General features: G+C 69.1%; 42 protein-coding genes and 1 pseudogene. 30 read left to right on the top strand and 13 right to left on the bottom strand.

The window, feature by feature from the left end:
* Positions 1-332 precede the first annotated feature (332 nt).
* Positions 333-782 carry an SUKH-3 domain-containing protein gene (locus tag ACZ69Q_RS44800; protein ID WP_269642091.1) on the bottom strand — a complete coding sequence of 150 codons (450 nt, stop codon included), beginning with the start codon at positions 780-782 and terminating at the stop codon, positions 333-335.
* Between the two features lie 225 nt (positions 783-1007).
* Between ACZ69Q_RS44800 and ACZ69Q_RS44805 the strand changes: the two genes are divergently transcribed.
* From ACZ69Q_RS44805 to ACZ69Q_RS44815, 3 genes and pseudogenes are all read left to right on the top strand, one after another.
* Positions 1008-2609: an ISL3 family transposase gene (locus ACZ69Q_RS44805; protein ID WP_471054514.1), complete on the top strand. Its 1602-nt coding sequence runs from the start codon at positions 1008-1010 to the stop codon at positions 2607-2609.
* Positions 2610-2651: 42 nt separating this feature from the next.
* Positions 2652-3239 carry an SMI1/KNR4 family protein gene (locus tag ACZ69Q_RS44810; protein ID WP_471054515.1) on the top strand — a complete coding sequence of 196 codons (588 nt, stop codon included), beginning with the start codon at positions 2652-2654 and terminating at the stop codon, positions 3237-3239.
* Between the two features lie 1429 nt (positions 3240-4668).
* Positions 4669-5505: pseudogene (locus ACZ69Q_RS44815) on the top strand (transposase); the annotation flags it as partial.
* Here the strand turns inward: ACZ69Q_RS44815 and ACZ69Q_RS44820 are convergent.
* Positions 5500-6030, bottom strand: a complete 531-nt coding sequence (locus ACZ69Q_RS44820) for an SMI1/KNR4 family protein (RefSeq protein ID WP_471054516.1) — start codon at positions 6028-6030, stop codon at positions 5500-5502. The pseudogene ACZ69Q_RS44815 and the gene ACZ69Q_RS44820 sit on opposite strands and share 6 nt — an antisense overlap.
* A 468-nt stretch (positions 6031-6498) precedes the next feature.
* On the bottom strand, positions 6499-7266 hold the full coding sequence (locus ACZ69Q_RS44825; protein ID WP_471054517.1) for a GntR family transcriptional regulator: 768 nt from the start codon (positions 7264-7266) through the stop codon (positions 6499-6501).
* A 131-nt stretch (positions 7267-7397) separates the two neighbouring features.
* Here ACZ69Q_RS44825 and ACZ69Q_RS44830 point away from each other — a divergent pair, with 131 nt between their 5' ends.
* The 4 genes from ACZ69Q_RS44830 to ACZ69Q_RS44845 all read left to right on the top strand — a co-directional run bounded on the left by ACZ69Q_RS44830 (position 7398) and on the right by ACZ69Q_RS44845 (position 9556).
* Positions 7398-7664 (top strand): hypothetical protein, encoded by a 267-nt coding sequence (locus ACZ69Q_RS44830; protein ID WP_471054519.1) that lies wholly within the window; start codon positions 7398-7400, stop codon positions 7662-7664.
* Positions 7661-8533, top strand: a complete 873-nt coding sequence (locus ACZ69Q_RS44835; protein WP_471054521.1) for an ATP-binding protein — start codon at positions 7661-7663, stop codon at positions 8531-8533. The genes ACZ69Q_RS44830 and ACZ69Q_RS44835 overlap by 4 nt, the downstream gene beginning before the upstream one ends.
* Before the next feature lie 61 nt (positions 8534-8594).
* The gene (locus tag ACZ69Q_RS44840) at positions 8595-8801 is read left to right on the top strand and encodes a hypothetical protein (protein WP_471054522.1); all 207 of its coding nucleotides are present in this window, start codon (positions 8595-8597) and stop codon (positions 8799-8801) included.
* Entirely contained in the window at positions 8798-9556 is a 759-nt protein-coding gene (locus ACZ69Q_RS44845) for a class I SAM-dependent methyltransferase (RefSeq protein WP_471054523.1), read from the top strand. Before ACZ69Q_RS44840 ends, ACZ69Q_RS44845 begins: the two co-directional genes overlap by 4 nt.
* A 53-nt stretch (positions 9557-9609) precedes the next feature.
* Here the strand turns inward: ACZ69Q_RS44845 and ACZ69Q_RS44850 are convergent, their stop codons facing one another.
* Positions 9610-10989 carry a transcriptional regulator gene (locus ACZ69Q_RS44850; RefSeq protein ID WP_471054525.1) on the bottom strand — a complete coding sequence of 460 codons (1380 nt, stop codon included), beginning with the start codon at positions 10987-10989 and terminating at the stop codon, positions 9610-9612.
* A gap of 187 nt (positions 10990-11176) precedes the next feature.
* On the opposite strand from ACZ69Q_RS44850, the gene ACZ69Q_RS44855 reads away from it, so the two are divergent.
* Genes ACZ69Q_RS44855 through ACZ69Q_RS44890 form a run of 8 tightly spaced genes read left to right on the top strand, consistent with a single transcriptional unit; the run spans position 11177 to position 19014 of the window.
* Entirely contained in the window at positions 11177-12166 is a 990-nt protein-coding gene (locus tag ACZ69Q_RS44855) for a glycosyltransferase family 2 protein (protein ID WP_471054527.1), read from the top strand.
* A complete protein-coding gene (locus ACZ69Q_RS44860) occupies positions 12157-13401 on the top strand; it encodes a methionine adenosyltransferase (protein ID WP_471054529.1) in 1245 nt (414 codons plus the stop codon). Before ACZ69Q_RS44855 ends, ACZ69Q_RS44860 begins: the two co-directional genes overlap by 10 nt.
* Positions 13398-14297, top strand: a complete 900-nt coding sequence (locus ACZ69Q_RS44865) for a sugar phosphate isomerase/epimerase family protein (RefSeq protein ID WP_471054531.1) — start codon at positions 13398-13400, stop codon at positions 14295-14297. The genes ACZ69Q_RS44860 and ACZ69Q_RS44865 overlap by 4 nt, the downstream gene beginning before the upstream one ends.
* A complete protein-coding gene (locus tag ACZ69Q_RS44870; protein ID WP_471054533.1) occupies positions 14294-15340 on the top strand; it encodes a Gfo/Idh/MocA family protein in 1047 nt (348 codons plus the stop codon). The genes ACZ69Q_RS44865 and ACZ69Q_RS44870 overlap by 4 nt, the downstream gene beginning before the upstream one ends.
* 2 nt (positions 15341-15342) lie before the next feature.
* Positions 15343-16215: a nucleoside/nucleotide kinase family protein gene (locus ACZ69Q_RS44875; protein WP_471054535.1), complete on the top strand. Its 873-nt coding sequence runs from the start codon at positions 15343-15345 to the stop codon at positions 16213-16215.
* Entirely contained in the window at positions 16215-17834 is a 1620-nt protein-coding gene (locus ACZ69Q_RS44880; protein ID WP_471054537.1) for a carbamoyltransferase family protein, read from the top strand. Before ACZ69Q_RS44875 ends, ACZ69Q_RS44880 begins: the two co-directional genes overlap by 1 nt.
* Before the next feature lie 30 nt (positions 17835-17864).
* Complete coding sequence (locus tag ACZ69Q_RS44885; protein ID WP_471054539.1) at positions 17865-18338, top strand: NUDIX hydrolase; 474 nt, start codon at positions 17865-17867, stop codon at positions 18336-18338.
* A 40-nt stretch (positions 18339-18378) separates the two neighbouring features.
* On the top strand, positions 18379-19014 hold the full coding sequence (locus ACZ69Q_RS44890; protein ID WP_471054540.1) for an HAD-IA family hydrolase: 636 nt from the start codon (positions 18379-18381) through the stop codon (positions 19012-19014).
* A gap of 176 nt (positions 19015-19190) precedes the next feature.
* On the opposite strand, the gene ACZ69Q_RS44895 is transcribed toward ACZ69Q_RS44890, so the two are convergent.
* From ACZ69Q_RS44895 to ACZ69Q_RS44910, 4 genes are all read right to left on the bottom strand, one after another.
* A complete protein-coding gene (locus tag ACZ69Q_RS44895) occupies positions 19191-19481 on the bottom strand; it encodes a hypothetical protein (protein ID WP_471054542.1) in 291 nt (96 codons plus the stop codon).
* A gap of 63 nt (positions 19482-19544) precedes the next feature.
* Positions 19545-19820, bottom strand: coding sequence for a hypothetical protein (locus tag ACZ69Q_RS44900; RefSeq protein ID WP_471054544.1), 276 nt, complete (start codon positions 19818-19820; stop codon positions 19545-19547).
* Positions 19821-19837: 17 nt separating this feature from the next.
* Positions 19838-20848: a DNA polymerase Y family protein gene (locus ACZ69Q_RS44905; RefSeq protein WP_471054579.1), complete on the bottom strand. Its 1011-nt coding sequence runs from the start codon at positions 20846-20848 to the stop codon at positions 19838-19840.
* A gap of 5 nt (positions 20849-20853) precedes the next feature.
* The gene (locus tag ACZ69Q_RS44910; protein WP_471054545.1) at positions 20854-24357 is read right to left on the bottom strand and encodes a DNA polymerase III subunit alpha; all 3504 of its coding nucleotides are present in this window, start codon (positions 24355-24357) and stop codon (positions 20854-20856) included.
* Positions 24358-24563: 206 nt separating this feature from the next.
* Here ACZ69Q_RS44910 and ACZ69Q_RS44915 point away from each other — a divergent pair, with 206 nt between their 5' ends.
* The 6 genes from ACZ69Q_RS44915 (at position 24564) to ACZ69Q_RS44940 (ending at position 29709) form a co-directional block, all read left to right on the top strand.
* Complete coding sequence (locus tag ACZ69Q_RS44915; RefSeq protein WP_471054547.1) at positions 24564-24800, top strand: hypothetical protein; 237 nt, start codon at positions 24564-24566, stop codon at positions 24798-24800.
* 52 nt (positions 24801-24852) lie between these two features.
* Complete coding sequence (locus ACZ69Q_RS44920) at positions 24853-25731, top strand: ATP-dependent DNA ligase (RefSeq protein ID WP_471054549.1); 879 nt, start codon at positions 24853-24855, stop codon at positions 25729-25731.
* Positions 25732-26469: 738 nt separating this feature from the next.
* Positions 26470-27537, top strand: coding sequence for a hypothetical protein (locus ACZ69Q_RS44925; RefSeq protein WP_471054551.1), 1068 nt, complete (start codon positions 26470-26472; stop codon positions 27535-27537).
* Positions 27534-28370: a hypothetical protein gene (locus ACZ69Q_RS44930; protein WP_471054552.1), complete on the top strand. Its 837-nt coding sequence runs from the start codon at positions 27534-27536 to the stop codon at positions 28368-28370. The genes ACZ69Q_RS44925 and ACZ69Q_RS44930 overlap by 4 nt, the downstream gene beginning before the upstream one ends.
* 132 nt (positions 28371-28502) lie before the next feature.
* Positions 28503-28937, top strand: a complete 435-nt coding sequence (locus tag ACZ69Q_RS44935) for a hypothetical protein (RefSeq protein ID WP_471054554.1) — start codon at positions 28503-28505, stop codon at positions 28935-28937.
* Entirely contained in the window at positions 28924-29709 is a 786-nt protein-coding gene (locus ACZ69Q_RS44940; RefSeq protein WP_471054555.1) for a 3'-5' exonuclease, read from the top strand. Before ACZ69Q_RS44935 ends, ACZ69Q_RS44940 begins: the two co-directional genes overlap by 14 nt.
* A gap of 14 nt (positions 29710-29723) precedes the next feature.
* Here the strand turns inward: ACZ69Q_RS44940 and ACZ69Q_RS44945 are convergent, their stop codons facing one another.
* Together ACZ69Q_RS44945 and ACZ69Q_RS44950 are read right to left on the bottom strand one after the other, a co-directional pair.
* Complete coding sequence (locus ACZ69Q_RS44945) at positions 29724-29978, bottom strand: hypothetical protein (RefSeq protein ID WP_471054557.1); 255 nt, start codon at positions 29976-29978, stop codon at positions 29724-29726.
* A 234-nt stretch (positions 29979-30212) separates the two neighbouring features.
* Positions 30213-32171, bottom strand: a complete 1959-nt coding sequence (locus ACZ69Q_RS44950; RefSeq protein WP_471054559.1) for a pentapeptide repeat-containing protein — start codon at positions 32169-32171, stop codon at positions 30213-30215.
* Between ACZ69Q_RS44950 and ACZ69Q_RS44955 the strand changes: the two genes are divergently transcribed.
* Entirely contained in the window at positions 32159-32512 is a 354-nt protein-coding gene (locus ACZ69Q_RS44955; protein WP_471054561.1) for a hypothetical protein, read from the top strand. The genes ACZ69Q_RS44950 and ACZ69Q_RS44955 overlap by 13 nt on opposite strands.
* Before the next feature lie 164 nt (positions 32513-32676).
* On the opposite strand, the gene ACZ69Q_RS44960 is transcribed toward ACZ69Q_RS44955, so the two are convergent.
* Entirely contained in the window at positions 32677-33672 is a 996-nt protein-coding gene (locus ACZ69Q_RS44960) for a PIN domain-containing protein (protein WP_471054562.1), read from the bottom strand.
* A 347-nt stretch (positions 33673-34019) separates the two neighbouring features.
* Here ACZ69Q_RS44960 and ACZ69Q_RS44965 point away from each other — a divergent pair, with 347 nt between their 5' ends.
* From ACZ69Q_RS44965 to ACZ69Q_RS45000, 8 genes are all read left to right on the top strand, one after another.
* Positions 34020-35192: a hypothetical protein gene (locus ACZ69Q_RS44965; protein WP_471054564.1), complete on the top strand. Its 1173-nt coding sequence runs from the start codon at positions 34020-34022 to the stop codon at positions 35190-35192.
* Between the two features lie 250 nt (positions 35193-35442).
* Positions 35443-37953 carry a DnaB-like helicase C-terminal domain-containing protein gene (locus ACZ69Q_RS44970; RefSeq protein WP_471054565.1) on the top strand — a complete coding sequence of 837 codons (2511 nt, stop codon included), beginning with the start codon at positions 35443-35445 and terminating at the stop codon, positions 37951-37953.
* Entirely contained in the window at positions 37953-38525 is a 573-nt protein-coding gene (locus ACZ69Q_RS44975) for a hypothetical protein (protein WP_471054567.1), read from the top strand. Before ACZ69Q_RS44970 ends, ACZ69Q_RS44975 begins: the two co-directional genes overlap by 1 nt.
* A gap of 22 nt (positions 38526-38547) precedes the next feature.
* Positions 38548-39327 carry a hypothetical protein gene (locus ACZ69Q_RS44980; protein WP_471054569.1) on the top strand — a complete coding sequence of 260 codons (780 nt, stop codon included), beginning with the start codon at positions 38548-38550 and terminating at the stop codon, positions 39325-39327.
* 129 nt (positions 39328-39456) lie between these two features.
* A complete protein-coding gene (locus ACZ69Q_RS44985) occupies positions 39457-39750 on the top strand; it encodes a hypothetical protein (RefSeq protein ID WP_471054571.1) in 294 nt (97 codons plus the stop codon).
* A gap of 343 nt (positions 39751-40093) precedes the next feature.
* The gene (locus ACZ69Q_RS44990; protein WP_471054572.1) at positions 40094-40774 is read left to right on the top strand and encodes a hypothetical protein; all 681 of its coding nucleotides are present in this window, start codon (positions 40094-40096) and stop codon (positions 40772-40774) included.
* Positions 40771-42858, top strand: coding sequence for an ATP-binding protein (locus tag ACZ69Q_RS44995; protein ID WP_471054574.1), 2088 nt, complete (start codon positions 40771-40773; stop codon positions 42856-42858). Before ACZ69Q_RS44990 ends, ACZ69Q_RS44995 begins: the two co-directional genes overlap by 4 nt.
* Before the next feature lie 49 nt (positions 42859-42907).
* A complete protein-coding gene (locus tag ACZ69Q_RS45000) occupies positions 42908-44959 on the top strand; it encodes a hypothetical protein (RefSeq protein ID WP_471054576.1) in 2052 nt (683 codons plus the stop codon).
* Positions 44960-45144: 185 nt separating this feature from the next.
* Here the strand turns inward: ACZ69Q_RS45000 and ACZ69Q_RS45005 are convergent, their stop codons facing one another.
* Positions 45145-45540, bottom strand: a complete 396-nt coding sequence (locus ACZ69Q_RS45005) for a Fic family protein (RefSeq protein WP_062012246.1) — start codon at positions 45538-45540, stop codon at positions 45145-45147.
* A gap of 19 nt (positions 45541-45559) precedes the next feature.
* On the bottom strand, positions 45560-46150 hold the full coding sequence (locus tag ACZ69Q_RS45010) for a replication/maintenance protein RepL (protein ID WP_471054578.1): 591 nt from the start codon (positions 46148-46150) through the stop codon (positions 45560-45562).
* Between the last annotated feature and the right edge of the window lie 1162 nt (positions 46151-47312).

The raw sequence follows: 47312 nt of genomic DNA on the forward strand, positions 1-47312 counted from the left end.
TCCGACACCCGCGGCCGGCCCGTCGCAGCCCGCGGTATCAGCGGAGCGAGTAACTCCCACTCCTGATCGGTGAGTTCATGACGACGTATCACCCCACCATGATCCGCCACCGACGATCTTTGAAGACGGACCCTAGTAGCCTGTGGGCGTGCGGGTCGAGGTCGCCGACCTTGACGCCGCAGGCCTCTCTCAAAGGTGGAACTCGGGCGTCGTGGAAGGCCACGTCAACCCGGTCAAAATGCTCAAGCGCCAGATGTTTGGCCGACGGGATTCGAGCTCCTCCGCAAGCACGTCCTGCTCGCCAAGTGCCGTCGTCAGCGGGCCTGATCCAACTACCTGTGTTCGTCATCGATCCTGCGGGGCATCACGCCGAGGATCAGATTCTCCAGGGCATGCGGCATTGGCCCGAAGCTGGCGGCCCAGGTCTCGACAAGGCAGATCTCACTGCCCTCATCGATACCTAAAAAGAAACGGCCGCCATCCAGCTCGCCGAGCGGGAAGAGACATCTCCCCAAAGAGTCGCTCCACTCGGAGAAGCGGTCTTCCTCTCCCCAAGCCAACTCCGGGTCCAGTTCGAAGGGTTCCCGAGCGCGGTTGATCCCCGGGCCACCGACGCTCACGGTCAGCCCTCCGAACTCCTGGAGAAACGCCTCCGCAGCATCGTGCATGACGATGCCGACGGCTTCGAACGTGGACCGCCAGTTGGCCGTGTCGACCCGCCTGCCCGCCGTCCATCCCGAAGCCTCCAGCACCTCGAGCACCTCCGGCGACCATTCACTCATGACCGGTCCAGCCCCCAACTTGACGCATGAGGCGATCATCCCAGCAGGCGACCCGAGAGAACAGCGCGTGACCAACCACAGGAAGTGGACCAGAGCCCGTTCTCAGGTTCTGGCTCACATTCCGTGAATCACCACGCTGAGTGACGTTCGTCGGGGCGGACAGCACCTCGGGAAGCTGCCTGAAAATGATCCGTCCCCAGTGCGGTGTGGCTGACAGTTCGGCCCGTGGAAGAAGTGGTGCTCCGGCTGGAGGAGTTGCTGTTCCCGTCAATCGCAGGTGTGGCCGTGCTGTCGGTCGACGTGAACGATGAGGCGGTACGCATCGAGGCCCGAAGTACGGTGGTCGGGTCCGATTGTCCTGGCTGCGGGAGCTGGTCTCGACGAGTTCACAGCTCCTACCTGCGCTTTCCCGCTGACGTGCCCAGTGGGGGCAGACGGGTCGTCCTCTGTTTACGCGTCCGCCGGTTCCTCTGCCCGGTCAATTCCTGCGGTCGTCGGACCTTCGCCGGGCAGATGACGGGGCTGACCCGCCGATACGGTCGTCGGACCGAGCGCCTGCGGTCGACGCTGGCCGCAGTCGGCCTCGCGCTCGCCGGTCGAGCCGGGGCCCGCATGGCGAGAGTCTTCGGCATATCCGTCAGTCGCAGCACGGTGCTTAGGCTGGTCGAAGCCTTGCCCGACCCGGAAGTTCCCGTTCCGCGCGTCGTCGGCGTCGATGAGTACGCGACCCGCAAGGGCCGCCACTACGGGACTGTCCTGGTCGACGTCGAAAGCCGTAGGCCGGTGGACCTACTGCCCGACCGGGAGGCATCCAGCCTGGCCGCTTGGCTCACGAAGCGGCCCACAGTGGAGGTGGTATGCCGCGATCGGGCACCGTTCTTCGCCGAAGGCGCCACAGCCGGGGCACCCCAGGCGGTGCAGGTGGCGGACAGGTGGCACCTCTGGCACAACCTGAGCGAAGCCGCCGAGCGATGTGTCGCAGACCATCGCGTGTGCCTACGGGTGCTGGCGCCAGATCCAGCTGAGCCTGCACCCGAGCCGGAGAAGTTCGAAGACCCGTCCGGCTCGCCCTGGCCTACGGGACATCGATTTGCCGACCGCACCCGCGCCAAGCACGCGACCGTCCACGAACTGCTGGCCTCCGGCCTGAGCCGGAGGGCAATCGGCCGCCAACTCGGCATGACCTCGCGCACCGTCAAGCTCTTCGCCGACGCGGCCACCCCCGAGGACCTCTTTCGCGGGCAATGGCAGGGCCGGCCGTCCAAGCTGGACGCGTTCAAGCCCTACCTGGATGACCGCTGGAACCAGGGCTGCACCACCGCCTGGACGGTATGGGAGGAGATCGTGCCACTCGGCTATCAAGGCAGCTACCAGCGTGTTCGCGCCTACTTCCGGGAAAAGAGGACCTCTCCCAACCCGATCACAGCTCGGCCGCCGTCGCCCCGCGTCGTCGCTGGCTGGATCCTCCGGAGACCTGAGGCCCTTCCGGAGATCGACCACCTTCGGCTCAAGGCTGTCTTGGCCCACTGCCCCGAACTCGACGCTCTCACCGGTCACGTCCGGTTCTTCGCCCATATGCTCACCGAGCGCCAAGGCGAACGGCTACCGGAGTGGCTGGACGCTGTCCGGCAAGACAACCTCCCCAGCCTCCACACCCTCGCCGCGGGCATCGAACGTGACCGTGATGCCGTCATCGCCAGCCTCACCCTGCCCTGGAGCTCCGGTGTCGTCGAAGGGCATGTCAACCGGATCAAGATGCTCAAGCGCCAGATGTTCGGACGGGCCGGCTTCGCTCTGCTGCGGAAGAGGGTTCTTCTGGCCAACTGAGGACAGCCACCCATAGGGTGACGGGGACGAGAGAAGAGCACGATGGATCCCCGCATACCCCGCCTGCGTCGCAAGCTGGCCGCGATCCCGTTCCAACCACTGCGCAGCCACTCCTTCGGGGAAGAGCAGCACAAGTTCTGCCTCGGCCCGAAGCTGGCGGAAGCACGCGTCGCGGCGTTCGAGGCCGAGCACGACATCGTCCTGCCCGACGCCTATCGGCAGTTCCTCACGCACGTCGGCGGCTCAGGCGCGGCACCGTTCTACGGCCTCATGCCGCTGGAGCAGTGTTCCCTGCTGGTTATGAATCCCCGCGGAGAACCAGGGAAGCCCCGCGGCTTCGACGGCAGAGACCCCAGGGCCCACGGACGTGATCTCTTCCTCCACATCATCGAGATGGGCTGCACCGACGTATGCGTCATCGCGGTGACCGGCCCCCTCACCGGCCGCGTACTCATCGGTAACAGCGACGGCTACTGGGGCCCCAACGTCTCCTCCGCTACCGACTTCCTCGACTGGTACGAACGCTGGCTCAACCACATGAGCGCCGGACTCGACAACCGGGCCCTGGAACTCACCTCACCGAGGCTTCGCGCTCATCCAAACCGCCATCGCCTAGCTCCCAAGATTTGACTCCCCGTAATCACTCCCCGGAAAGTGAGCCAGAACCCGACTTCGGGAGGCGTCCAGCGAGGGTTGTGTTCGAAAACGGTGGTGAAACCACGGCTTGAGGTGACGTCGTGACCATGGCCTGGTGTTACCTGCTGCGCCTCCGGCGCCGGGAGGAGACCCCGGCACCGGAGACGAATCGCAGCTCGTAAGCGCTGTCCGGAAAATGATCTTTGGCGGGCTGGGTGACCTGTCCGTTTGCCTGTTATCCCGCGGAGCAAGGGACGTTGCCGAGCGCCGGGGGACAGTCGAGGCCCACGGGACCGATCAGACCTTGGAGGTTGATAGGGACCAGGCCACTTAGCAGGCTGCCCGAAGAGTCTGAGGCCCCCGAGGACCCGTCGCCGACGGCGGCGACTGCGCTGGTCGCGCCCCCGAGGGCCGCAGTAGCGGCAAGGGCGATGGCGGCGAGAAGGGTGCGTACGCGCATGGCGCACTCCTTTGCGTTGAAGAGATTCAGACGCACCAGGAGCTGTCCAACAGGCAGTCTGGGAAACTGACCGGAGTTGAAGATCACTCGATCGGTATTGCACGCGCATCGTAGGGGCGGCGGTCCTACGGGCCCGCGCCTGCTCCGGCGTCCGGGAGAGCAGCCCGGCCCCAGTTGGAGCACGAGTATCGCCGTCGCAGGCCCGTGTGGCGGCGTCGCGGTCGTTCGATTCATCAATCTGTGCCCGTGCCTCCCGCTCGTGAACAAAGCCAGCACCCAGCTCCCACCGGATCGGGGTGTCGAGCCCGAAGACGCACAGTTTGATCTCCGCGACGGCCCGGATGTTCCCCGAGACCACGGTTTGCACCATCAAGATCACCAGCGTATGCGGCTGGCGACGGGGTTCTAGTGAACGCGCCCCGTCCTTCCTGGCCGGACGTACATGGATCACTGCCAGCGGGGAGTCGGCGTACCGTCCGGGTCTAAGCGGTCATCTACGCGGCCAAGCCATGGACGGCCGCCTCAGACGCGGCCGTCGCAGCATTCGACGCGCCGCCGCACGACCTTGCCTATCTACTCGAAGTCGAACTGGCCCAAAACGTCCTCGACGTGTGGTCGTCCTGGCGGAACGGAGTCCGGCCCAGCCCCTTGGAGAAATGCCAGGCAGTCATCCACTACGCCAAGCACGACGCATACCTGGACGCACATCGCTGAACATTCGAACCTGTGGAGATGTGCCTTCGGGCGTGTCGCTGATGCCCCGAGCCTTGCGGAGTGTCACGGCTTCAAACGCATTGACTCCGCCCATCGGTTCGGACGGCCGTCGAAGTGGTCCCGCAGTCGATCCTCAACGTGCTCGGGGCTCCAGACCGCAGCTCGCTCCAAGGCCTGACACCCCTCGGTCGTCGCGGAGGTCTCGCTCCCTGTGCCAGAGGCGGGATCAACTCTGTAGATGGTGGCGGCATCACGGTCATCGAGGTCGACCGCCCGGACCGAAAAGCCAGGCGGGCCCACGGCAAGTCCGACCCGATCGACGCCTACGCGGCGGCCACCGCCGTCCTGTCCGGTCGCGCAGGCGGAACTCCGAAGAGCCGGGACGGGATCGTGGAAGCGATCCGCGCGCTGCGTGTGGTCCGCAAGAGCGCGGTCAAGGCACGGACGCAGACCATCAACCAGATCCGCGCTCTGATGGTCACCGCTCCCTCCGCCCTGCGGGACAAGCTGCGAGGACTGCCCACCAGTCTGCTGATCGACACCCTCGCCCGGACCCGGCCCACCGCTGATCTCACGGACCCGGCCTGCGCGGCCAAGACGGCACTGCGCCGCCTCGCCCGGCGCTACCAGGCCCTTCAGCAGGAGATCAAAGAGGCTGACGCGGGCCTGGCTCCCCTCGTGACCCGGGCGGCACCCAGCCTCGTCAGCCTGCCCGGGGTGGGCACGGAGACGGCCGGCCAGCTGCTGATCACCGCGGGAGACAACCCCGACCGGCTCCGGTCCGAAGCATCGTTCGCGCATCTGTGCGGGGCCGCCCCGATCCCCGCCTCGTCCGGCCGGACCCACCGTCACCGCATCAACCGCGGCGGGGACCGCAACGCCAACAGTGCCCTCTACACCATCGTCCTGGTCCGCATGCGTCACGACCAACGGACCCGGGACTACGTCGCCAGACGCACCACCGAGGGCATGTCCACCAAGGACATCATGCGCTGCCTCAAGAGGTTCGTGGCCCGCGAGGTCTACAGGCACCTCAGGAGCACAGGCGTTCTGGACACGGCGGGCTCGACCGGAGCCAGATCATGACGCCGACCGGCTGCCGTCCGCGTCATCAAGGTCGAAGGACGCGGCCGCAGTCAGCCGCTCGGCGAACGTCTGGAAGTCCGACGCCAGCGGGAGCTCCGTGTCGGTGTCCACGTCGAACCACGTCACGGACGGCTCCCCGCGATCTCCGCATGCCCGGTAGTCGAGAGCGATCCAGCAGTGACCATCACCGGAGAGCAGAACCAGAGGAGACGGAAGACCCCACTCCTCGATCAAGTAGGGCGAGTCCAGCAATGACAACCGGCCGTCGTGACGGCCGATGCCCATCATGTCGTCGAGCGGAACGTGGTTCTCGCTCCACGACGTCGGCACATCGGTCGGGAACGCGTTCCACAGCTCCGCCACCAGGCCGCCGTTTTGGAACCGCAGGATCTCCAGCAACGAGGCCGGCAGACGGACACCGAGCTGGCGCTCGGCATCCTCAACGACCGCGTCGGTCAGCGGTGGCTGAACCCCATACAGGCCCTCGCCCCAGAACGTCGCCTTAACCTCATCAAACCGAGCCACGAACGCATCCTATGGACCTCGCAGCCCGGCTTGACGATCTATAGGAGCTTCAACCTCCTTCGACCAATCGGTGCTTCGGAACTACTCGTCTAGTGCGCTCCACTACGTGCCGGACGTGCCTGAAATCGTAGACCTGCACCGACCTGCACCGGCCTGCACCGACCTGCACTCTGTCGCGTGTGACCGCTTGTCGGCCGTCGGTGCAGGTGGTGTTGCCGCCGGACGATACGGATATGCCGCCGGGGCCGTACTGGCTGATTGGGCGATCGCAGGGGCTGACGCCGACGGCCGCGGTGCGTGCGGCGTTGGAGGCCGTCGCGCGGCGTTGGCCCGTGTGGGAGCCGGGCACTGCCGCCGTGATGCGTGAGCTGTGGACTCCGGGGTGTGCGCGGGTTGCGCCTTCCGCGCGGGCCAAAGGCAGGGTTCTGAGTGGCGAGGACCGGTGACGCCCTGACGGCCCGTGCGGCGCTACGGCGCGGGGTCGACCGCGAACTCGTAGGCGACTTCCCAGCGGGCGTCCGGGACGGTGATATTGGCGGTCTCCACCGGGCGGCCGTCGCCGTCGAAGTAGGTCCGCTCGATGACGAGTACCTGGTCGCCGTGGGCGATGCCGAGCAGGTTGGCCTGCTCCTGGGTGGCGCGGGCCGGGCGGGGCACTTCCAGGGCGGTGACGATGTCGACGCCGATGGAATGCATCCGTCTCACGACGCCCATGCCGGCGAGCGGCCCCATCTCGGGCAGCATGATCGGGGTGTCGCCCGTGATGGCCATCGGCTCCCAGGGGACCGAGAGCTGGGCGGGCTGCGCATCAGCGAGGAACTCGTAGCTCGTGCGGACACACAGATCGCCGGGTTCGATGCCGAGCCGCTGGGCGATGTCCTCGGGAGCGGGCGTGCGGGCCTCGGAGTGTGCTTCCCAGGTTCCGGTGCGGCCGAGTTCGGCCATGTCCGCGCGGAACGGGCTGCCGCCGCGGCGCTCCCGGTGCCTGGAGCGGATCATGCGTCGGCGTTCGCGGGGCTTGGTGACGTAGGTGCCGGATCCGGCGCGGCCTTCCAGGCGGCCCTCCACGATCAGCCGCTCCTGCGCCTTCTGCATCACGTTCGTGCCGACGCCGTAATCCGCCGCGAGTTGGGCGCGCGAGGGGAGCTTGTCGCCAACTCGCCATTCGTTGCTGTCGAGTCGGCGGCGCAGGTCGTTGGCGACCACCTCATGCTGCGGCGGCTCGTCGTGGCCCATGCAAGGACTCCGTACTGGTCAGCGGCTCCCGGATCGCGGGTTCGGGCGACCCGATTGACAAGTTAATGCATCAGGTTCAAGCTAATGCATTAAAACTACGGTACGTGATCTGTTGTGCACGGGGGAGATCCGTGAAGTCGCCGAAAACCCAGGCCACCGCGATCGCCTCGATGCTCACGTCGGTCGGCGCGACCCCGGCCAGCCGTGAGACGGACGACCGCGTCCGGATCGAGGCGGAGGTGTCGCCCACGATCGGCGAGGCCACCCTCACCGACCTTCTCCACCTCCTGCTCCGGGCTGCCGACCGCTTCGGGCACAGCCTCCGGAAGGACGGCACCTCGGTCATCTGGGCCGAAGTCGACACCGATGACACGCAAGACGACCGAGGTGAGTCGTGACTCTCTTACGCCACAACGCCGGCCTCCCCGAGAGCATCGCGCCGCTCCCGCCCGCGTGCAGCATCGTCGGCCACGCCTCCGCCGGAGCGCGCGTCGTCCTCTACACCTGCGCGACCGACTCGGCGATCGCGACCAGGTCGCTGACCGTGCTGCGCGGATTCACCTCCACGCAGGGCTGGACAGCCGTCCACGAGGCATACGACCTGGCGCCGCTCGGCACACCACGCCACCGCCGCACCGGCTGGCAGACCATCGAACAGACGTTGACCTCCGGCGACGCCACCGGGTTCGTCGCCCCGTCCGAGCAGGAGATCGCCTGCCACCCCGCAGACCGTGCCGGACTGCGCGGCTGGATCATCGACCTGGCAGCCTTCGCCGTGTACCCCCGGCCCGGGTCGGCCCGCTCCCTCAACCCCGCTCCCGTGTGGTCCCGCTCCTACGCCTTGGCCCCGGTGAGCGTGCGACAGATGATGGGGACGGCCCGCAGCCGGCTGGCCCTCGCGCAGTGGTCCGGAGACATCGACTCCGCTGTCGAGACACTCGCGCGCCTAGCGGTCAACGCCGTTGTCCACGCTCAGCCGACGAACGGCGCAGCACCCCAGATGAGCGTCCACCTCACCTTCACCGAGCAAGGAGGCCTGCTCATCGACGTCGAGGACCCGAACCCGGGATTCCCCGACGCACAGGCAGCCCTCTGCGGTGAGAAGGGCCGCGGACTGCGCGAGGCCCGCCAACTCGGCGCGCGCCTTGAGTGGTTTCTCGCCGCCGACGGACGCAGCAAGACAGTCCGGGCCACGCTGCCGCCGGGCACGGTCCTCGCACGACCCGCCGGCCAGGCGACGGACGGCAGCGGGGTCCGCAGCCGCTGACCGTTGTGCTGGCCGCCGTCCGCACCGTTCCTCTCGTCACCTCGTACGGAAGCTGAAATCCATGGCCCAGGTACCGCAGCCGCTCGAGGAAGAGCCGCTCCCCACCCGTGAACCGCAGGCCGCATTGAACGCGCTGCCGACCTTCCCTGACGAACCCGCCGAGGTGAACCTCTTCGGGGTGGCTCGCGGCGAGGTGATCGACCGGCGCTTCGCAGCCGCCCGACTGCACCGCATCCGGGTCGTCGACGCACCCGACGGCACATCGTGACCAGTACCGTGCAGCGGTTGTCGGCGCAGGACTGGGACAACTGGTATGCCGCTGGCTGGCCCGCCGTCGTCACCAGCAAGGAGGCCGAGTCCTTCCACCGTGCCGTCAGGCCGCACCGGGGCATGACCGGCGTCGATCTGGCCTGCGGTACCGGCAAGTGGACACGGCAACTGGCTGCCTGGGGCGTGCGCGTGAGCGGGTACGACTTCTCTCCGGAGGCGTTGCGACAGGCAGAAGCGGCAAGCCGGGGGGACGGACCGTCGTACGTGCGGTGGGATATCGACGCCGAGCCGATCCCGCCGGACCTTAAGCCCGGCAGCCTCGACCTGGTGACCTGCCGCCACGCGTTGCCGTTCTTGGAGCACGCGCGCGTGCTGACCGACGTGGGGCGCTGGCTCAAGCCCTCCGGCACCTTCTACGCCCTGGTCCGTGTCACCGACGACCAGGGCGACAACGAGCAGGGAATCGGCGACAGCGGGGAGGCACGTGGCGACGCCTGTCTGGGGCCGTGCCGACGTGGATTCACCGAGGCCCGGTTCGCCGGCCTCGGGACCGGCTGGGTGCACCGTACGACGTACCGGCTCAGCACCTACACCGCGGCGATTGTGCTCCGTGGCTACGGCAACCCCGAATCCGAACGCTTCAACGGCTGCGGTGAGACCGACAGGCTCCCGGCGCCGGCGGCTACGCTACTTTCCCCCGATAGCGAGCCCCGGCGCCGGGTTGGGGCCCGAGCCGATGGAGGAAAGCCGTGACGGACAACGCGGCGGAACGCCAGGCGGCGCAGCGCCGCATGAACGTGCGGCAGCTACGCAGTAAGCAGCAGGAAGTCCCGCACCACTCCGACATCCCGGTGGGCCCCCAGCGCGTTGCGGAGATCACCGAGGGCGTCTGACGGCCGTGAGGAGTTGAGGGCGGCGTTCTGCGTGAACGCGTCCGTCGCGGCGGCGCAGGCCGCGTCTAGGTCGCCGAGCTGGAGATGGGCCCGAGCGGTCCGGGTCAGGTAGAGGACGTTGTCGCGTACGTAGCCGTCGACCGCGTACTGTGCCTGCCGCGCCCGCTCGAAGTGCGTCAGAGCACGTCGCGGATCGTCGAGATCGAGGGCCGAGGAGCCGGCCAGCATCTCGATCTCCCCCTCGTTGAGCCAGTACGACCAGGACGGGTCATCGTCGCGCGGCCCCCGCGCGTACTCGGCCCTCGCGGCGTCAAGGGCGTTGAAGCACGCAGTGCGGGCGCCGGTCTTGGACAGGGCGCGCGCCGCACGAGCATGGAGCATCGCCCTCACGCGCGGGGTCGTACGGCGCAGCGTGGCGTCCTGAGCAGTGCCCACCAGGCTGACCGCGTCCTGCGGGTTGCCCTCGGAGTACACCTGAATGGCCATGAAGGCCAGCGTGTTCGCACCGACCTGCGGATCATTGGCGCTGGCCGAGGCGCGCAGCGAGGTGACGTAGAAGCGCTGCGCGACGGCCTGGTGGCCGACGTCGAAGTGCAGCCAGCCGCACATGCGCGCAGCTTCCGCCAGCAACGAGAGCAACCGGTGTTCTAGCGGCCCGTGCTGGCCGGTGTGCTCGGCCAGGTCCTTCAGCAGTTCGTATTCGGCGATGGCTGTCCTGCGCAGCCGGGAGCCACCAAGGACGTCGTCCAAGCGGCGCAAATCGTCCAAGCGCTGCTCCAGGGTGTTCAACAGCCCAGAGGACAACGGTGTGTTGGCGAGAGCAGGGTCCGCCAGGACAGCGGGGGAGGCGGCGGCCGGCCCGGCAAGCGCCTCGCTCCAGCTCACTGCCAGCCCGGCCAGCGCCGCACCACCGGCGATGAGAAATCCCCGTCGGTCCATCATGGAGCCTCCCCGAGCGGCAGCGGCTACTGCCGTCACGGTACCCGCCAGGGTCCACGGGCTGTCGAGGATCGCGCGGTCGTCGGGGAAGGCCAGCAGCAGGAACGTCGGCCAGCCAAGTTCGACGACCGCCTCCGCCGGGATGCCGTGCAGGCGAGCCATGGCATACCGGGCGTTGTCGTCGGGGGCGTTGACGCCGTTCTCCCAGCGGCAGATCTTCTGCCGGCTCTTGGCCATCCGTCCGTACCCGAGGGTGTAGTGCACGTCGTCGAGCAGGTCCAGATACTCCTCGCCGGTCAGTCCGAGCTCGTCACGCAAGGCGACTAGCGGATGCAGTAACAGCTGGTCGGGCATCGCGGGTTCCCCTCATCACGCAATCTCCCTGATGAAGCGCCACGTTAGCCAGTCCGGGGGCCCGCTGTGCAGAACTCCTGGACCCCCTCCGCAACAGCTCCGCAACAGGATTCTCCTTCCGCACCATGGGGTGGCGGCGGTGACATGAACGGCATCCCGATCCCCACCGAGCGAGGAGGGAGCGCCGATGCCCGATCGGCAAACGCCGCTGGTGTCCGTGGTGGTCAGCGCCCGAGGCAACACCGCCCAGGTGCGCAATCTGCTGGACGCGCTGGCCCGGCAGACTTTGCCAGCCGCCCACATGGAAGCGGTCGTCGTGGACAACGACCTGCCCGGTCCCGTGAGGCCGATCGCTGACGCGATCCGCGAGGGCGACTGGCCCTTCGATGTGCGCGTGCTGTACGAGCCGACCCCGGGGCTGAGCGCGGGCCGCAACCGCGGGATCTGTGCCGCCCGCGGCCGGTACGTCGCCATCACCGACCCCGACATCACCCCCGAACCCGGCTGGCTGCAAACCCTCGTCACCGCGATCGAGGAAGAGCAGGTATTCGCCGTCGGCGGCCGCACCAACGTCACCTACCCGGGCGGTCAGATCACCGTGCTGACCAAGGCGCTGGCCGAGTGCCATGGCGCGGTGGACTGGCCGGCAGGCCGTGAGATGGCCGTGTGGCCGTACTGGGTCACCGGCTGCAACCTGCTCGTCGACCGACAGATCGCGCTGGACATCGGCCTGTTCCGCACGGATCTGGGGCGCCGGGGCCGGTGGATGGGCGACTGCGAGGACCTCGAATTCATCGACCGGGCCCGCCAGGCCGGGCATCACACCCTGATCGAGCCGGCCGCCGTCGCCTCCCATCCGGTCTACCGCCCGGAGACCGGCCTGCGCTACTTCCTGCGCCAAGGCGCCGGGCACGGCGTGTGTGTCGCCCGGATGCACCTGAGCGTGATCGTGGAGCCCGCAGCGATCCAGGCCGGACGCGCCGCCTTACACGCCGCCGCCATCAACCTGGCCGCTGGGTGGACCTTCCTGGACCGCTCCCGTGCCGTCGAGGGGGCCCGCGACCTGGTCCGGATCGGCGCCTACCACCTCGAACGCGGCCGGCTGCGCCTGCTCGGCCGCCGCCCCATCGCCCTCGCCCAGTACGCCCCGACGAAGGAGTCCCGCACATGGACGTGATCAGCACCCCCGGCCTTACCGCCGCCTCTGCCCTCATGGGCGCCGAGGTCGTCGAACGCAAAGGGGCCGGCCATCCCGACACCCTCGCCGACGGAGTGGCTGAGGCGATCTCCCGCGCCTACAGCCGCTACTGCCTCGAGGAGTTCGGTGCGATCCTGCACCACAACACCGACAAGACGTCCCTGCTCGGCGGAGCCGCCGACGTCCGCTTCGGCCACGGCGAGCTCACCGCACCCATCCAGGTCCTGGTCAACGGACGCATCACCGCAGCACTCGGCGACCACACCATCCCGGTCGCCGACATCGTCACCACCGCCGCGCGCGACTACCTCGCCCACGCACTGCCACTGCTCGACGTCGAGCGGTGGGTCGACGTAAAGCCCCGGCTGACGCAGGCCTCCAGCCCCGGTGCCGTCAGCGCCCCCGACGCGGAAGAGAGCGAAGCCTCCCGCCAGCGGTGGTTCGCCCCGCGCACCCTCGACGACCTCGCCGAACGGCACCGCCTGTTCTCCAACGACACCAGCGCCGGCGTCGCCTACTGGCCGCTTGGCATCGCCGAGCAGCTCGCGCTCGGCGTCGAAGAGCACCTGACGAGCAATGCGTTCCGCGCCGAACACCCCTACTACGGCACCGACATCAAACTCATGGTCGTCCGTCACGGCCCGCGCGTACATCTGACCGCGTGCGTTCCGCAGATCGCCCGCGAGACCCCCGACCTCGACACCTACATCGCCCGCCGGGCCCAGGCACGCGAGCTCATCACCGATGTCGCGGCGGCGATCGCGCCCGAGCATCACCTGACGGTGTCCATCAACACCCGCGATGTCGACTCCCGCCCCGAGTTGTACCTGACGGCCACCGGCTCGTCCATCGAGTCCGGCGACGAAGGCGTCGTCGGGCGCGGCAACCGCGCGAACGGTCTGATCAGCATGCTCAGGCCTTGGTCCGCCGAGGGGGTCTCCGGCAAGAACCCCGTCTACCACGTGGGCAAGCTCTACAACCTGGCCGCGGCCGAAGTCGCCCGCCGCCTGCACGAGGTAACCGGACTGGACTGCGCGGTCGCGTTGGTCTCCCAGTCCGGCCGGGACCTGACCGACCCCTGGCAGGCGATCGTGCAGGCTTCGGGGCCCAACGCCATCAGCAACGCCTGCGTCCGGCAGGTGGTCGCCGACGTGATGGCGGACCTGCCCGCGCTGCGCGAGCAGCTGCTCGACGGAAAGCTGGCCACGGCATGACCACCTCCTCACAGCCCGCCGGCAGGTTCGTGCCGTGCCTCAACCAAGCCACCCTCTCCGGTCTGCCCCTGGAGCAGGTCCTCGCCCTGGCCGCGGGCGCCGGGTTCCCCACCGTCGAGGTCTCCATCCAACAGGCCCAGACCCTCGGCATTGGCCGGTTACGCGACCTGCTCCAGGAGCTGGGTGTGAGCGTGGCGGCCGCGAGCGGCATCCTGCCGGCCGGGCCGGTCCTGCCCGCCCCGCTCCTGGTCGCCCCGGACACCTACCACGCGTGCCTCGACCACCTGGACGAGCGTCTGGAAGCCATGGCCTCCCTCGGCTGCACCGTGGCCACTACCGTCCTCAATCCCCGCTCACCGCTCGCGACTTCCGAGGCCCGCGCCCTGGCCCGGGAGCGGATCGCCCACCTCGCCGACGCGGCCGAAGCGCACGGCGTACGGCTGGCCGTCGAGGCCGTCAGCGTCCGGCACGGGCTGCCGCCCGGTCTGGACGGTCCCCACCCGGTCGCCGACAGCCTGCCCGCCCTGGACGAACTGCTGCACGAGACCAAGACCGGCAACGCCGGAGTGCTCGTGGACTCCTTCCACTGGGCCGCCGCTGGCGCGGATGCGGCCCACCTCACCAGCCTCGGCACCGCGATCACGCACGTGCAGATCGCCGACACCCCGCATTTCGACACGCCGGACGAACTCGCGGATGCACATCGGCTGTTCCCCGGCGACGGTGCCTTGGACTGGCCGTCCTTCACCGACGCCCTGACCCGGGCCGGTTACCGGGGGCCGGTTTCGGTGGAGCTGTTCAACCCCCATCTGCGGGCGCTGCCCGCCGGTGAGATCGCCCGCTGCTCCCATCACGCGGCCACCAACTGCTGGACTCTCCCGGAGGCGCCCCGATGACCACCACCACACGCCCGGCCAGTCAGCCGTGGCGGCTCGCCGTCGCCGGATGCGGCGCCGCCGCCTTCGGACTGCACCTTCCACTCCTGGCCCGCTCCACGGCCTTCGAACTGATCGCCGTCACCGACCGCGACCCCGAGCGGGCCCGCACGGCACAGAAGCGGTTCGCCGTTCCCCGCACCGCGACAAGGGCCGGCGACCTGCTGCAGGACGCGGATGCGCTGGTGATCCTGACCGGAGTACACGAGGACCTCATCGAGGAGGCCCTCGACGCCGGCGTGCACGTGGTCACCGAGAAACCTGTCTGCCTGGACGTCGCCCGCACCCGCAAGCTCGCCGGCCGGGCGCGGGACGCCGGGATCCTGCTGGAAGTCGGCGCGATGCGCGCCCACGACCCCGCGCTGCACGCCGCCCTCGCTCACGTACCCGAACCGGCCGGCGGCTGGCTGATGAAGGCCGACGGGGTCGACGAATCCGCGCGCCGCCAGGTCCTCCCGCCGGGCTTCGTGCCGTACACCTTCGACCAGGATCCGCCGCAGCCGGCCCCCGACCACCTGCTGCCGCACCAGGTGACGGCACTGCAGATCCTGCTGTGGCAGGGCTACCACCTGCTGACCGCGCTGGTCCTGGCCATGCCTGGCGCCACTGCCACGGCGTGCACCCTCGACGCGTCCGAGCAGTCCGTGCACGCGCTGCTGCACGGCCCGAACGGGGAGCCGTTCACCCTGGTCATCGCCGCGACCCCGGCTGGTGTCTTCCGCGAGCAGATTCACCTCGCCGACGAGCACGGCGCCGCCACGATCGACTTCGCCCGCCCGTACGACCCGGCCAACGGCACGCGCCTGACCACGACCGACGGTACGCAGAGCGGATTCACCGACCCGTTCGCCGCCCTGTGGATGTCCATCGACGCCCGCCTGTCAGGGCAGCACCCCGCCGACCTGCCGACCAGCGTCGACCTCGCCCTGCGCGTCGAGGACCTCGCCCTTGCCCTGGCGGAACTCGCCGACCAGCCTCACGCCCGCACACGGAAGGAAGCCTGATCGTGGAACACCGCGCTCCCGTACTGGTCCTGGATGGCCCGCCCGGAGCGGGCAAGACCTCCCTGCTCGCGCGCATGGTCCTCGCCCTCGGCGACGAGGCCATGTGGTTCACCGAGCCCAACGCCCGCCTCGCGACCGGCCTCGCGGCCCCGGTGCACCCCAGCCCGGCCGGACACACCCTGTGGTTCCTGCGGCACGAACTGGCCAAGGCCCGCGCCCTGGGAAACCTGACCACCGACCCGGCAACGAGCTTGCTCATCTCCGACCGCAACCACCTCGGCGCCCTGGCGTACTGCTACGCCACCCGCGCTGAGGACTCCCTGCCGTACCGCACGGCCCGCGACTTCTACGCCCGCCGTATCGCCCCCGAGCTCCCGGAGACGGTACTGACCGCGATCCTCCTGGTCAGCCCCGAGCAGAGCCTGACCCGCCGCGGCAACGTCGCCGAGCTTCCCAGGTGGAAGCAGTGGTTCGACGAAGGGCTCTTGGAGCGGCTGCACACCTTCTACACCGACATCGCCCCCACGCTGTGCCCCACCCCACCGGCGGTCATCAACACCGACGGCGCCACCCGGGAGTCGGTTCTGGCCCAGATCGCCAGCGTGCTCACGGACGCAGGCTTCGACCACACCGCCCGCGCTCTCACCTCCGCCGCCGCTCCCGCCGCGTGGCCGCCGCTGGACGAGCAGTTCGCCGACGCCTATACCCACCTCGGCGGGCTGGAGGCCTTCGGTCACCCCTTCACCCCTGCCTTCGCCCACCGCGGCGGCACCGTCCAGCTGTGCCAGCTCGGGGCCCTGCACGCCGACGCCGCCGGGCACACCCGGCTGTGGAACCCGCTCATGGATGCTCCGCCGGTACGGGGGGCCGCCTGATGAGCAGCACCACACCCTGCGCCGTCGGTATCAACCTCGGTCACGACGGCGGCGCCGCCCTGATCACCGACACTGTGATGGTCGCGATCGGCGAGGAGCGCCTCAACCGCACCCGCTACAGCCCCGGCTGGGAAGCCTCCCTGCTGTACTGCCTGCGCGCCGCCGGCCTGACGCTCGCCGACGTCGACCTGGTCGCGGTCAGCGGTATCGGCCGCACCCCGCCCACCCGGGCCGAGACGGGCCTGGCCCACCTCGGCATCGACCCTGCCCGGATCATCCCGGTCGACCACCACCTCAGCCACGCCTACACCGCCTACTGCCTCAGCCCGTACCAGGAGGCGACCGTGCTGGTCGTCGACGGCGGCGGCAACCACAACGACACCGAGACCTACTACCGGGCCACTCCCGGCGGGATCGAGCGGTTGGGCGGCACCCCGCCGACCCGGCCGCGCTCCGGTGGGATCGGCGCGACCTACGAGGCCTTCACGAACTGGCTCGGCTGGCATGAGCAGGAGGCCGGCAAGACCATGGCGCTCGCCTCGTACGGCGATGCCGGCCACTACCTCGCCCCGCTGTTCGACGTCGTCGACACCCACGTCCACGGACGGCTCACCCGCACCCACGCGCCCGGCGTCGCCGACCTCGCCAGGCGGACCGGCGTCGACTTCGGCCCGTACGGCAGCCGCGGCGAGCACGAGCTCGGTATCAACGCCTCCGCCTACGTCCAGAGCCAGACCGAGCGCGCCCTGTGCACGCTCGCCGAACAGACGATCGCCTCCACCGGCCTGGGCAACCTGTGCTTCGCGGGCGGTGTGGCCCTCAACTGCGTCGCCGCCGACAAGATCCGCCGCCTGGACGCGGTAACCGGCTACTTCGCCCCACCCGCCTCATCCGACCGCGGCCAGGCCCTCGGCTGCGCCCTGTACGCCTGGCACCGCCTCACCGGCGAACTGCCCAGGCGGCCGCTGTCCAGCGACTACTTCGGCCGCGACTACACGTCCGAGGAGATCGAGCAGGCCCTGCGCCGCGACCCCCGCTCCGGCCTGGTCGAACGGCGCCGGACACCGTTCACATGGCGCCGCGAGAGTGACATCGCCCGAACAGCCGCCCAGATGATCGCCGACGGGAAGATCATCGGATGGTTCCAGGGCGGCAGCGAGCTCGGGCCCCGCGCGCTGGGGGCCCGCAGCATCCTCGCCGATCCCCGCACCCCCGCCAGTTCCGACGCCCTCAACCAGAGGATCAAGCATCGCGAGCCATTCCGGCCATTCGCGCCGGCCATCCTCGCCGATCACGCCAGCACCTGGTTCGACCTGGACGTGACCAGCCCGTTCATGCTGCTGGCCCCGCCCGTCCGCCCCGACCACGCCGACAAGATCGCCGGAGTCGTGCACGTCGACGGCACCGCACGCGTCCAGACCGTCGACCCGGCCACTGCGCCCGCCTACGGGGCACTGATCGAGCACTTCCACCAGCTCACCGGAGTGCCCGTCGTCCTGAACACGTCCTTCAACGACCGCGAGCCCATCGTCGAGACACCAGCCCACGCGCTCGCCACGCTCCAAGCCTGTGACCTGGACGCGGCGTGCATTGGCGAATACCTGGTCGAGCGGTCCTGACGTCCCCTCGGGACTGCCACACTGGAGGGCATGACGACCTCCACTCCGCCGCTGAGGGAAGCCGCCCGCGCCATCGTCCTCGATGATGACGATCGCATCCTGCTGTTGCGCTACGACGAGAACGGCGGATTCTGGGCGACCCCCGGAGGCTCCCTGGAGGACGGTGAAGACCACGCCACGGCGACGCTCCGCGAGCTGAGCGAAGAACTCGGTATCGACGAGAAGGCGGTCGAGCTGGGGGCGCAGCTCGCGGAGCGCAGCAAGGACCACCTCGTCGGCGGCCGCGAGGTCCGCCAGGTCGAAAAGTACTTCCTCACCCGCGTCTCCGCAGCCGACGTCGACCCGGCCCGGGCATCGCAGCCCGACAACATCCGCGGACACCGCTGGTGGACCCTCGCCGAGCTGAACGCCACGACCGAAACGATCTACCCGATCCATCTCGCAGCCCTGGTCACCGACGTCCTCGAACACGGTGCACCCGCGCGCCCCATCGTCCTGGACTGAGGATCCCCCCTTCCCGCGATCGGGCGACCAGACTGCAGGCATGACTGAGCGCGACCAGGCCCGCCCTCCCTTGCCGTACGACGCCGTACTGTGCGATGTCGACCGCGTTCTGCGGCACTGGCCCGCAGACGACGACATCGAGCATGCGCACGGACTGCCCCACGGCGCCATCGCGACCGCCGCGTTCGCCCCAGCCCGTGTCCACCCCGCCATCACTGGGGCGATCACCGACGAGCAGTGGCGGTCCGCCGTGGCCGCCGATCTCGCCGACACCTACGGATCACGCGCACAGGCCGACGCGGCAGTGGCTGCCTGGACCGAGCTCGTCCCACTCGTGGACTTGGATCTGGTAGCCCTGCTCACGCAAGTACGCGAGGTCACCTCCGTGGCCCTGGTCGCGAACGGGACCACACGGCTCGAGCAGGACCTCGCCCGCCAGGGCCTGGGCGGCCTCGCCCACACGGTGGTCAACTCCGCCCGTATCGGCGTCGCGAAACCTGACCCGCGGGTCTACCGCATTGCCGCCGAACGCGTCGGCGCCAGCGCTGACCGGTGCCTTTTCGTCGACGACACCGAAGCCAATGTCACCGCAGCCTGCAACGCAGGGATGGCCGGCCTCCACTACCGTCAGCTCGATCAGCTGCGTACGGCACTCGCTCCGCTGCTCAGCCGGTAGCGGCCTGCGGGCACCTCAGCTCCGAACGTCAACATCAGGCGTAGGTGTCACGGCCCCGGTTGAGGCGATGCCGCTCGCGGCGTACCTCGTCGACGAGGGTCGGCCCTGTAGCCCTGGCGCCGGGCCGCCTCTCTACGAGGAGCCCGGCGCCGGCCTCAGACAGGACGCGGCAGCGTTCAGCATGCGGCTGACGGTTCCGGCGCGGAGTGTCGGGCCTCGGCGCGTACGGCGGCCTCGACCTCGAAGCGGGGTTTGCCCTCATCCGTGGCGTGCGTCGTGACGGCGGCCTGGACGGTGTTGGCCAGGCTCCTCCAGGCCTTCCACGCTGACTCGTACGTCTCGGTCTGTTCCGGCCCCCAGGTCGTCTGCGTGGGCCGGCCGTATTCGTCCCGCAGTTCCAGTACCTGGGCGTGTGCCTCGTCGGCTGCTTTCTGCATCTCCACGAGATCGTCGAATGTGTGTTTCACATCCACGGATTCTATGTCGCTCGGGCCGGGCAACCCCGGCGAGTCATCCGGCACGCTATGTGGTCACGAGTCCTCGAGCGTGACCGCGCCTTGCGCAGCTCCCGGTTGGAGGACGTGCTCCAGGCCGTCCGTCTTCGCGATGAGTTGGACGACCGCTGCCGGGTTCTTGTCGTAGAGGCTGCTCCACTCCGTGTACCGGTCCCGGGCGGTGGCCAGGACGGTCCATTCCCCCTCGACCCGTGGACCATCGGCATCAGGGGCTGTCCCCTCCTGCGCTCCTTCGGAGGAGGGGGCGACGGTGTGGAATGTGAGCCGGGCAAGGTAGGTGGTGTCGTCCACGGTCTGCGCCTCTCGCGTCATCGTCGGTCGCCGCGTCGGGCGAGGGTGGCAGGCAGGACCGCGTCCGGGCCGAAGCGCCGTCGGGCCCGGTCGGCGGCGGCCTCGATGCGGTATGCCGTGGCGTCGTCGGGGTCGAGGGAGAGCTGGTGTGCGGCGCTGGCTACGTCGCCGAGTTCACCGGTCAGGGTGATCGCGCGGACCCGTGCACGCTGCAGGCCAAGGGCCTCGAAGAGTGCGGTGGCGGTACGGGTCAGGGCAGGCGTGTGCGCGGTGGCTTCGGAAAGTGTGCGGGTGCGGCTGGTGGAGGTGTGGTCGGCGTAGCGCACGGTGAGAGTGAGCGTGCGGGCCACCGCTTGGTCGCCGCGGAGCCGAGAGCCGAGCTGGTGAGTGAGGGTGAGCACGGCGCGGTGCTGCTCGTGGGGGTCGAGTTCGTCGCGGTCGAAGACGTGGCGCACGGTGGTGGTCTTGGGCAGGGCGTGCGGGGTCACGGTCCTGGGGTCGTGGGCGTGGGCGCGCTCGTACAGCCGGCGGCCGGCGGCCGCCCCGAGGAGGCGTTGCAGGGTGGTCAGTGGGGTGCGGGCGATGTCGCCGACGGTCTGCAGGCCGTGATGGGTGAGGGTGCGTGCGGTGGCCGGTCCGACGCCGGGCAGAGCTGCGACCGGGCGTGGATGGAGGAAGGCCACGATCGCCTGGTCCGTGTCGTCGACGACGGTGATCCCTCCGGGCTCGGTGACGGCCGCCGCCATGGAGGCCAGCATGAGGCTGGATCCCACGCCGATCGTGGTGGGCGCACCGGTCCAGGCGAGGGTACGCAGCCGGATCATCTGGGCGAGGCCCTCGGGGCCCCGCTCGAAGTACCGCTCGGCGCCGGTGAGATCGGCGACCGCGGCGTCGGGTGGGAGAGTCTGGGCGCGGGCGCTGATGGTGGCGAGCACGTCCAGCACCTGCGGGTAGCGCGGGTCGCCGGAGGCCAGACCGTGGTAGTGGACGTGCACGATGTGCCGGACGGTGGGCTCGGTCGGTTTCATGGCGCTCACCCGGCGCTTCCTTGGCTGCGGTGTCCGAGCCGGGTCAGGTCGGCCGAGCGGGTGCCGGCGGGCTGGAGGTCGGCGTAGGGGTGGAGGCGGGCTCCGGCGGTGCCGTCGGCGAGGGTGCGCTGCCCGGTGGGCTGGGCCGGGGTGGGGGCGGGAGTGGTGCGGCCGAGGAGGTCGAGGGCGGCCTGGGGGCCGTGGTCGCGGCGGGCGGCGGCGATCTCGTCCAGGTCCCAGGCCATCTCGCCGACGACGGTGCGCCGCGGGCCGCGGGCCTCGACGGTGCCGCGCACGAGGAGCATGCCGGAGTGGAACACGGTGTGCGCGACCTGCTCGTGGGAGTCCTCGAAGAACGCGATGTCGACCAGGCCGGAGCCGTCCTCCAGCGTGCAGAAGATGACGCGCTTACCGGACGGGATCGGCGGGGTCTGCGTGGAGGCCCGTACGCCGGCGACGAGGACTCTCTGGCCGGGGATCATGCCGCGCAGGTGGGCGGCATCGGTCGCGCCGAGCTCGCGCAGCAGCCGGTGGTGGTGCTCCATCAGGTGCTGGGACACGTCGATCGACAGCGTTTCCAGCTCGGCGCCGAGCTGCTCACGGCTGGTCATCTCGGGCAGGCCGCTCGGCTCGGCGGTTACGAGTTCGCCGCCGAGCGGCAGTTGCCCGTCGCTGGCCGCGCGGTTGCGCGAATGACGGTGCAGCTCGGTGGCCTGCAGCAGCAGGTCCCGCCGGGTGAGACCTGCAGCAAGCGGGCCGAGCGCGCCGATACTGATCAGTCGCTGCACGGTCGGCAGGGAAGGGCGGGCCCGCTGCCACAGGTCCTGCACGCCGGTGTAGGGCTGCCCTGCGACGAGACGGGCGACCTCGGCGCCGCTGATGCCCTTGACGGTGGAGAACGCGAGCCGGACGCCCCAGCCCCGTTCGGTGGATTCGACGCTGTGCTGGGCGCGGGAGTGGTTGACGTCCACGGGCAGGACCGGCACGCCGTGGCGCCGGGCGTCGGCGACGATGACCCGGCGGGGCCACATGCCCGGATCGTGCTCCAGCAGGCCCGCGTACAGGGCGGCGGGGTGATGGGCCTTGAGGAACGCGGACTGCAGGGCGGGGACGGCGAACGCGACCGCGTGCGCGCGGCAGAATCCGTACGCGCCGAACGAGGCGACGGTCTCCCACACCTCGTCCAGCACGTCCTTGCCGTAGCCGCGCTCGCCCGCCGTACGGCGGAACCATGCCTCCACGCGCGGCAGCCGGTCGGGGTCGGCAAGGGCGCGGCGGGCGACGTCGCCGGCGGCACGGTCGCAGCCGGTCATCCGGGCCAGGATCGCGATGATCTGCTCATGCCAGATCACCACGCCGTAGGTATCGGCCAAGATCGGCTCCAAGTCCGGGTGCGCGTACCGAGGTGCGGCGCCGTGCCGGGCGGCGATGAACAGCGCGGGCATGCCGCCCTGCACGGGGCCGGGCCTAAACAGGCTGATGTCGGCGATGACGTCCTGCATGTGCCGCGGCTGGAGCCTTCCCACCAGGTCCTGCTGGCCGGGGGATTCGAGCTGGAAGAGGCCGACGGTGTCGGAGGCCTGGATCATCTTGAAGGCGAGCGGGTCGTTCAGGTCGACGTGGTCGGGATTGTCGAGGTCCAGGTGGCGTCCCGTCGTTCGGCGGATCTCCGTGACCGCGTGCGCCATCGCGGACTGCATCCGCACGCCCAGGACGTCGAGTTTCAGGAGTCCGAGGTCTTCGACGTCCTCCTTGTCGGCCTGCACCATCGGGTAGCCGGCCGGGGTCGGTTGCACCGGGAGCCGGTCCAGCAGTGACGCATTGGAGATGATCACTCCGCAGGGGTGCATGGCGTAGCCACGGGGGAGCGCGTCCAGGCCCTCGGCGAGCTCCCACAGCGCCCCGAACTTCTGCGCCTGCGAGGCAAGTTGCCGTAGTTCGGGCAGTTCGACGAGGGCGGCACGGATGTCCCGGGCCCTAATGTGCGGAAAGCTCTTGGCGATGTCGCCCACGACGTGCGGGGGCAGGCCGAGGGCGAGGCCGGTGTCGCGCAGGGCGTGCCGGGCCCGGTAGGTCTCCGGCATGCCGGTGACCGCGGTCCGCTCCCGCCCGAACCGCTCGATGATCGCGTCGTACACCTCCAGGCGCCGCTCGGACTCCACATCGAGGTCGATGTCCGGCAGGGAGGTGCGGCGCTCACTGAGGAAGCGCTCGAACAGCAGGTGGTGCTCAAGGGGGTTGGCGGTTGCGATGAACAGCGAGTGGTTGACCATGCTCCCGGCACCCGAGCCGCGCGCGGCGACCCGGATCCCCAGCGCCCGGGTGTCGGCGACCACCTGGGCCACGGCGAGGAAGTAGCCCTCGTAGCCAAGGCGGCCAATCACCTCCAGCTCGTAGTCCAGCTGCCGTACCGCACTCTCGTCCCGGTCCAGGTCGCGGGCGACCATCCCCGCCTCGCACCGCTGCCGCAGCAGCCGCATCGCCGACCCGGGCTCGCCAGTGGCGCCGACGACGGACGCCTCGGGAAAGTGCGGCCGGCCCAGGCCGAGGTCGGCCGGGGTGAGCGTGCACCACTGACCGGTGGCCTCGGTCTCGGCCAGCAGCCGTCCAGCCCGGCCGGGGTCACCACCGACGGCCTGCGCGATCCGCTCGGCGGCCGCGGCCATCGCGGCCGGGTCCTTCAGCCATCGCTCGCCGCCGTCCAGATGCCGGCGGTCGACGGGACGCAGCAGCCGCGCCGCATCGAGCACGTCGGCCAGCCGGTGCTGTGCGGCATCGGCGTAGCGGACCGCGTTCGTCAGCACCGCGCGCACCCCCGCCTGGTCGGCCAGGCCCACGGTGCGCGCGGCCAGCCGCAGCGAGCCCGCACCGGTGCCCTCCCGGCCGAGATACACGGCTTCCAGCCGCAGCCGCTCTCCGGCCAGTTCCCGCCACGGGGCGAGCAGTCGCTCGGCGACGTCCGGGCGGCCTGCGGCCAGGGCCCGGACCGGCTCGGAAGCCGGGCCGAGCAGCACCACCAGGTCACGGTCGGCGTACGCGCGCAAGACCGGCCAGGACACGAGAGGCAGGCCGTCGCCGGCCTCGGCGTGCGCGGCAGACAACAGCCGGCACAACCGCGCCCACCCGGTCGCATTCTGCGCGAGCAAGGTGATCCGCAGCGGCGGCTCGATCACGTGCGCACCACCCCGCGCGGGCGTACGCGACCGGCCGGCGGCCGGGCCGGACGGGGTGAGCGGGGCGACGGCGACGTCGACACCGAAGACGGCGCGGATCCCGGCGGCCGTGGCGGCCTTGGCGAAGCGGACCGTGCCCGCAACCGTGTCCCGGTCGGTCAGCGCCAGGGTCGTCATCCCGCGCTCGGCAGCGCGCTGCACGAGGGCGTGGGGGAGGGAGGCGCCGTAGCGGGCGGAGTAGCCGGAGGCGACATGCAGATGAGTAAATCCACGACTCACACCTCCCGCCTTTCGTACGCCCCTCCCTGACCTGCGTCCTCTCCAGGTATCCACCATAACGCCGAATCGCACAAGTGTGCGAACAGGTGAACGGGGTCCTGTCGCGTGGCAGCGCAGCGGCACCAAGGGACAAGTCGGCCTCACGTCGCACGACCTAGCGAGGAATATGATCTGAGTCACATTTTTCGATTCGATCCTGTGAGACGTCCCCGTTCTTGGCGCAAGGGGTGAGGCCGACGGCCGTGCGGCCCGGAAAGTCAGCAATGCCGCACCTCTTCGAGCACCTCGCACTGCTTACCGCATTCGTCACCGTCGCTGTGGTCGCCCTCGCCGCGCTCGCACTCGACGCCGGCGACGAGCTCACCGAGCCTCAGTCCCGCGTCTTCCGCGCCGCGATCACGGCCGTCGCGCATGTCGCGAGCACCTACGGCCTGGCCCTGGTCGCTCAGGACAGTCCGTTCATGCTGGTGGCGAAGGCGGTGGTGCCGCTTCTCAGGTAGTGCCGCCGTGGGTGCACGGGCGGCATGGCGGGCGGAGCCTGATCCTGATGTTGTGGACTTTCCCGTCGACGTCGCACTCGCCGAGCTCGTCCCAACATTGCCGGTCGGGACGGGCTGGCGGTACGAGATCAAGTTCGACGGCCACCGGACCGTCGTCTGGCGCGAGAAGGACACTGTCAGGCTCCAAGCCCGGTCCGGGCGTGACGTCACCGCGGTCTGGATGGACCTGGCGCTCGCGGCCCTGCAGACGCTGCCGCCGGGCGTGATCGTCGATGGCGAGGCAGTCATCTACGCCCACGGGAGGATCGATTTCGCAGCCGTACAGTCGCGCGCCCTGTCCACCCCCTCGCGGGCACGCCGTCTCGCCGAACAGCTGCCTGCTCACCTCGCCGCCTTCGACCTCCTGCTCCACCCCGAGCACGGAGACGTCCGAGCCCGCCCCTACGACGAACGCCGCGGTCTACTCGCCGACCTGATGCTGGAGTACGACATCGGGCCCCCGATCCAGCTTGTCCCAATGACCGATGACCCCGCGGTGGCCCGGGTCTGGTACCAACAACTGCCGGAGCAGGGGATCGAGGGCATCGTGGCCAAGCAGGCGACCTCCCCCTACAGGCCCGGCCGGATCTGGCGGAAGATCCGGCATGCCGAGACCGTGGAGGCCGACGTCGTCGGCTACACCGGCTCAACCGCGCGGCCGCGAGCCCTCGCGGTCCGCCTCCCCGACGGACGCACCGCCCTCACCCAGTCCCTCAAAGCCCCGCTCGCCGCCCAGGTCGCCGCGTACTTCGCCGCCAGCGGCCCGCCGTGCAGCGCACGCACCCGGGCCGGGGAGCCCTACAACACCGCCGAGCCCGGGCTCGTGGTTGAGGTCCTCGCCGGGACGACCCGACACGCCGTAGTGACAGTCACCCGGCTGCGCAGTACGTGACACGCCCGAGACCAGTGGTGCAAGGCGACGAAGAGCGCAGCCACGGCCCTTTGGGGCGGGCGTCCGTGAAGACGGCCTGCACCCGGTCCTGGTCACTCCCGGAAGCCGGCGCGGCAGGCCGTACGGAGCAGGATCACGCTCGCGGGCGGCCGCCCGCGTCGGAGGTCCGATCGGGTGAGAGGTCGCCTGGAGAGTGAGCCGAGTTACTCCAGATGCAGGACACCCTGTCGGTGCCCGTTCCTACGGTCCCAGCATGCTCTTCCAGCTCATCCTGCCCACGGACCCGACCGGCTTCGCAGCCGAACCACTGACCGCGGAGCAGGACTTCACATCGTCAGCACCCCTCTCCTTCACTGGGCCCTGCCCGGCAATGCGCCAGCGCATCTGGGAACTCGCCATGCGCCTGCGCACCGCTGAGCAGCAGTGCTCTGGGCTACGGCGGGAGCAGTGGGGTCATGCCGCGGCGAACGCGGAGGCCGCAGCCGTGGCCAGGCATCCATTGACCGTGCGCTGGCTATGGGCGACGGCTTGCGAGTACGCGCGAGACGCCGCGGACGACACCACGTCCCGGTTCACCAGTGAAGGTGATCTTCCCGAACGTCGAGTTGATGCCTCGCGCGCAGGGCGCCGCCTTCGCCCCACTCCCAAAAGGATCATCACTCCAAGTAAGCAGTGCGCAAGCGTGGCTACTCTCCGTGCCCGGCTGTCCGGTGCGGGCGGCCCCCCAACCCGGAGGGCATGAGGATGACCACGCCGTCCACATCGTTCTGGACCGAACCCCAAGCCGCAGACGAAGCCGGCTGCACACCGTCCGAGTTCGAGGAGATCGAACACATCGTCACCCGTGGGTCAACCACGAGCAGGGCGTTCCGGGCCACGCGCTTCGCGGTCGGAGACTGGCTCCTGGCGAAGTACGGACCGCCGGCCACGGCCGGATCCCGCTACGCAACGGAGGAGCAGCTCGATGCGCTGAGCGCACGGCTCAAGCTGTCACCGCACACCCTGCGCAAGTGCCGCCTGCTTGCGCACCGTTGGAGGCCGCAGCAGCGCCAGCCCGTCCTGGACTCCAAGGTGTACGTCTCGTTCACCACGCTGCTCCAGGTAGCTCAAAGCAGCGAACCGGGCGCCTTCGACCAGGAGCACTTCGACGAGAAAGTCGAAGTCCTGCTTGGCCTGATGGCCCTAGCCGAGCAGCACGACATCCTCGAAGTCACCGAGACCGACTACCTCAAGGCCGTGCGCAAGGCGATCCGGCCCAGCCGGCGCCCCGGCGCCGAGAGCGAACGCAGGGCGGTCGTCACCGCGGTCCACCAATTCGAAGCGCACCAGCCTCAGGTCCGCGAGGCGATCCTCGGCGCGGTGAAAGCCGACGAGGACGCCACACGCGCCGTTGCCGCCGGCTATCTCGCGCAGCGCCCCGCACTGGCCCGCGCCGTGCTGCGCGAGGACCCCGACCTCATCCAGGCAGTCGCGCAGGAAGCAGCCCTGCACGACCCGGGCGCCGGGGCTCCGGATGCCGAGCCGGAGGAGGCCGTGTTCCGCGAGCTCGTCCAGGTCCTCGGCGGCAACCGGCCCAGTGACGAACTCCTGCTGGCCGAGTGGCGGCAGGACTTCGCCCGGGCGATCGGCCGATTCAACGCCTTCGTCGCGGACTGGTACCCCGCCGACAAGGTCGCCGCCAACGCCGACGACGACCTCCTGCGGCTGGTCAGCTACCTCGCCGACGACGTAGCCCAGTGGGCTGCCACCATCACCAACGCGCGCACGCCCGGCGGCCTGCGCCTCGTAGAGAGCACAACCGCATGAACAGCAACGCCCCCGCAGACAACGCACCGTTCTTCTTCGACCGCTACCCGCCCGACACCGCCCACTGGCTGGCCGGCATCTGCGACGAGGCCAGCGCGAAGGCGGGCGACAGCCCCTACGAGTTCCGCAACATCATGTGCCAGATGATCGTCATGAACCTGCGCGACGGCATCACCCACGCCTTCCGGGTGGCCGAGCAGATCATCGTCGCGAACGCCCCCGCTGCCAAGCACATCGAGCAGCAGTATCTGAAGTACGACCAGGCCCGCTCCGCGGTTATCGCGACGGGACCGGACACCACCGGCGGCCCCACCAGCACGACCGGCACTCAGGACGGCACGCCGGACCAGAGCACATCCGGCGCGCAAGGAAACGACCAGGACACGCAAGGACCGAGCAACCCCGGCTGTGGAGCCGGGACCACGCCAGGCACGGGACCGACCGTGACGGTCGCCGGAGGCTGCGGCGGCAGCACCACGACCACAGGAGACGACCAGAACACCGGCATCGGCCAGCAGGGGACCCTCTTCATCGTCCACTACTCCGACTTCAGAGCCAGCGTCCCCGCCCGCCGCAAGAAGGCCCAGACCGAACACCGGCGCCTGTACGACGTCCAGTCGGATGCCGCCCGGCAGATGCGCGTCCAACAAGACGAGCTGGACTTCCTCGACCGCGTCGAGGCCGCGGACTCCATCCTGGAGGACCTGATCAACACGCATCGCACCCAGACGAGCGTCGCCGGGGTACTACGCGCCGCCAGCCGAACGCCGGAGGACCTTGGCCTCACTAAGGAGACCGTGACCTGGCTGGACACCCAGCTCAAGGCGGTCTAGTTGTCCGCCCTCAGCAGGTGCCCCGAATGCGGGGCACACCTCGGCCCCTCGCGAGTACGCGGCGAGGGGCCCTGGAACCAGGGATGGCGCACCGGACTGAGCCCAGCCCAGCAGTTTGTGCCACGCGGCGAGTTGGAAGGCGACGTCCTGACCCCGTGCGGACACATCGTCGAGCTCCAGTACGGGCCCCTGTCCCGCATCGAGATCGAGTTCCGTGAGCGGGTCTACGGCACGATGGTCTGGCTCTTCGACGCCTGCGACGCCCACCGCAAGGGTCGCCTCCGCCTCGGCCTGGCCCCCGGACGCCCGCACGTCAACTTCGTCTGGAGCCGGCCCCGCCAGACCCTCGAAGTCTGCCGCCGACCAGTCCACCTCGACCTCGGAGAGTCCGCGCAGGCCGACGGACTGCATATGGTCCTGCGGATCAACCGGACCCACCCGAAACAACCTGGCTGCCTGTCCGGCAGCGGTGTCCTCTACACCGCGGAGGCCTTCCACAACTGGATGGCGCACGGCCTTCCCCTCACCCCCTTCATCCCCAAGGCCCCTGACCATGCCGTTGCCTGACCGCCCAGGCCACCTGGGTCATCTCTTCACCCGCTCCGTCGACGCCAGAGCCGTCCACTTCGTCCGGCCCAGCGACACCGACCGCCCGACCTGGGCGGCTTACGAAGACACCCGCTACCTCGGCACCGTCCACGCTCAGTTCGACGCGGGCCGGCACTGGCACGTGCAGTCCCTTCGGGAACAGCACCGCCATCTTGACGACGCCGTCCGGGCGCTGCGCCGCCCCGCCTCCTGGCAAGCGGAACACGAACGCGTCCGAGGATGGGCCCGTGGCATCCTCATCGATCCACATCTGGTTGTCCTCGACGTGCAGACCACCAGCCTCACCGACCCTTGGGCCGTGCAGATCGGCCTGACAGACCGACACGGCAAAGCACTCTTCAACGAACGCCTCAACCCCAATGCCACCATCACCGCCGCAGCATCAGCGCTGCACGGCATCACACAGCAGCAAGCCGCAACCGCGCCGCCCTTCGCCACCTTCGTCCCTCGCCTCGCCCAGCTCCTGTCACGCCGCCGCTGCCTCACCTACAACGCGGCCTTCGACCGCGGAGTCCTGGAGCGCGAGTTGCGCCGGTACTTCCGCAGTGCAACACGAGCCCGGGCCTGGCTCGGCGAGTGCACCTGGGTGGATGCAATGCGGCCGTACGCCGCTTGGAAAGGCCTATGGTCAGCCCGCCGCCACTCCTACCGCTATCAGCCATTGGGCAGCAGCTACGACGCAGTCACCAACTGCCAACTACTGCTGACCACACTCGAACAGGTCAGATGACAGCCAGCAGGCCGTCACAGGCCACTCGCCACAGGCATAGGTTCACCCTCCCCAGCAGGATGAACCTCCAGACCGCCATCGGCGTTCAGGATGGGACGCCGGCCGGGGTACGTACGCCGTGCCGTGACCACGTCGCGTTCGTCGAAGTCGCCCGCGAAGACCAGCACGCCGGAAAAGAGCTCCACCTTCCGTGCGCCGGTGGGCCAACGGTTCAGCAGCGCATCGACCGTCATCGGCTCGGGCGCCGGTGGCAGATCAGGTCCGGACAAGAGCAGTCCTTTCGAATCCGGCGGGCGCGGCCAGCAGATGTACCGCCTCAGCCCGCGACGCGCCGGCTCCCACTCGCTGCGGGCTCATGCATCAATGTGTACAGCTCTACGGAACTCCGGAAGGCATCCCACACCGGAGGTTCACCGTGGTCCGGTCACGCCCGAAGGCGCGACCGCCTACCGTGGTCCGGTCACGCCCGAAGGCGCGACCGCCTGCCGCAGATGAGCAGTGGGTTAACGTTTGACTCGGTTGCGAACCGCGAGGACGGCGAGGCCCAGGAGGACAGGTTCGGTCAGGCGTGAGGTCATCTCGATGTAGGTGCCGGCAGTGGTCAGGTCCTGGCCGGAGGAGCGGAACACCACCGAGTTGAGCGTGACGTTCACTGCCTTCTCGAAGCGCTCGCCGGTGAACCGGTGGCCGGTGGGGTTGCGCGGATCATCCTTGTCGATCTCGAAGGTCACCTTGCCTCCGCCCGCCGGGACAGTGCCGGTCGCGGTCTGCTTCGGAGTGTCCCTGGCGAGACCGACGGCCATCAGCAGCACGATGGTGAGGAGCATCGCAGCGCCGAGCCAGGCCAGGGCTCGGGAGGCCCGCAGCCCGTAGCCGGACAACGCCCAGTACGCGGTCAGCAAGCCTCGTTCGCTGCGGGGGATGTCGCTGGCGTGACGGCGCATCTCCATCTCTCCGTAGTAGAAGTCCGCCGCCCCCGGCTCGTGCTTGCCGTCCTCGAAAGCCTTGCGCAGCGCCCGGTACACCGGCGCCAGCTGCAACGGCCCGACGCGTCCCGCGCCGACGACAGCCACGTTCCAGCCCCTCACGGCCCCGGGCTGGCTGGCACGCCAGTGGTGCTCCTCGGCCAGGGCGCGGCGCTCGGTGAACCGTACGGGCCACCAACGCCGCCAGCGCACGGCGGGCGGAACCGTGTCGAACGTGCAGGCGCCCTCCAGTCGCAGTTGGTCCAGGTGCACGGTGCCGGCGAACAGACATCCCGACAGGTCGACGTCGGAAAGGACCAAGTGGGCAGCGTCCACCCCGCGTAGTGACGCCACCCGCACGCCAGGGCTGGACGCACTCACAAGCAAGTCCTCGGCAAGTTGGGATCCGTGGGCGAGCGCGAACGGATCCGGCTCAGCAGCGATTGTGAGGGGGTACTCGAATACCGCATGCGCGAAGTCCACCGTGGCGTAGCGCAGACGAATCTCAGCCGTCGATGTCCAACGCGTTCGACGGCACTCCAGTCGGCGCGCAGCGAAATCGAGGTTCACCGGGCCGCCGAAGGTTGTACCCGACAACATGACTCGTCCAGCGCATACCAACGGCCCCACTCTGTCAGCCGTCACGAAGGTCACAGTCTCGAAGTCGACGTCGGCCTCGAAGGCCGCAGATACGAACCCGGCTGCGCCCTCGAAGGTTGCCGACTCGAAGCCAGCGTGGTCCTTGAAGGTCGCATAGTTGAACCTGGCGACGCCCTGGAAGGTGACCGAATTGAACTCGGTGTGGCCCTTGAAGGCCACACGGGGGAAGCCAACGTGCCCGAAGGTGGCCGACTCGAACCAGGCGGGGCCCTTGAAGGTCACAGCATCGAAGCGGGCCCTGTCCTCGAAGGTGGCTGACTCGAAGCAGGCAGCGTCCTCGAATACGGCAGATTCGAAGTCAGCGTCGGCCTCGAAGACCGCCGATGCGAACGTGGCGGCCCCCTCGCAGGTGACCGACGAGAACACGGCTATGTCCTTCCAGACGACCCCATCAAACTCGGCGTCACCCTTGAAGACCACCGATGCGAACTCGGCATGGCCGTTGAAAGTCGCCGCCTCGAACCGGGCTTCACCCCTGAAGATCGCTGAGCCGAAATGGGCAACGCTGTCGAAGGTGGCCGAGTCGAACCGGGCGGGACCCTCGAAGGTGGCCGACTCGAACCTGGCATAGCCCAAGTGGGGGTGACCGGTTGAGGGGATGCGGAGCGGCGTGAGTAAGGCGTTGAGGAGGTCTTCGGTGAAAAGGGTGCCACGGTGGTCGACGTCGGTGCCGGGGGTCAGGCCCGCAAGGTAGGCGTCACGGTCGGAGTTGGCTAGGTGAGCAAGGCAGAACGTGTGCCCGGATACCCGGACGCCACGGCAACCGAACGGGCTTTCTTGGTCGGGGTCCTCGCCGCAATACGGCCAGTCAGGCGGGGTAAGGAATGGTCGAGGCATACCCGAAGGACGGTCGAGTACCGTCGAGCGGTTGCCGGCCTCGCTTCGGTGCCAGCGAGGACTTCCTGGCGCAGATCGAGCACGAGTCTGTCTGTCTGCGGCGCGAAGCCCGGGCCCTGCGGCGTCGGCTGCGCCGTGAGCGCCTGCACGAGTTGCGCGTGCGCGTCGTCCGATTCGCGGTGGAGACCGGCGCCACGGGGCTCGCGGTGGCCGGGACGGCGGTGTTCGTCGCGGCCGTCGTCGTCCTCGTCCTCGGACACGTGACCGAGGCGATGGAGCTGTTCGTCATCGCGACCGCGGCCTGGGCGGGCGTCGCCGCGGCGCAGTTCTTCCGCGTCTGACCCCGGAGGGGCGAAGGCTCCTCCGCTCCCTGCGGAACGCCCTTTCAACCTCGTCTAGTTGGTCGTCGTGCTCGACCCAGTTCGGGCACGGCGACCGGCTCAACGGCATCGATGCCGTCCATGCCGGCACCGCGCCGACCGATGTGGTGTCGGTGGAGGCACCGTCATGCCCAGGGCGGGGCGGTGATCTGCATGTTGGTCCTGCCGAGCTGCCACTCCCCGGGGGCGGGCTGGTGGAAGGCGGGGAAACGGTGCAGAAGGCGGCCCAGTCCGTCCATCTGCCGGCGGTGCGGGTGCTGCGCGGCGGCGGGAAGGGCCGACAGGATGTCGGTGCGCGTCATCGGCGCGGGCGCACGGGCGAGCAGCCGGGCGACAAGGGAGAGCACGTCGTCTCCGGGGACGCCTCGTTCGGCGTCCTTCCAGGTCGCTGTGTGCAGCTCGTGCCGGCCGTACGGCTCGGCGAGAGTCTGCAAGACCTCCATGCCGACCCGGGAGAGCGTCGCGCGAGCCTGGGGGAACCGGGCGCGATTGCGGTACGCGTAGATACCGGCGGCAACCGCCAGAGCGCCGGTGGCCAGCGGGTAGGCACGTGCCAGGCGTGCAGTCCCGATCAGGGAGCGGCCGGACAGCTCCATCGCGGTGGTACTGCCTCGTACCGCCTGCTCGGCCGTGCCGATCTTCCCGAGTACGGCCCGCAGGGCGGGCCAGTCCCGGGCGGCGACGTCGAGGCGGATCAGGTCCCGGTCGGCGGCGAGGAGGACGACCGGGGCGAGGACGCCGGCGAGTTGGAGGATGCCGACGTCGCTGAGGTCTTCATGGGCGAGCCTGTCGGCGGCGGCCGTCATGGGCAGTCCGTTCACACAGACGACGTGCAGCAGCGGCACGTACTGCCCCCACCACAGCCGCTCCGCCATCACGAGGTCGAAGTCGCCGCCCTCGTTCTTGCGGTCGGCGAGTACGCGCGGGACCTCGGCCCATACGTAGTGGGGGATGAAGCCGCGCAGCGTCCCGTGGCGCATCCCGGCCAGGATCGAGGACGGCTTGCCCCGCTTCAGCGCCGCGGTGATGTCCGAGGTGAGCACCGACGTGTCGAACACCCCGAGCCGGAAGCCGTCGTTGGGGTCGAGGGGGCGCGGGCGCGCGTGGACGCTGCTGTACATGACGGGAGCGTAAGCCCGTGCCCGGAGGGCGGCGCACGGATTTTCCGCTCGCGCTTCTGGCCGTGCGTGCCGGGCTGTTTCCGGAGTCGGTTCCGGGGCTGGTGGCGGACCGGTAGGCTGCGGGCCAACGGCCGACGCATCGGCCCAAGCCAGTGCCCTGGCCCATGACCGGGGTGCATCACGGCAGAGGTGCCCGCGGGCCCTGTACGACGGGGTTCGGACTGTGAGCATCAGTGCGAGGCGTACTTCAACTCCGGACATCCGTATAGCTGTTGAAGCCTTCCGCACGCTGCTCTTCGTCGCGCGCATCGGGTCATGGGGCCGGGCGCGGGAAATGCGAGAGCCGTATGACCAAGAGCCACGGCCGCAAGAGCCGGGCGAGAAACAAGAGCCGGGCTCGGGGCGCCGCGTACGCCGCGGCCAACGCCGGCACCCTCCACCACCACGGCAGCGGCCCCTCCAACGAGGATCTGCAGCCGGCCGACTCCAGCCGGTGGGGAGTCGAGACCGCACCGGACATGCGGACCGCGTCCGCGCTGATCGGCGCGCGCATCGAGCAGTGCGCCCCGTGCCTGGAGTCCCTCACAGCGAAGCTTCTCGACGAGGACCCGATCGTGCTCGCGGTGACGGCCGAGTGCGTCTACAGCCTGCACCCGGCTGACGAGTGGCCGAACGGGGGAGGCATCGCCAGCAAGTCCACCCAGATGTTCTTCCTCCTTGTCCAGCACGTCCACTACATCGCGGGCGATACCCAGATGCTTCCAGGCGCGGTCGAGAGGATGACCCGTGCCGACCGCGCGGCGCTCCTGGACGACGCGCTGGGCCTGTGGGCAATCTACGGGCCCAAGTACCCCGGTCTGCTGCGCGGCCCGGACGCCGACGCGGCCGGCCTGGCGGACCTCATGCCGGGCAGCGAGCCGAACGGCGACGGGCCAGGCACGGCGATCGACGTATCAGGCCTCACACACCCGGCTTCCGGGGGCCGCCCGGCAGAAGGGATCGGTCCGGCTCCGCGGCCTGCTGCTCCCGGCCGAAGTGCCCGCCGGCCCGTCCTGCATGCCGGTCGTACCCGCCAGCACCAACCGCCCGTGACCACCGCCAGCAAGGAGAGCCGGATCCACATGAGCGAGAACACCCCGAACATGGAGCAGCATGCGGAGGGCGCGGCGCGCTCCCTGGTCGAGTTGGTCCGCGCTCTTCAGTACGGCGGGATCAAGTACCCGCTGGAGGCGTACCGCATCCTCAGCTACCTCACCCGTGCGGCCGGAGAGATGAGGACCGCTCTCGACCTCCTGGAGACCTCGGTACAGGGCCTCGACGACAAGGGACTCCTGATGTCCGACTACCGGGGCGAGCCGCTGGACGAGGTCATGGAGCGCTTCACCGAGTCGTCCGGCCGGGCGCGGGACCTCGCGGGCGGCCTGCACGGCAACCTGAGCACGGCCCACTCCGCCGTCGGACACCTCGCGTACAACGAGGCATCCGAAGTGCCGGGCCAGGAGCCGAAGGCGCTGAGCTGAGGCCGTGCCAGGCGGGGTGTGATCGCCTGCGGGTGACGTGAGTGGAAGGCCGGGGCCGGCTGTCGAGGTCCCGGCCTTCGGTCTGTGGCGGCCAGGCTGCCTGACCCCGGCAGTGCTGTACTCGCGGCACTCAACTCACACCGAAGCTCCTCACAAATGAGTGATGATGGCAAAAATAGGTGTGATTTTGAATCCTTAGATGTGTGGATACTGCTATCATGAGGGTGAGTTGATAAGTCTGGGAGGGTGAGTGAGTCAGGCGCAGGAACAGGACGCGATGAACGCGACCGAGGCACGCAACGCCCTCTACGCCCTGGTGAAGCGTGCCGAGGAAGACGGGCGCACGACCCTGATCTATAAGGGACAGAGGCGTCAGGATCGCGTTCTGCTGGCCCCGCTCGACCGGCTTCCTGCAGCGCGGAAGACCGAGGTCCTGCCGTCCCACGTTCTCAGTGCGGCGCAGAAGGACTTCGGTGACCTCATCACGCGAGCGGCTCAGGGCCAGCCGCAGGTGCTCCTGCGCAACACCACACCGGTCGCGGTACTGCTGCCCGCCGACGTCGTCTCCCCTTCATCCCATCCGGCCGCGGCGCTGGGCGCGGCGCCCGCAGGAGGTGCGGTGAACAGCCAAGGCCATTCGGAACGCGAGAGGGCGCCGCGCAGGCTCGCCACGCTGGGCGACGCCATCGGCGCCTCACTCACCTCGGGCCCGGTCGGCAGCACCACGTTCGGGCTGCCCGGCCTGGACTTGGCGACAGGCGGTCTGCAGTCAGGCCGGCTGACGCTGGTGGCGGCCGCCCCGAACGTCGGCGGAAGCCTGCTGGGGCTGGCCGCCGCACGACAGACCGCGCTCGTCGACAACCACAAGGTGTTGTACGCGGCGTCCGGGCCGAACCAGGCCGACATCATGCGCCGCATCATCTCCGCGGAGACCGGTGGCGACTACCCGCGCCTGAAGCAGGGCCGCCTCACCGACCACGAGCAGAAGGTCGCCCAGCAACTGGTCCAGGCGCCACTGCTGATCGACGACGGCAGTGACCTGACCGCCGAGGCGATCGCGGAAACCGCCCCGTACGTTCAGGACCTGGCCCTGGTGGTCGTGGACCGGCTGCAGGCCGCCCACAACGCCCGGCTCCCTCTGTCGGGTGACCGTCTCCCGGCCGCCTCGCAGGTTCTGGCCGCTCTCGCGCGTACCCTGCACGTGCCGGTGCTCGCCATCGTGGACAGCGCCGATCCCACGCTTCTGGGCCTCCTGGATGCCGACGTCATGTTGACGCTCGCACCGACCGAGGACCCTTCCCAGGTCCAGGTGACGGTCGCTGAGCGGGACTTCGGCACGATCGGCTCGGCGTACCTGAGCCCCGATCTGCTGCACGCCCGTTTCCTCGACGCCGCAGCCGCCCGTGCGGGCGGTGAAGGACCCGCGCAGGGGAGTGTGGGTGGTGCCGTGGAGCGGGAGTTGGCCGACGCGGCGCTTCCCTACACGTCCGGTGCCCGGCAAGGGCTGCCAGCCTCCGTCACCCACGTGCTGGCCGCGCTGCGCACCGCGCTGGCAGGCGGTGACCAGGCAGCCCTGGCCGAACTCGGGCCGTCCCTGGCCGAGACGGCTGCGGCGCCGCAGCAACTGCCGAACGACGCCGAGGGGCGCCGCCTCGCCGCCGCGCTGAACGCCTACAGCACCGCCGTATCCGCCGCCACCCCCGGGCAGCCCGCCGCTACCCGGCCCGCCGCGGACAGCGGACACGTCCAGGACGACGAAGACGACGCCGAAGTGGAACTGCAGCCGGGGGACGAGGAGGACGAGCCGGAAGGCGCGCCCTTCCCCGCGCTGAAGCTCCTCAAGGACGCGGTCGGCCGCTCGAAGATGCACCCGATCAGGGTCATCCGCCTCGAGGAGCGGGAGAGCGGGCCGTGGCCGCTGATCAGTGAGCACATGGACGGCGAACCGCGCTGGGTCCACCCCGACGTCACCAGCACGCGGGTCCCCTTCATCCGGGAGAACGGGAAGCGGGTCCGGCGGGATCAGCTCGATGTGCCCGACTCGTTCGGCGACGGGGTGCTGTGCCTGATCGACCGCAACGGCAGCTACCCGTCCGCCTGTTCGGCCGTGCCCCTGGCCCCGAACAAGCTGCTGCACACCGGGCCCCTTGAGGCGTTCGACAAGGCCAGCGCCGGTATCTACCTCATCGACATCCCGGAGTGGAACCGCACGGACATGCCGCACCCGCTCGGGCGGATCATCGACCGGCCCGATGAGCAGGGCCGCGTGTGGGTCACCACCCCGCACATCAAGCAGTTGATGAAGCTGGTGCGCGAAGACCACCTCGCCGCGATGCCGGCCATCCACGATTCCTGGACGGGGAAGGCCAACGAGTCCCTGTTCAAGCCCTTCTACGAAGCGGCCCGGAAAGCGCGTATCGACCTCGTCCAGGCCGGCGGCGACCCGTACAAGGCGTACAAGACGCGGCTGTCGATCGCGCTGCGTCTGCTGTGGCCCAAGCGCCAGGAGCAGAAGTCTCCGTTCTGGCGGCCGGACTGGCGCATGAGCATGGTCGCCGAAGCGTCCGTCCGGCACTGGACCGTGGCCTTCAAGGCGGTCCAGGAGGGCCACACGCTCATCGCCCTGCGCAACGTCGACGCGGCCGTCTTCTGGACGCCGCCCGGCACGCCCCCGGACACGTACCGGATCGGGACGGGCTTCGGTGAGGTCAAGGCCAAGTTCATCCAGCCCGGCGAGATGATCCCCGAGGGTGACGACTGATGGCCGGGCCCACCGGCCACGGAGGATCCCTGGGCGGCGCCCTCAACGACCTCCTGCGCGCCCAGGTCACTCCCCGCCACCGGCTGTCGTCGTACAACGCCAAGCACTGGCACGCCCAGCTCAGCCAGCTCACCGGAACCCACCGCGGCTACCAGGCCCTGGAAGAGGCCGGCCTCGACGTGACCGTCAAAACCCTTCTCAACTGGCTGTCCGACCCCGAGTACAACGTCCGCCGCAGCTACCGCGACCTCATCCACACCGCCTACGAGAACGTCGCCATAGTCCCAGCCGAACCGATCCCCGACCACGTCAAGAACGGCGACTTCGAGATCAGCGGCTGGGTCACCACCGGCCGTGACCGGCGCCGGCGCGGGACACGCGACGCCGCGCCCCTGCGGATCGACGGGAGCCGGGGCGACTGGGACGCGATCGAGGAACTCTGGATGGCCGGTGAGCTCACCGACGAGGAGTTCGAGGACCACTTCATCGACGACGTCATCGTGGCGGACATCGGTGAAGGCACCGACGGATGGGAGTTCGACGGAGGCAGCTACTCCGTTGAACTCAGGTAACACACCAGAGGGGAACCCGCGCATGAGCACCGACCCTGAACGGCCCGCGTTACCGCTGATCACCGTGCACGCAGAGGCAGCCGCGAGCGCCCGGCGTCGTGTGTCCGAGCTCCTTGAAGCAGCGGGCGCAAGGCCGGGGGAGGGACAGCACCTCCTGGCGGTGATCGAGGCCGGGGCCGTGGAAGGCGCCCATGTCGAAGTCGCCGAGCTGGACACGCGGGCGCCCATCGGCAGCAGCGACGAGTTCGTGGAGGGCTGGCTCGGTGCCGTCCAGGCGGTGACGAGCAGGCTCACCCACATCGCCGACCGCACCGTCCGCCAGACCCAGGCCGCGGCCGCCGCAGCGGAATCGCCGCCGGCCGAATCGAGCCCGCCCTCGCGCCGCTCGCCCACGGCAGTCGACGCCGTGGGCGAGGAGCAGGTGCACCGGGTACTCGAAGCAGCCGAGCGGATTTTCGTCTCCCTGACCGGTTACACCGGCTACGACCGCAACCTGTCCGAGGAGATCCTCGCGGTCGTCCTCAGGGCGGTCAGTGCCCAGCAGCAGGACGGCTACGTACGGCAGTTGGAGGCCTTCGCCGAGGCCAAACGGGAGCGCCTGGTCAAGCTGTACGCCCGGTACGGGCCGGGCGGGACCCTCGCAGATGAGAGCCGCTGCTACCTGACGCACCAGCCAGAGAGCCTCGTGGTCTGCGAGCGTCTCGACACCGTCCCGATGTGGCTCAACGGGGTGTGGAACGACGAGATCGACGCCGAGCTGACGCTGGAGCGCTTCACCCAGTACTGGCGGTTCGGACTGTGAAGGCCGGCGGCGGATCGATACATCGTCACCAGCCGGCCGGGGACGTCACGGCTGAAGATCCGGGACCTGTATGACCTCCTGCGCCAGGCTCCCCGGCGGCGGGACCTGGAGCAGGACGGGATCCGGCTCGTGTACGACGGCATGGCCCTCCACCTTTCCACGGCCGACCACCCCGACACCGTGATCGCCCAGGCCAGCACCTGCGGGTTCACCACCGAGCCGTGGGAGGTGACGGCGCACCGCGCCAGCATCACCAGCACGGAGGTGTGGCTGCGCATCAACCCCGAGTACGGCGACCACCTCATCGACGTCTCCCCCTTCTGGGCGACCGCCCCGACCGCGATCACGTTCACCGCAGGCGGTCACACGGCGGCGTTCCCGGTGATCGCCTGCCCGACGGCACCAGCCGACCGGCACCTGTAACGCGGCTGCCATCGAGGGAAGGACCGAGAAATGAACGGGCGCTGCCCGCGCTGCACGGAGACGCACCATGTCCGCATCCGCCGGGGCGACAAGATCAGCAAACGTCCCGACCGAGTGGACACCGTGCCGGAGCTGGGCCACCAAGGGCCGCGGCCAGTACCGCCGTTGCCAGGTCCTCGTCGACCAGGGCCCCCACCCGGCTGACAGCGTGGCCTGCCCCGACTGCGACCCACGAACAAAGGCCGCCCGCCGATCGCGCTCCATCCGAAGCGCTGTCTACAGGCCCTGAGCGGGCAGTGCAGAGGCATTGATCAATCACACCACGGGTCATTACGGTGTGTGAGTGGATGATGACGAAGGGGATCGCTTCTCCGACGCGATTCGGCTGCTGCTGCTCATCGCGGCGGTGTCCGATCCGTTGAACGAAGCAGAGCAGCAGGCCGCGCCGAAGGATGCGGTGGCTGTGCTGCGCGCCGAGGGCCGGCTGCAGAAGCTCGACTTCTGGCTGCGCAACCCGGATTACCTGGCTGATGAGCTTCTCAACGACTACGAACGCGAGCGCGAGAAGGAAGCCATCAACCTGGAGCTGGCTGGCCGCATCCTGGACTCGGACGAGCCCGAGATCTGCGCCATCCCCATGCTGCGCTACCTGTTCGGGGCGTTCGAGTACATCGACCAGGCGATGAGCGTCCTGGCCGCCCCGCGGCTGGTGCTCGTTGTGCCGCGACGCACCGTCGACCGGATTCTCCAGGACAACTACTACCTCACGGCCAAGGGGCGCGAGGTCGCCGACCGGGCCACGGAGCAGTTCCCGGTCCTGGCCTGGTACACGGAGCGCGCCCGCATGGTTCGGGCGCTGGCAGAGGCCACCGGGCACTCCGCCCTGGCGCTGCGCAAACGGCAGTACCTGCAACGCGACTACGCCCAGACCCCGCTGAACGAGGTCATCCCGTCGATCGCCGACCGGGCCCGCGAGCGCCTGGCCCGGCTGCGCACCGAAGCAGAGCAGGGGGACGCCGCGTGACCACAGAGCCTTTGCCGGTCCCATCCGACGGCGAGCTGTACGAGCAGATCGCCGCCCGCGTGCCGTCCGCTGATGTGGAGAGGGTCCGCGAGGCCCTGTCTGCCCACGGCATCCAGCTCACCAGCCCGCTGCCCGCACGACGGCAACTGGTCGTGCACCGGCTGTACTGCGAGGGCACCAAAACCGATACGGACGACAACGACGGCCCCTTCACCATCGACATGACGCTGGGGCCGGGACCGTGGGCGATCGCTAGCACCCTGAACAATGCTGGTAAGTCGAGCCTTCTGTGGGCGCTGAGCTACGCCCTGCGCGGGGACGGCTTCGACGCTTTCAAGCGGCCGGAGACAGTGGGCTGGTTCTCCTATGTGCGCGCGGACATCGAGGTCGCCGGCGTCGCCGCCTCCATACGTCTGACCTTCGACAAACCCGACCGCCCCAGTTGCCGACTCCTGAGCGCCGACACCCTCGAGCACCTCACGACGCTCACTGGTTCCCAGGAGACCGGTCCCGGTGTACGCGTGGCGGCTACCGCGGAACCCGGCGGCGTCAAGGAGCTCATCGACCGATTCATGCTCGACCGCTTGGGGCTCCGACCGCTGCCTCTGTGGACGGCCGAGGCGGGCGCGCCGAAGGACGCCGACGGCAACCGCGACAGCAGGGAGGACATTCACGGCTGGGCTAGCTACTTCTATGCCATCGCCCTGAACGCAGGGAACTCCAGCATCCTGTTGGGCCCGACGGCGTACAACCAACTGCCCGTGAAGCTGATGCAGCTCTTCCTCGACGTCCCCTACGCGTCCGAGCTGACCCAGCTCAACACGGCCCGCAAGAAGGACACCCAGGAGGGCAACCGCGTTCAGCGCCGGGCGCGCGAGGATGCCCAGGCCCGCGAGCAGCAGACCGAGCCGCTGCGCCAGGCACTCAGGGCCGCCGAGGAGAAGGTGACGGCACTGGAAGCGGACCAGCCCGACCTGACCGGCCTGCTCGCCGACGTCGACGCCGCCGCCCGCCAAGTCGCCCGCGACCAGGCAGCGCTCCAGGAGGCAGAAGAAGGACACGCCGTCGCGCGCAAGGCGCGCCTGAAGGACGAGAAGGCTGTCCGCCGGGCTGAGCAAAGCAGCGCAGCCCGGCTCCTGCTGGGGGCGCTTGAGCCGGAGTCCTGCCCGCGCTGCGACCACGAGATCGACGATGCCCGCCGTACCGCGGAAGAGAGCGAACACCGGTGCTCGGTGTGCGCAAGCCCTCTGCCGGAGGTGCAGGACGACCCAGAGTCGCGGGCCGAACAGTTGCGTCGACTGGAGGACCGCGTCAACGCCTCCCGCGCGGCCGAAGACACAGCCCGGCAGGCCGTGGGGAGGAGCGCCGCCGCCTGCGAGAGCAGCCGTGCCGCCTACGACCTGGTGAACGCCCGCCTTGTCGCGGCACGCTCCGGCAGTTGGTACACCCGTCTCGAATCCGCACGGGAGTCCGTCTACCAGCTACGCGGAGCCCTGGCAGTCGCCACCGGCAACGGGACGGGCCTGCCGGAGGTGGTCAGCGACTACGTCACCGCGACAACGAGCCCGTCCGACACCGAGGACGATTCCGATGACAGCGACGCCATCCTGGAGGCGGCCGCCGAGGTGTTGTCGAAGGTCGTCGCCGACCACAGCAATGCCCTGTTCGCGGACCTGAACGGTGAGATCGTCAGCATCGCCCACAACCTGGGCGTGGCCAACCTGACCAGCGTCGACCTCAACCTGGCGGGACACCTCAACGCCCGCAAGACCGGCAAAAAACACCCCTTCAGGGCGTTCAGTCCCACCGACCGTCTGCGCATGCGGATCGCGGCCATTGTCGGCATGATCAAAGTCGGCCGCAAACGCGGCCTCATGTCCCACCCCGGTCTGCTGCTCATCGACGCGCCCACAGCCGAAGAGCTCTCCCACGACAACGCGCGCCAGTGCATCAAGACGCTCTACGAGACCGCAGCAGACGACCCTGGCATCCAGATAGTGATCACGTCGATCGACGACGCCGTTTGGGAGTTCTTCCCCGAGGACCGTACCGTGACCGGCCTCGACAAGCGCCAGCTCTTCTAGACCAGGCCACCAGGGGTATCCAGCAACAACAGGGGAGGCGGAAGGCATCGTGCACGTCATCGACGAACGCCTGGCCCAGTGGGCCGCACACGCCTCCCGCCCCCAACTGCGGGCCGGCCCGACACTGGAGGACCTCGGAGGCCTCGACGCCGTCCTCGCCGCCGCGGACCACCTAGCCCAGGGCCCCTTCCTTCACCACCTCGTCCAGGCGACCGCACACCACCTCGACGCCTTCGGTACCGAAGCGTGCAAACCGCTGTACGACGCCGTCCTGGGCGGCCTTCGGACCAACAAGAACCACGCGGCCTTCGCCAGCGCCACCGATGTCCTCGCCGGGCGCCCCGCCCTGGCACGTGACCTCGGCACCCCATTGACCCGCGTGCTGCTCGCCCGCCTCCAACAAGCCCGGGATGCCGACGACGACCTCGCCGCGGCCCTCATCGGAGTGGAAGCCGCAGACTGCCTCGTCCAGCTCACCCTGGCCGGCGTCACCAAGGCCGCGCGTCTCCTCGGCGCCATGGACGAAGCAACCGAGGACCCGGCTGCCCTTCCCGAGGCCATGGCCACCCGCCTGCCCCGCCTCCTCGGCGTCCTCGACGCCCACCATCCCGGCGCCGGCCTCCGCGAAGCCCTTGAACGCTGCCTGATGCTCGACCACACCTGCCGGGACGCAGCGTTCGAACTCGCCCTCGGCGACCTGCGCCAGGCTCTGGAACAAGACCAGTACACGCCCATGGCCGAGCAACTCCGCAAAACCCAGGACCGGCTGGCCGAGCTGATCACGCTCGATCCCGACCGCCTGGACGCCCAGCTCTACCACGCAGCCCTCGACGCTGTCCTCGGCCTGTCCGCTCCCGACGCCCCCACACGCGTCCGCACCGCCGCATCCACCCTGCGCGACACCCTCCACCGCTACCGGGACTATCGCTACCGCACACGCACCCCGGCCTGGGCACGGCCGCGCCAGAACGACGTGATCGCCTGGTCGGAACTCACTGTCGTGCTCGACGGTGCTGCCGCACACCTCGCGGACGACGACCCCTGGTACGAGGGCGGCCACGACATCCTCTCGGCACTGCTCCGCGCGTACACCGCGCACAACACGGTCGCCGTACTCACGGACACCCCAGCGGCTGCGGCCGTGGAGACCCTGGTGGCGCCCGTCATCGAGGACGCCTTCCTCCAGCACGAACACCGGCAGCGGTTCCTCCAGCACGCCCTGGCCCACGACGAGGCGATCCGCGACGATCCCGCGGCCCAGCAGCTCCTGGTCGGCCTCCTCAACCGCACCAAGAGCAGAGAGAACTCCAGCGATCAGCAGGCAGCTGATCAGGGAAAAGCGCGACGCTGGCAGCGGCTGGCACACCAACTCAAGGACGACTTCGCTGCGTTCGTTGACCAGACGCCCGAGCACGTCCTCGACCGCCTGGAGCTCGGCCTGCGCACCCACGACGACGTCCTCGCTGCCATCGCCGACCCCAAGTACGGCCGCCTCAAGGCGCGACTCCTCAGACATCTGGAGAACTCCAGCGACTGGATTGCCGGCATCGCCGACGAGTTCACCGCTCTCCTGGAAACCACGATCCGTTTCGCCTACCTCTGCTACGACATCGGCCGGAAGATGGGCGGCTCCTACACCGAGTACCTACGCAAACGCGACAAAGACGGCAAGAAGCAGAAAGTAGACGAAGCCCTCTTCCATCAGCACTACCGGGAAGTGCTGCAGTTCTCAGCGCTCTTCAGCGTCGTCAACTCAGAAGTCATCGACAAGGCAGGCGGGAGAACCGACATCCTTGTCTCCTTCGGCGCCGTGCAATTCAACGTCGAATGCAAGATTGAAGAAGACGACGCCAGCGAAACCGCACTACGTCAATACGTCGCCCAAGCCGCCGAATACCAAAACACCAACGTTGGCTTCGCCATCCTGCTCGCTCTCGACAAAACCGTCGACGCCGAAGGCGCCGTCAACCTCTTCAACAGCATCTGGATCGAGCCCGTCCAGCGTCCCGGCGAATCCGAACCATGCCTTGTCGCCATCATCCGCATTCCAGGAGGACGCGAAAACCCCAACCTTCTGCGCCCTGGCCCCGCCGCCTCGTAGCAGCGGCTGCGCCGGCAGGCGCATCACTTCCACCGGGGGTGGAGCTGCCGACCATCTCACGCTGCTGCCTCATCTCGGCAAGCGCGGCGCCACGGCCGACGGGCATACTGGAGAGGCGCACTTTCGCGTACAGGTGCGGAGATGCCCCGGCGGTACGGCCGGGGCATCACTGCGTCTGAGAGCGATCAGGCGACCGCGTGGAGGCCACCCTTGCCGGGCTTAGGCGGGCGCTTGGCGTAGCCCGGGACTTTGATCGGGGGAGGGCCGCCGACGGCGAGCTGCTGGGTCATCTCCTTCTCCAGCTCGTGCTGCGACTCGTAGCCGGCCACGGCCGGGTTGAGGGCGTAGCGGTGGCCGCGGCCGCCTCCGGAGCGCAGCACGATGCCGCGATCGACCAGCAGTCCCATGGCGCGGCTCATGGACGCCTGGCCCACGCCGAGGATCTCGTCGATCTCGGATTGCTTCATGCCGACGGAGCCCCCGGGGTCCTGGTGCGCGACCATCACCGAGAGGACGTCGATCGCCGTGGGGGTGAGCTGCAGCTGGTGCAGCATGCCCAGCAAGTCCGTGGTGGTCATCATGGCGAGGGGATCCCTTCGGTCAGCCGAGCTCGGTTCGGGAGAACAGAGTGAGCTCGGGTGCGAGTTCGTCGGGGAACTTGGAGTCGAGGACGAGTGCTCGCAGCTCGGCGAGGAAGTCGTGCTGCTCCTGGCCGTTTCCGTTATACGCGACGCGGGGGTTGAGCTGGTAGGAGGACCTCTTGACCTTGCGGATGAGGTTCTTCTCGCAGAGCGCGTCGAGGGCGTGGCCGATGCTGGTTCGCTTGACCCCGAGTTCGGCTGCGATCTCAGCGTGGGTGGCCTCGATCTTGCCCTTCTTCTGCCTGCCGATCATGTTCGACAGAACGGCGGCCTGCAGCTTGCTGATGATGTTGTGCATCAGGCAGTACGGCAGGACGCGCCGCAGGAAGTAGTTGCTGACGAGGGAGTAGCCGGCCTCGCCGAGCATGTCGTGAGGAGGACGTCGGTAGACGACCGTCTTGACCTCGTGGACGGGGCCCTTGCCGAACTGCTCCGCGATCCGCCGCGCGAGGTCGGTACCGCCGTCGGTCTCAACAGGCCTTACGGGCTTGGGCGGTTGGGGTCGAGGGCTCGCGCGCCAAGCGCGCAGGCCCTCTGCCGCTGCGTCCATGTAGATGATCCTTTCGCGTACAGGTGCTGCGCACTGTACGGCAAAAGTTGCGACCATCCGCATGTTACACGCGGGAGAGTTGCTACTCGTCGCAAGTTTGTGTCGGCGGTCGCCGACATCGGCACGGAGCCGGCCTCCGCGGACCCTGCGATACCCAGTCCGCACGCGCGGGCAGGTGCTGACACGGCGTCCGTATGCAACTCGCCGGGTAGTGATCCGACAATGGGAGGCAGCTCGACGGCGGGCGCTGCAGACTGCTGCGCCTGGAGGGCAATACTTGCGACTATTCGCATGTCTCATCGGAGAGTTGTGAATACACGCATGTTTCTAAGCTGAGTGTGGGTACGGACCGACATCCGAGCACCCCTAATGTCGGTGACCACCGACATTAGGTTTCACAAAACCGCAGGTCAGAGGCCACTTTCCCCGAACGCCTCTTAACTAAAGACAGGCCTCGGCCATAACTCCTTCCCCCTCCCGTCTGCATTTTCCCAACTGCCCATGCCTGTAGGTCAGTTATCTGCCGCTAACAGCCGCCGGCGCGTGTCAGTGCGGGGGCGGGTGGTGGTGTGGCGGCCTCAGGGATGTAGGGCGGTGCGTCGAGGTGTTGCGCGTCGGCCGTGGGCCGCCGCGCGTCGTCCTCCGGGCTCTCCGGCCCTGTGGGTGTGTCGGGCTGGGTGGTGGGGTGTGGTGGGTGTCCAGGAGCCGGGACGGCTGTTCTCGTGTCACCGGGAGCTGTCCTGCCGGAGGCAGGCATCTCACACCGTCCGTCTGTTCCCGGCTTCCGGGTAACGGGGCCCCGGAGGGGCCCTGTTGCTCTGTTCTCGTATTCCGTGGTTTACTTTTCTCCACGGAATACAATTCAATTCCTCCCGGGTCTCAGGGAATCGGAGATTCCCCCTCAAGTCAATCCAGGGAAACGGCGCATGACACCCCCTCAATCCGTTCCCCAACTCCCCGCCCCCACAATCAAATCCAGCACTCTCCTTTTTGTGCCGGAGGCACAAACCCTTGTCGCCTGTCTTTCGTGCCGGAGGCACGCAAGTTGGGAAATTGGCCGGAGGCCCAATTTTCCAACTCCCCGCCGGAGGCGGGCAATTCGCGCGGGGACGCGCGAAACGAGCGAAGCGAGTATTCGGCTGCCGGAGGCAGAGCGAAGCGG

Source organism: Streptomyces sp. NPDC036764 (genome assembly GCF_055609385.1).

Bases quoted from the DNA above. Each gene is read 5' to 3' on its own strand.
- ACZ69Q_RS44825 (WP_471054517.1), bottom strand. From the start codon at position 7,266: ATGGGCCACGACGAGCCGCCGCAGCATGAGGTGGTCGCCAACGACCTG.
- ACZ69Q_RS44800 (WP_269642091.1), bottom strand. From the start codon at position 782: ATGAGTGAATGGTCGCCGGAGGTGCTCGAGGTGCTGGAGGCTTCGGGA.
- ACZ69Q_RS44880 (WP_471054537.1), top strand. From the start codon at position 16,215: ATGAGCAGCACCACACCCTGCGCCGTCGGTATCAACCTCGGTCACGAC.
- ACZ69Q_RS44865 (WP_471054531.1), top strand. From the start codon at position 13,398: ATGACCACCTCCTCACAGCCCGCCGGCAGGTTCGTGCCGTGCCTCAAC.
- ACZ69Q_RS45010 (WP_471054578.1), bottom strand. From the start codon at position 46,150: ATGGACGCAGCGGCAGAGGGCCTGCGCGCTTGGCGCGCGAGCCCTCGA.
- ACZ69Q_RS44960 (WP_471054562.1), bottom strand. From the start codon at position 33,672: ATGTACAGCAGCGTCCACGCGCGCCCGCGCCCCCTCGACCCCAACGAC.
- ACZ69Q_RS44980 (WP_471054569.1), top strand. From the start codon at position 38,548: ATGAGCACCGACCCTGAACGGCCCGCGTTACCGCTGATCACCGTGCAC.
- ACZ69Q_RS44925 (WP_471054551.1), top strand. From the start codon at position 26,470: ATGAGGATGACCACGCCGTCCACATCGTTCTGGACCGAACCCCAAGCC.
- ACZ69Q_RS44890 (WP_471054540.1), top strand. From the start codon at position 18,379: ATGACTGAGCGCGACCAGGCCCGCCCTCCCTTGCCGTACGACGCCGTA.
- ACZ69Q_RS44860 (WP_471054529.1), top strand. From the start codon at position 12,157: ATGGACGTGATCAGCACCCCCGGCCTTACCGCCGCCTCTGCCCTCATG.
- ACZ69Q_RS44850 (WP_471054525.1), bottom strand. From the start codon at position 10,989: ATGCCCGACCAGCTGTTACTGCATCCGCTAGTCGCCTTGCGTGACGAG.
- ACZ69Q_RS44975 (WP_471054567.1), top strand. From the start codon at position 37,953: ATGGCCGGGCCCACCGGCCACGGAGGATCCCTGGGCGGCGCCCTCAAC.
- ACZ69Q_RS44910 (WP_471054545.1), bottom strand. From the start codon at position 24,357: ATGGTGGATACCTGGAGAGGACGCAGGTCAGGGAGGGGCGTACGAAAG.
- ACZ69Q_RS44930 (WP_471054552.1), top strand. From the start codon at position 27,534: ATGAACAGCAACGCCCCCGCAGACAACGCACCGTTCTTCTTCGACCGC.
- ACZ69Q_RS44905 (WP_471054579.1), bottom strand. From the start codon at position 20,848: ATGAAACCGACCGAGCCCACCGTCCGGCACATCGTGCACGTCCACTAC.
- ACZ69Q_RS45005 (WP_062012246.1), bottom strand. From the start codon at position 45,540: ATGATGACCACCACGGACTTGCTGGGCATGCTGCACCAGCTGCAGCTC.
- ACZ69Q_RS44870 (WP_471054533.1), top strand. From the start codon at position 14,294: ATGACCACCACCACACGCCCGGCCAGTCAGCCGTGGCGGCTCGCCGTC.
- ACZ69Q_RS44950 (WP_471054559.1), bottom strand. From the start codon at position 32,171: ATGCCTCGACCATTCCTTACCCCGCCTGACTGGCCGTATTGCGGCGAG.
- ACZ69Q_RS44840 (WP_471054522.1), top strand. From the start codon at position 8,595: ATGGCCCAGGTACCGCAGCCGCTCGAGGAAGAGCCGCTCCCCACCCGT.
- ACZ69Q_RS44955 (WP_471054561.1), top strand. From the start codon at position 32,159: ATGGTCGAGGCATACCCGAAGGACGGTCGAGTACCGTCGAGCGGTTGC.
- ACZ69Q_RS44915 (WP_471054547.1), top strand. From the start codon at position 24,564: ATGCCGCACCTCTTCGAGCACCTCGCACTGCTTACCGCATTCGTCACC.
- ACZ69Q_RS44965 (WP_471054564.1), top strand. From the start codon at position 34,020: ATGACCAAGAGCCACGGCCGCAAGAGCCGGGCGAGAAACAAGAGCCGG.
- ACZ69Q_RS44810 (WP_471054515.1), top strand. From the start codon at position 2,652: ATGGATCCCCGCATACCCCGCCTGCGTCGCAAGCTGGCCGCGATCCCG.
- ACZ69Q_RS44885 (WP_471054539.1), top strand. From the start codon at position 17,865: ATGACGACCTCCACTCCGCCGCTGAGGGAAGCCGCCCGCGCCATCGTC.
- ACZ69Q_RS44940 (WP_471054555.1), top strand. From the start codon at position 28,924: ATGCCGTTGCCTGACCGCCCAGGCCACCTGGGTCATCTCTTCACCCGC.
- ACZ69Q_RS44855 (WP_471054527.1), top strand. From the start codon at position 11,177: ATGCCCGATCGGCAAACGCCGCTGGTGTCCGTGGTGGTCAGCGCCCGA.